The organism is Paucilactobacillus wasatchensis, from assembly GCF_000876205.1.
In the GTDB taxonomy this organism is placed as follows: domain Bacteria; phylum Bacillota; class Bacilli; order Lactobacillales; family Lactobacillaceae; genus Paucilactobacillus; species Paucilactobacillus wasatchensis.
The window spans coordinates 1-57671 of record NZ_AWTT01000001.1 but is presented as its reverse complement, the minus strand read 5'-3'; the positions used below and the strand labels follow the sequence as shown (position 1 = coordinate 57671).

Genomic DNA, 57671 nt, shown 5'->3' with positions numbered 1-57671 from the left:
TTGACGTTAAATGTTTACGATGCAGACAAGAACCCGTTAGTACTTGACTACAAGGGCGAACGCCAGACGATTGATAAGCACATCGATGAAGCTCACAAAAAGATCGTTCGCTCTGAAGGGCATGAAGTTTCAACCCTCAGTCATCAGGATGACACGTATTATGAAGTTGTGAAGCAGCTAGCAGATGACGAGCAAATTTATGGGTTGGGCGATAAGACTGGCTATCTAAACAAGCGTGGTTATGAGTATGATAACTGGAACTTTGACGAGCCCCGGCCACATATTGAAACATTTACCCATCTTTATAAATCGATTCCGGTTATGTTTGGTTTGAAGAACGGTCGTCCTTATGGCTTATTCTTTGACAATACTTATCGCAGTCATTTTGACATGGGGAAGGAAAGCCAGCACTATTACTTCTACTCAGCCGTGGATGGCAATCTAAATTACTATATCTTAGGTGGCAACAGTCTCAAGGCTGTTATTTCCAACTATACTTACCTAACCGGCCGGGTACCATTACCACAAAAATGGATGCTTGGTTACCAGCAGTCACGTTGGGGTTACAGTATGAGTCAAGACCGCGTGGAAGAGATTGTGGACAAGTTTGCGGAGTACCATTTGCCACTTGAGGCGATTCATTTTGATATTGACTACATGGATGGCTACCGCGTGTTCACCTGGGATAATAATAAGTTTAAGCACCCACAGGAATTTTTGAGTAAATTGAAGAGCAAAGGTGTCCATGTCATCCCAATTTTGGACCCCGGGGTTAAACAAGATGAAGACTATGATATCTACAAAGAAGGAGTTGCTAAAGGCTACTTTGCTAAGAACAAGGATGGCAGTGTCTACATTAATCGCGTTTGGCCAGGTCAATCAGCCTTCCCAGACTTTGGTAATCCGGCGGTTCGTGACTGGTGGGGCAAGCATTGCAAATTCCTACTAGACAGTGGCGCTGCTGGTATTTGGATTGATATGAATGAGCCAGCAACATTTGACGGTGACATGCCTGAAGATGTTGTGATGACTGACGAAGACCATCCATCAACCCTGAAACAACTGAACAATGTTTACGGTCATAATATGGCTCGTGCTACCTATAACGGAATTAAAACGGCTACGGGCAAACGGCCATACGTGATCACCCGTGCAGCCTTTGCCGGAACGCAAAAATATTCCACCATTTGGACTGGTGATAACCAAAGCATTTGGCCACACCTGCAAATGATGATCCCTCAAATCAGTAACTTGGGGATGAGTGGTTTTGGTTTTGCTGGAACTGATATCGGTGGTTTCAGTGCCGATACGACCCCAGAACTGTTAACTCGTTGGATTGAGGCGTCAATCTTTAGCCCACTACTGCGAAACCACAGTGCCTTGCAAGTTCGCGACCAGGAACCATGGGTCTTTGGTGACAAAGTTTTGTCTATTTATCGTAAGTATCTGCATTTGCGATATCACTTTATTCCATATTTGTATGACTGCTTTGCTGCGGGCACTCGCGATGGGCTGCCAGTAATGCGCCCACTCGTGTTGAATTACGATGATGACGAAAACGTCCGTAATCTAAACGATGAATACATGGTTGGTGATCAGATTTTGGTAGCACCAATTGTGCAACAGGGTCAAACTGCTCGTTCAGTCTATTTGCCTGCAGGTGATTGGATCGATTTATGGAGTGGGGTTCAATATGGTGGTTGTAACAACATTATTGTGGACGCACCAATTGATAAGTTACCAGTATTCGTCAAGATGAACACTATTTTGCCATGGGGCAAGTTTGTGGAACACATGAGTGAAGAACCTGACGACACGATGAAGTTTAGGTTGTTCGGTGATAGCGGCAGTTATGACCACTATCAAGATGACGGTGTGGACTTCAAGTATGAGGATGGCGAGTATAATCTTTATACCGTGACGGTTGCTGAAAATGGTGATGCAAGTGTTACGTTGACGAACAACGGTTTTGCACCGGTTTACAAGACGATTGAACTTGAATTGACTGGTAAGGAATTGACGTTTAAGTATCAGGAACAAAGTAAAAAATATACATTAGAATAGGATTGAATAAAGGACTTCAGCGATTTGCCGGAGTCCTTTGTTGTGGGTTCTTGATTAGATTATTTTGGAACGTTTACATGTGATTTGAATATCTTCGCAAAGTAGCTCTGAAATATTTTGCGGGTATATAAAATTTGTTTTGAATTATTCGGTCTCCATTGGAAGCAAAAAGATCTTCTGTTAGCAACATTAAAGGGCCGCTATCAATAAATTTTCTTTTGAAAGTTTCTACAGGTCGTTCTGATAACACAATAGTAACCTCAGAACTGGCAGTAAAGGAATAAATATCTTTTTCTAATAATTGTACCAAATTTGTAGGGTCCTCAATATCTATTCCAAATTTTTCAATAGTTTCAGGAAGAATGATAGATAGTTCATTTGCTACATTTTTTAATTTGTTCTTATACCAAAGATTTAATGTTAGATACTTGCTATCTTTTACCGAAAATAATTTATCAGTAAATGTGCTCGCAGTATTTTTGTGAAAATAAGCCTCACATGAATCTAATTTTAATGATACAGAACCCCTCAATGGATTTTCAATTAATTCGATTCCACCAGAGTTCGACTCCTGTTTTTCAGTAACATAGTGGCCTTGTCCATGAATGCTCTTAATAACATTATCTTCTTTAAGTAAGGATAAAGCTGTCCTCAGTGTTACTCGACTCACATTGAAATCGTTACTCATTGATTCTTCTGACGGTAACTTTGCACCAGGCGCAAAACTACCATTTTTTATCATTGATAATAGTTGATTGTATACTTGTACATATCTAGGGGCGCGGTGCATTACTGTTCCTCACATTCTTATAATAAAATCTCAATTTAGATTACTCTTCAATGGCGAATTGGTCAAATGAACAAATTCGATAAAATAGCCTAAATTCGAGCGATCCGATTTTATGAAGCGCTGTGTGGAAATAAATTTTAATTTAGTTAATACGTGCAACATTGCAAAGTTGGTGTTATGGGTTTCAATATAAAACTTCGTGACACCTTTGTTAGATCCTTCGTTAATTAGATCCTTTAAGATATTAGTGGCAAAACCTTTACCTGCTGAAGCAGAATTGACCATTAGTCTGTGGAAAATCCAGGAATCTTTTGTTTGTGTCACTGTCACAGCAGAGTCAAAATTTTCTCCATAAATTAATACATTTCTATCAATAATGTCCTGATAAATAATTGAGCTATTAGGATAACCATTTGTCCATTGATTTACACCGTTAGCAATCATTTGTTTTTTCGCATCAACCATCAACTGATGTAATGCTAGCAAATCAGAAGGAGTAGCAGATCTTTTTTGAATTTTCATATTAATTGTTTTTACTCTTTTTTAGAAGATTAATAATGACATTACGAGCATCATTATCACACCAAAAACCATTGGTACAGAAGTTCTTTTAACGATTTGAACTGGTGATAATTTTGTTGTTCCGGCAACTATCAATATAACAGCAGCAACGGGAGACACTGCTCGTAATAGGTTTCCAGATAGCTGCATTGGAACTGATAAGGCCTCTGGTGTAATTCCTGCGGCTTTTGCTAATGGAATAATTAGTGGAATCATTGCAAACAAAAGAGCAGTGCCGCTGCCACTGAGTAAAACAATAACTGCCGTAAATACAACCATGATTATTGGTAATACTACGCCTGAACTATTCATATTTTGCATTGCATTTTGAACTAACTCGATAATGCCAATAGAAGTTAATCCTTGCACAAATACTTGGGCGGAAACTAGTAATGCAACAATGCTCATTACATTACCCATGCCATCAAAAAAGGTGCTGGTTTCTTTGAGAACTTTTTGTAAATTCTTTTTAGAAACATATTCCACGATAACAGCGATTATAAAACTAATTAACGTAACCATTTGTACACTAAGATTTAAACTAGTATGAGCGAATATATTAATAAAGAAAACTAAGAGTAATAAGACAATTGGCAGTAACGGAAGTAGCCCATAAATAAATCCGGAAAATCCGGTATGATTGCCATAACTATCATCAGTTTCATTTTCGGTATTTTTCTGGTTTCTAACTTCTTCTTCATATGAGATATCTTTATTTTGTCGTTTATCTTCATGTTTTTGCCAAAAGTAGTGGATGATTGCAATTGCAAGTAGGGTTGGAATTGACACGATTGCATGATATCTAAACACATAGTCGGTGACTGACAGGTGTAATTGTGCAGCAATAGCAACGTTGTCTGAGCCTAATGGTGTTGGAATGATTGTTGCGGATGTAGCAATAACTGCAGCTGCGCTTAATCTAGACATATTTGCAGAACGCAATACTGGGTAAAGAGTTGCTAATAAAATAATAGCTAGATTTGATGCACTAGGAATAACGAGGGATAATAAGTTACCTATTAAGAACACGATAGGAATTAATATATACACAGATTTGATTTTTAGTATGGGCTTCGTTAAGGCATGAACAGTAACTTTATTAGCGCCAATGTGATTCATATATGCACTGTAGCCACCAAGTATAAGAATAACAAATCCTGGACCTACTAATGTACTAGAAAATTGATCCACTAGTGCTTGAAATGGATTAAGCCATGAAGCGCCAGTAGGAATAGTTACAGTAACTTTTTGACCCATAATAATTGCAATGTACATAAGCACAATTCCAAGTGATAAAAGAGTCATTTTGATATCGTTCTTTTTTAAAAGCATATAAACAAGTATCCCTACTGCCAATAAGCCAATTAATGAAATTAATATTGCATTCATTTTCTAAATCCTCCAGTTATTAAATTGTCTTTTTAATTGCATCTACAAACCAGGCTTCGAAAGCTTTTGTATCGACGCTGATTGCGACTTTTGCATTATCAGCTTGATTCAGGTACCCTTTTAAATCAATTAATGAAGCGCCAGAAGTTAATGTACCTTGAGTTTCAATTGAAATGTGTGTGTCAGTTATATCAAATATTTCTGGTGCCAAAATTAAAGCAACAGCTAAAGCATCATACATGTTTAATCCAATTTTGAAACTGCCACCTCGATATTTAGAGAATAACTGGTAAAACATATCACCAACTTTACCGAAGGATTTAATTTTCTCAGAAGTTGTTGGCATGATTTTTGCTTGTCGGCCAACCTCCATGGGAGCAACTTTAATCTTTAAGCCACTTTGGAAAACCATTTTTGCAGCTTCTGGGTCATTACCAAAATTGAATTCTGATAATACTCCAAAATTTCCGCGTCCTAGGCTTCCTCCCATCAAGACCAAATTTTCTATTTTATCAAGATCATTGGGATATTGATGAATGAACAGAGCAATGTCGGTCAGTGGCCCGATTCCAATAATTGTTGTTTTTTCATTGCTTTCGGTTACGACTTTATGCATGGATTGAGCTGCTGTAATGTTGTTCTCGGGAAATAAGCTTGGTTCAGGAAATGGATATCCATCCATACCCGTTTTGCCGTGTACACCGCTGGCATCGTGCAAAGGCCGAAGCAATGGTTTTACACTTCCTGGGACAATCGGAATAGACTTACCAAAAAAAGTTAAAATTTTCTGTGTATTCAATGTCGTTTTTTCCAAGCTAACATTTCCAGCAATTGGACAAATAAGCTTCACATCTAATTTCTCACTTGAAGTGGCTATTGCTATAGCAACCGCATCATCTATACCTGGATCTGTACTAATAATTACTGGTCTTTTACTTACTGCATTCATATGAATATATCTCTCCTTTAAATAAAGCGTTTTCATTACAAAATATAGTATACAACGTTGTATTAAATAAAACAACTATGTATTTAAATAAAATACAACGTTGTTTTTTTATCTTATAAATTGAATCTAATTAAAATTGAAATTTAATGAACTATAGTTGCTTGTATAGCTATGCTTTACGTGTTTTTTTGAAATCTTTATAATAAAAACGAGATTTGAATTTTTTCAAATCTCGTTTTTATTAATCGAAAGTTATTGCTGTTCCATTTGATCGAACACAGTCGGAATATAAGTGGTATGCCGTTTTTCAACGGCGCGAACTTCCATTAACATAATGGTCGCAACTGCTACTACCGCAATCAAATTGACGGGGGCAAACATAATGCCCATCAAACAACCAACCAGCAGCGGTGCTTCCAAAATGGCCGAGCTAAGACCAGTTGCAACGACAACAGCGACGTATAAATGATCCAGTCCGGGGATGAGATTGCTGATGGCCAAGCCCTGCGCCGTGGATGCAAATAACACAGGAAAGATATCGCCACCAATCCAGCCGGTATTCAGGCAAATGGTTAATAAGATTAGTTTGCCAAACGACATTATCGCTAAATACCAAAAGGATTGGTGTTGCCAGGCGGCAGTGAATAAATGGAAATTGTGTTGGCCAGAAAACAATAGATCGGGAGCCCATAAACTGACGAGGTAAATCATCAGGCCGCCAAAAATAACGAGACTGAATTCGTGAAACAAACGTCCCTGAATCACGTGCCGCAGTTGAATCATCATTTTCAGATAAATATGGCCCAGCAAATAGCTACCAATTAGGAGTGGAATGAACCAGTTTAATGCCTGAAAGTGCCAGTAGGAGGTGCCCAGGCGAATAATCAAGGATGGTTCATGAAACACGATAAAAACGATTGCCAACCACAGAATGCCATTGGCTAGATAAGTGATTGTCAGCGGCTTGCTGATTAGTTGGTGGTGTTCGTTTGTGCGAGGTTGTAAGTAGTGGTGCGGTGTCAATAAAATAATGACTCGCTTTAACAATGATTATTGCATAAACACGTTAAAGTTAACTGTGAGATATCGCAGCTTGTCATTCAACCACACCCAATATAAAACGGTGGAACTAACCAGGGTGGCCTCTGGTCCCAGGCTGGTACCACTAACCAGAATGATGGCGAATAATCATTTGCAACAAAACGTAGCGATAATTAGCTGTACCAGTACGGCGAATTTCAACCATGATGTTACTGAAGTTTTTGGGTAATTGACCAAACCAGCGGCGAGTAATCAGGATAACGAGCGCAACTGCAATCATGATTACAGCGTTGCGAAGCGGCTGAAAGTAAGAATCTCGCCAAATAAGTTCAATTAATTGCCCCTGCAATATATAGAAGAGTCCTACTAAAGTGCCACAAACAGCACTGAGTATTAATCCATACGTAAATAAAAATAAATGCTTAAACATAAAAAAATCCTCTCTGGTAAAAACAGTCCGATAATCATTTAACCATAAATGGAAGAAAATTTCAGGTTTGTTGAATAATAACGTGCTAATTTGAGTTTTGTGCGTATTTAATAGCTAGGAAGTATTGATGCAAATATGCTAAAAAATTTTTTGCACCGGTTGAAATGGGCTAGTCCAGGGATAGCAGGCAATTGGTCCATACCAGGACAAGGTGCATGTGATAAAAGGGGTTGCATCTATAATGTAAAGGGTTACAATTATGACATTGTAAAAATTTACTTGTTTTTTGTTAGGAGAGATTGGCATGAAAACGCGACATTTAAGCACCTTCTTTATTTTTGTTTTCGGGGCACTTGGTGGCCTATTATTTGGTTTTGATACTGGTATTATTTCAGGCGCATCTTCACTGATCGAAACAGATTTTAGCCTGAATATTGAACAAACTGGCTTTATTACTTCATCAGTGTTAATCGGCTCCTCCATTGGGGCGCTATCGATCGGGAGTTTGTCAGATCGATTTGGCCGTAAAAAGTTATTGTTGGTTGCTTCTATTTTATTCTTACTAGGTTCCGGACTTTCAATGACTGCAGTGGGCTTTGGCTCCATGATTACTGCCCGGATCATCCTGGGTTTCGCAGTTGGGTCTGCTTCAGCGCTAACTCCTGCTTACTTAGCAGAATTAGCCGATGCACCGCACCGTGGTTCACTTGGAACAATGTTTCAATTAATGATTACACTGGGTATTTTGTTAGCTTACGTTTCTAATTTAGGTTTCTTGCACCACAACCTGCTGGGAATGCGTGATTGGCGCTGGATGCTTGGTTCAGCACTGATTCCTGCTGCCATCCTCTTTGTTGGCTCACTTATTTTGCCAGAATCACCACGATTCTTAGTTGAAAAGGGCAAAGTTGATGAAGCTGGAAATGTGTTGCACGGCTTACGTGCTAATACAAATGAAGATCCAGACAAGGAGTTAGCTGATATTCAAGAAGTTGCCAATCAACCGAAGGGCGGCTTAAAGGAATTATTTACTTTTGCCCGTCCTGCCGTCATTGTCGCAATTGGCTTGATGTTATTGCAGCAACTTGTTGGTATTAATTCTGTAATTTATTTCTTGCCACAAGTATTTATTAAGGGGTTTGGTTTTGCTGAAGGAACTGCTATCTGGATTTCTGTTGGTATTGGTGTGGTGAACTTTGTCTGCACGGTGCTGGCTTACAACATCATGGATAAGTTCAATCGTCGCACAATTTTACTCTTTGGTTCAATCGTGATGGCCGTTTCTATCGGTGTGTTATCGATTCTAAACTTCACGATAAGTGTCAAAGCCGCAGCAGTGCCAACAATGATTTTAATTGCCATTTATATTTTTGGCTTTGCGGTTTCGTGGGGACCAATTTGTTGGTTAATGATTGGTGAAATTTTCCCATTGAATGTTCGTGGTGTCGGTAATTCGATCGGTTCAGCTGCTAACTGGATTGGCAATTTCATTGTGTCCCAATTTTTCTTAGTGCTATTAACAACATTCCATAATAATGTTGGCGGTCCGTTTGCTGTCTTTACATTCTTTGCGGTCGTTTCAATCTTTTTCGTTATTTATATGGTTCCCGAAACGCGGGGTAAATCATTGGAAGAAATTGAAATGGAAATGCGTCGTAAAGCAGCTGCTAAAACTACAGATAATTAAAATTAAGCCTTCTTTGAATGAACTGCATTTGTGGCAATTCAAGCAAAGAAGGCTTTTACTAATTAAAAAAATATCTAACCAGCATTATTGCTGATCGGTTGTGATATATTAGGAAGCGTAAGTTTTTATCAGGGGGGATTTATTATGGCGGAGAAGGAGAGCCAACTTAAATTTTGTCCAAACTGCGGCGAACCATTGTCTGATGGCGATGATTTCTGTCCAAATTGTGGTTTTAATATCAAAAAATATTTGGCACAAAAGCCTCAAACAGCAACAAACGCATCCAATAGCGGTGACTCAGCTGAGCAAGCACAAAGAAATGGTGCACCGAAAAAACCGAAACGTGGGCGGGGGAAAATATGGCTCATTGTAGTGATTGTGGTGGTAGTGTTAATTGGTGGCGCTGCAGCATTGATAAAGCACAATAGTGACACAACTAATAGTGAAGCAGCATCTCAATCACAAAGCTCACAAGCATCAAGTAGTAGTGCTACCTCTAGTACAAGTAGTAGTGCAACACAGGATAGTGAAGCCAGCATCAATAATTCAGATTTGTCTACCGAACAATTGGCATTGCTAACATATGATTACGTGTACGAAAAGTATCACAGCGACCCAGCTGGTTTATCAGATCAATGGAAAGCGATGATCGCTAAGGGGAAGAATCGCCAGTTTATGATTATGGTCGAGGATAAAACGGCAACTGATGAGGATCCAAAGAGCACAACTTACTATATGTTTGACGGGACTGATGATCAATTGAAGCAACAAGCCCCGGGGATGATGTTTTATAATGATGGCACTGGTGTAACAATCTATGCGGATCCTAATTTGGAGGGACCGGATAAAGCCAAAGAAATGTTTGGTGGTTCAATTAGTTACTCCGATTTGAGGAAGGGTGCCGACGTTTCGGATGACATTTTACGCAATGCCAAAAATTACGTTTATTATAATCAGGACTGATTGATTGTACTGCTGAATGCCCGCAAATTTAGTCACCAAGTTAAGCCGCCGTTTTGATTTCAAAGGCGTATAATATTATTAATTAAGCGTTTCCAATAGGAGGATATTTATGCAAATTACAAAAGATATTTTTGGACAATTAGACGGAACAGATATTGAACGGTACACGGTGACAAATCAAGCTGGTAGTTTTATTCGGGTAATCACACTCGGTGCTACTTGGCAGGGGTTTGTGGTCAATGGTAAGCCACTGATTGTGTATTTTGATGATGTGGCACGGTATGCTGGACCCGCCAATTACTGCCTTTGTAAATCAGTTGGTCGGGTTGCTGGCCGGATCTCAGATGCGACAGCCACAATTGATGGAAAAGAATTTCATTTTGACGCAAATGAAAGTGGTAATACGCTACACGGTGGCCCACATGGTTTTCCAGAATTAATTTGGGATGCTAAGACACAAGTGCGAGAACATGAGGCGAGCGTTGTTTTCTCACGGCATATTCCTAGCACAGAGGACCACTTTCCTGGTGACCTAGATGCCACGATTACGTTCACATTCAACGATGATAATGAAGTAGCAATCACGTTTGATGCCGCTACCACGGCCACAACGTTATTCAATCCAACTAATCACGCCTATTTTAATATTACAGACGGCCAAAAAGATATTACCAGCTTACAGTTGCAGATTAACAGTGATAGGATGCTTGAATTAGACGATCGCAAATTGCCAACAGGCAAGTTCAATGCCATTGCTAATACAGGCTACGATTTCACCAAGACTACTTCAGTGACAGAGGCATTGACGGCCATTAAGAAACAAACTGGCAAGATAGAAATTGATGATGCATTTGAAGTAACGCCAAGTGCAGACCAACCAATTGCAGTTTTGAGTGATGCCAATAGTAATCGCCATGTAGCAATTTATTCCGATCGCAATGGATTAGTGGTCTTTACGGCTAACCCATTAGATGATTCAAAGCTATACAATGCAGTGGCGACAGAGGCCCAAACGTTGCCAGATGCAATTAACCATGAGGGCTTCGGTGATATCACTTTGAAGCCAGATAAGCCTAAGCAGTACACGATTAGATATCGGTACTTCGAAAAATAGAGCGTTGAACAGCTACGATTTGACTCCGTGGCATAAGTAAAAATCCTTAGATGAACTCAAAAGTATGAGTTCATCTAAGGATTCTTTACTTTATGCATGAGCCATTTGCGGCAGTGAACGTGTTTAATCAACATAAATTATATAAACGCAATTTTACTCTCAAACTATGTATCCTACTCATCCAATAAATGGTTTATAATCCACGCCCAACCGCTGAGCGATTGTCATAATTTCCTCAAGTGTATGGTCATCAATTTCAATGCCATTTTTCTTTCGGTCAGCGTATGCAATAGCTTCCTTATCGCCATGAACGTAAATTGTTTTGCCAGGAATAGCAGGTAGTTCGCGGATGTTTTGTAAATACTCTGAAAAGCGATTAACAATCTGATCTTTATCACCAAAAATAGCTGGATCAATGGCAATGAAACTTTGACTGGGTCCAACCTGTAAATCTGCTGGTGAAATTTCCGTGGAAGTATTGCCCATTGAAAGAATGGACGTAAATACTTCAACGATAATTCCGAGACCAAATCCTTTGTGACTCCCAGTTGCTTCCGAAACGCCGCCAAGGGGGGCTAAACCAACGTTCGCTTCCGGATCGCGAAGTAAATCTAAGTCGTGAGTATCGTTGTGGTCGTAAACCGGTTCGTCACCATTTTTTGCCACCCACAAAGCGGGTAAATCTTTTTCCAATTTGCGATAAACTTCGATTTTACCTTGTGGCACAGTGCTAGTAGCGGCATCGAAAATGAAAGTATGTGGTTTAGCTGGCATGGCAAAAGCAATTGGATTGGTACCGACGAACGCCTTAGTAGCATGAGTTGGTAACATTGCCGGTCGTGAATTAGTTGAAGACATTCCAATTAAGCCTTGTTCAGCTGCCATGTTGGCATAGTAACCGGCAATGCCATAATGACCAGAGTGTCTGGTAGTAACAATGCCAACACCATGTTCTTTGGCTTTTTTGATAGCAACCTCCATGCTGTAAATGCCATTTAGTTGGCCTAATCCAAAATGGGCATCAACCACGGCACTAACATCTGTTTGTTTGACGATCTCAGGTTGACTCTTAACGCGGATTTTACCATTTTGAATGAAGTGATCATACATAACCATGCGTTGGACACCATGAGATTCGATGCCGTGCAGATCGGTGTAAATCAAGGTATGGGCTACCTTTTCGCTTTCATCGTCTGAGAACCCGTATGCCTGATAAATATTGAACACTAGTTGTTTCATTTTGTCGCTGTCGTATCGTTTTATCATTTACAACCACCACGCTTTTCTTATTTTTAAAACTAGCATAATTGCGGAACATATAGTAAATGTTAGTGATCTGACATGGACTTGTCAACGTGTTTTCTAATTAAATTTTAATCATTTTATCATTTTTGGCGCAAAAGATGTCTAGATCGATATAACTTGTATATCAGTTTAAAAGATACAAGATGTGCTGTTTTAAATTGAAAACTTAAAAATGACAATTGAGACAATCACTGAATTGACAAGTTTTCATTACGAAAACGGTTTCCATGATAAGGAAACGGTTACACTTATTTGTTGTTCCTTGTGAAATTAATAATAATTTCCATTAGTTTAACAAAGGTGGTCCTGCAACCATGGATTGTAAAAGGCTTTCATAACAAAATACCTATTGAACTAGCCAAAAAAAGTGAGTTTAACTAGTATACAAGAGGCTTGTTTGGTGCTATAGTATCTCCTTGTAAGAGCGGATGCTTTAAATCGTTAATTTCGTTTTTTAACTGTGACTGGGAATCATAATTAAAAGTTACCATAGTGACGTTAATTTTCGGTTTAGGTCGATAGCAAATTGATTAGAAGATAAGGAGATCGGAAAAATGAAGAATTTGAAGAAAAGTTTGTTAGTAGTTTTGGTACTTGGTTTTGGTTTATTAGGTTTTGTGGGACAAGCTAATGCATCGTCAACCAGTGCACAAAATACAACAAGTCAAGCAACGACCAGCAAGTTTACTTGGAAGCAGTTCAGAGCTAACTATGCTGCTGCTCAAATGATTGACACACCAGTTGCTAATGCTCAATTAACTAGCAGCAAGAAATCTGCTACCAACAAGATTACTTGGCGCAAGATTGCTGAAGAATATACTTATTCACAAGTTGCTAGTGCACGTGCAGCTCATGATAGCTTTTCAGCTAGCAGCAAGTTCAATTGGCACGATGTTATTACCAACTATATCCAAGCACAAGGCGCTAATGTTAAAGTGATTGAATAGTTTCACTTTTTCCATGTAAAATAGCCATCTCTTAGCTGAGATGGCTATTTTTTTGCCTACTTATAATCGGTGTCCTGAAGGAAAAACCGGCTTGACATTGACTGCTGAAAAACATTTAATGGATAAGTCCACTATTTTAAAAAGTTTGATTGCAAATAAAGAGTTTGTCGGAGGAACCATGGAATTATTCGAATTTAGCAAATACATCGCTGCGGTTTACCGCCAATCCAAAAATGATTTTAAACAACAGATTACCGAACTAGATGTCCGAGCAACACAAAGCGATTTAGTTATGTTTATTCGCGATCACCCGGGGCTAACGCAACAACAAATTGCCAGTAATATGACGATTGATGCCAGTTTACTCGCTAAGGATGTGAAACTGTTGATTAATAAAGGGTGGGTGCAGCGAAAAATTGATCCAGCCGATCGACGGGCGCGGGTAATAACGTTGACTGAAGCTGGTCAGGCCCTGGCTCGCCAATTGCAGGCAACAATGTCGGACTGGTGGGCGGATTTATTTTTGAGTAATCCAGAAATCGATAGTGCAATATTAGGGCATCAATTAGAGTTAGTCAGAAAAGCGTTGGAGGCGAGGAAAGTTGATTAGAAAATGGAGTTTAAGTAAAACGGTTAGACATTTTCTCTGCTTACTTTTTGGGATTGGATTAATGTCAGCAAGCGTAGCGCTATCAAAAATTGCATTGCTAGGAACATCGCCAATTTCGAGCGTACCCAACGTATTGAGCGAAATTACAACATTAACAATTGGTCAGTGGACGATCGTTTATATGATTCTTTTAATTGGACTAGAGGCGGTTGCTTTGGGCAGACGGTTCAGCTGGATCAATGTTATTCAGCTGATTCCATCTTTATTTTTTGGAATCATGATTGACTGGTTTGTACAGTTTTTTAGTTTTATTAAGTTACCGAATTACTGGGTTCAAATTGGACTGACACTGATTAGCATTATTTTGCTGGCAATTGGGGTATTCTTTGAGGTTAATTCCCGTACCCTGATGATGGCTGGTGAAGGAGTGACGGCAGCTTTTGCAATTGCCAAACGGATGTCATTTTCACGGATGAAGGTGCGAGCAGACCTGACGATGGTGATTGCGGCCGTTATTATTAGCCTGCTTTTCAGTCATCAATTAATTGGTGTCCGTGAGGGAACCGTTTTATCAGCTCTTTTATCTGGTCGCATTGTCGGTTTAATTGAAAACCGGTTACCTAAACTAACAAAATGGGTACGTGGCTCAGATGAAGATGATCGGGCTAAAACAGCTGAAACACCTGTAAATTAAATTATTGAATATTACCACCATGGACCTCCGTCGCTTCTGTTACTAAAACAAAAGCGCGGGGGTCAATTTTGTGCACTAGATTAACCAGTTGGCGAAATCGATTCTGTTCCACAATTACCATTAACATTTCACGTGGTTCGCCGGAACGTCCGCCAACTACTTGTTGAATGGTGAGACCGTGATCGGTTTGAGCCAAAATATCGGCTTCAATTTGTGGCTACACTCGATTACTCATGATATAGATCACTTTTTTGCGGTCAAACCCGGTTGCGACATAATTCATCGCTAACCCAGTAATACCAATAGAAAAGACTGCCAAGATAAATGCCTCTACTCCGGCAACCGGAATGTTAAATAAGCAAACCACAAAATCGATGGCAAATAGGCCAATCGCGGGTTTGATATGAAAATATTTTTGCAAGACCATTGGCGGGACGGTGGTGCCACCGCTCGAAGCGTCAATCCGGTAGTTAAGCGCCACCCCAAAAGCGAAAATCGTACTGCCGACAATAATTGCCAGCAGGCGGTCTTCAACGATCATTATTTGGGGGATGATTGATAAAAAGACGGGTAACATCAAGCTGCCAAATAATATTCGCCGGGTTGTCCCCTTATTTAGTAACCAAAATGCAAGCACCAGCATTAGGGCGTTGACGACTAACGTGGTGAAACCAACTGGTAAGTTAAACGCTTCTTGCATTAAAATGGCAATCCCGGTTGCTCCCCCAGCGGCCACGCCATGTGGGGCAAAAAACATGTTAATACTGACAGCGATGATTGCTAATGCCAACAACATCAAGCTAATGCGTGCAACTGGTAAATGTAAATACCGTTTCATAGGTCACCTCTTATCTATTATTAATTTATTATAGTAACTATTATAACGTGCAATAAGGTGGCGTGACCAATGACAACATTTTTGAATGCTTACAGGTTCGTTGATTATTACTAAAAATTATTAAAATCGACAGCATATCTATGTACTGTTTTACTCGATTGGATTATAGTTGACCAAATATCTAGCAGTCCTGCATGGTAAAGGGACATTAGAGTTTGAGGGGAAAAGATTGAAACGCAAATCATGGTTAATGTGGCTGGCATTAGTAATTGGTTTTCTGATTATTCCAGTAACCGATAATGCAGAAAGGCTATCAAGCGAACTACGGCAGCATATTGAACCACTAGTAGCTAAATTAGTGGCTTTATCGCCGACAACGACAACAAGCAAAAAAACGGACAAACAAACGAACGATGAAAGTGCAATCGCGACTGACAAAACACCAATGGAATCCAACGTTCAAGGTGTTACGCTATCGCGGACTTACTATTATCATTTTGCTTCTGGTACACCGCAAGCAGTTAAAACTGTCTTTGAAGAAGCGATCAAAACTTATAACCAAACGGGAGTTGTAAAGCTGGTGCGGGGTACCGGTACGGCAAAACAAAATCAGATTAAATTTTCATTTTATCGTAAGGTGATGGCGGCGCCACAACAAGGAACGATTGAGCTAGGTCGTGGCGGTCCCGACATCATTATCCAAACTGGATTGGACCACTATGTTGCCAATCATGCGTTGGCAAGCATGAATATTACTTATCCGGGGCTCATCAAGCGGTCAGTCGCAATTCACGAACTGGGGCATGCCTTAGGATTGGCCCACAGCACTAGCCAGCGGTCGGTGATGTATCCTGTTGATCGTGGTCGAACCCAATTGACGAATGAGGATATTAATGGTTTGAAGGCTGTCTATAATCAATAATTGCAGAAGGGAATTGAGTAAATGACATCATTGTTATTGCCATTAGCGATGGAAAATGGCGCTAAAATTGGTATTTTAGTCGGCGTATTAGTATTTATCGTCTTATTTATTAAACTGATCATTGGATTTATTAAATTTTGTTTTCGCCACCCAATTATTTTTATCGGTTTACTCCTATGTGGTGGTTTAGGATTTGCCTTTAACTTTTTATTAGCAGGTGTGTTAATTATTGCTGTATTAATTGGCGGATTAGTAACGTTTATTTTAGGTGGTTTTGGCAATTAAGGAGTAAAATGGAGCTGTAAGGGGAAGTGACAGCGATGAAAGCTTATTTTGTAGATGCATTTACTGATCAACTGTTTAAAGGAAATCCGGCTGCAGTTTGTATTGTGGACCAATTTCCAAGTTCTGAAATGATGCAAAATATCGCACTTGAGAATAATTTATCAGAAACTGCCTTTGCGGTTCGAACGAGCGGCTCCTGTGATTTACGTTGGTTTACGCCAGGTGGTGAAATTGATTTGTGTGGTCACGCAACACTGGCCACTGCATTTGTGCTCGCTCATTACTACGAACCTAAAGCAGACAAGTTCCGTTTTAACACCAAGAGTGGTCCGTTGACGGTAACGAAACAAGATGACATGTATGAATTAGATTTGCCATCCTACGACCTCAAACAAGTTGATGTCACAGAAGATATGGAAGCTGCGCTTGGAATTCGTCCAACGGAAGCTTATCTGGGACGCGATTTGGTATGTGTGTTGGAAAACGAAACGCAAGTCAGAGAATTAGCACCTAATTTAGCAGGAGTACAAAAGTTAGACGGGTTAATTGTGAACGTGACGGCACCAGGCGTAGACTACGATAGCGTGTCACGGTCATTTGCACCCAAACTAGGTATCGACGAGGATCCAGTATGCGGCAGTGGCCATTGCCACATCGTGCCATACTGGGCCAAACGATTGCACAAAAGTAATATTTTAGCATTCCAGGCCTCCAAAAGAAGCGGCGTGTTGTATTGCCATTATGATGGTAAAAGAACAAGACTAAGCGGCCACGCAGTATTGTACGCGGTAGCGGATTTGAATGTATAAATATCAGAGTGAAAAAAAAGGGCGCATAGATTTCGCGCATACTACGTTATCCAAAAAAACTAACTGCTAAAGCAGTAAGTTCTAATGGCAGCCTAGTAAAGGGAATGATACGAACTATGTATCGTTCCCTTTACGTAGCTAAGCGGAGAAAAACTGCCTTTTTTTCACGTTTCGGCAATAAAAAAGTAACGTGGAAAAAACTAATCAGGAACAAATAGCCTTGCGATCAATCTAACCTCCAGAATCCACTGGTAAAAAGCATTTTCCGCGATTATTAATCAGTGGATTTATTTGTGAAAAACAGCACGAATAGTTAACGCCCTAATCAAATGATCCATCCACGGTATTCAAGGGATAAAGGCTGCTTCTCCGAGTCTTTTTAGTTGACTTAGGAACCGCTTTCATTTAAGCTCGTACCGCAAAGCGGAGTCATTTATTTGATGTCACTAGCAGATCAAAAAGAGGAGGCTTATCATGAAAATTGGTATCCCAAAGGAAATTAAGAACCAAGAAGATCGCGTTGGAATGACCCCAGATGGTGTTCGTAGTTTAGTTGCGGGTGGCAACGATGTTATTGTGCAGCAAGGTGCTGGAATTGGCTCCGGATTTACAGACCAAGACTATATTGATGCTGGTGCAAAGATCGATGATGTAACAGCGGCATGGAACAACGAAATGGTGATTAAGGTTAAGGAACCGATTGCCGAAGAATATCAATATTTTAAAGCAAATATGTTGATTTATACCTATTTACATTTAGCACCAGATGAGAAACTAACTCAAGCACTGCTCGATAGCAAGGTGACGGGAATTGCCTATGAAACCATGGTGGCACCGGATAATTCACTGCCATTATTAGTGCCAATGAGTCAGGTCGCAGGAAAGGTTTCGGTTCAAGCTGGCGCAGAATTCTTACAAAAAAATAAGGGTGGTAAGGGGCTATTGCTTGGTGGTGTCCCCGGCATTCGTCGTGGCCAAGTGACTGTAATCGGCGGAGGCACTGTTGGTCAAAATGCCGCTGAAATCGCGGTTGGTTTTGGTGCAGATGTTACGCTGCTTGATATCAATGCTGCTAAGCTTGAGGCCATCGACCAACGATTCAATGGTCGTGTGACTACGTTGATTTCCACTCCGACAAACATTGCTGACAGTGTTAAACGATCAGATCTAGTGATTGGTGCTGTATTAATTCCTGGCGCCAAGGCACCAAAACTAGTTAGCGAAGAGATGATTGCGTCAATGGAGCCGGGTTCAGTAGTCGTTGATATTCCAATCGACCAGGGTGGAATGTTTGCCACAACTGATCATGCGACGACACATGACGATCCAGTTTTCGTCAAGCATGGAGTGGTTCACTATGCGGTGGCTAATATTCCTGGGGCGGTGCCGAAGACCTCGACCACTGCACTAGCTAGTGCGACTGTTCGTTATGCGATTGAAATTGCTAAAAATGGACTTGAAGCGGCTGCTAAAAAGGACAACATGATCTTAACTGGAATTAACACGTATCAGGGGCATTTGATTAATAAGGCAGTGGCTGAGAGTCAAAATAAAACCGCGACCGAATTAGCCAGCTTAATTTAAACGTGGTGTTGGCAGCAGACAGGAAGGATGTGAGAGCATGGATCCAGCTGATCAACCAAAGGAGAGGCAACTTGAACGAGGTCTGAAAAACCGACATGTTCAACTAATTGCGATCGGTGGCACGATTGGAACGGGTCTGTTTTTAGGGGCCGGTCAATCAATTCATATGGCGGGGCCGGCAATTATTTTTAGTTATATTGTGACCGGCTTAATGTGTTTTTTGCTCATGCGAGCGCTCGGAGAATTACTGTTATCTGATTTATCGTTACATTCGTTTGTTGATTTCGTCAAAGTTTACCTGGGTCGTCCAATGGGGTTTGTGACCGGTTGGACCTACTGGATTTGTTGGATCACGATTGCGATGGCTGAAATAACCGCAATCGGCGTTTATATTCGTTTTTGGTGGCCACAGATTCCACAGTGGCTCCCCGGATTTGTGGCTTTGATTTTACTGTTGGCTGTTAATCTGATTGCCGTTTCAGTCTTTGGTGAATTTGAATTTTGGTTTGCGCTAATCAAAGTGGTGGCGATTATCGGATTAATCATAATTGGTGTAGTGATGCTGTTATTTAGCTATCACACACCAACTGGTACGGCTAGCTTAGGTAATTTAGTTAATTTTGGTGGACTATTTCCGAAGGGCTTCGGTGGAATTGTCGATTCGCTGCAAATGGTTGTGTTTTCATTCATTGGGATTGAAATGGTCGGATTGACTTTTTCAGAAACAAGCAATCCCACCAAAGTGCTGCCCAAGGCGATCAATGAAATTCCGATTAGAATTATTATATTCTACGTGGGTGCGCTCTTTATTATTATGAGTATCTATCCGTGGAATAAATTGCCCGCCAACGAAAGCCCCTTTGTTCAAGTGTTCAATAATGTTGGAGTGCCGTTTGCGGCAAGCATTGTTAACTTTGTGGTGATCACCGCAGCCGCATCTGCCTGTAATAGCTCGCTGTATACCACTGGACGTATGCTTTATGGCTTAACTTGGAATAGTAAATCTGGCCTTGGTCGGCAACTGAACAAGCTATCGAGTCATAAAGTGCCAGCAGCATCATTAACGTTTTCTACGATTATTATTGCTGTGTCTGTGGCGCTTAATTATTTTATACCAGATCAAGTCTTCGTACTGGTCTCTAGTACTGCCACAACGGCATTTCTGTTTATCTGGGGGACGATTATTGTTGCCCATATTAAATATCGCCGGTCTGGTAAAAACCCGGTTAGTTTTAAGTTACCGCTATTTCCAATTAGTGATTATCTCGTATTGATTTTTCTGGTGTTAGTATTGGCAGCGATGTGTTTAGAAAAGACGACGCTGATTACGATTGTCTTGGCGCTGGTGTGGTTTGCTGTGATGTTTTTAGTGGGGTATTTTGCGGATAAACGCGAGGTAGCAACGAAAAAAGAGTGACGAATAATTTATATAATGAAATGCAAAGAGCTAGATCAGTTTGTAGATCTGGCTCTTCTTTTTGTGTTTTTGATTGATGAAACGTGTTCGTGCGGCCAGATGTCTAAGTACAAACTAGCAATGCCAATCAATAAATCAAAAACCGATTTATTAATCGCCATTGCTAGCTTGTCCTACGACATCTAGACGGCCTGCTCGCACTCTGGTTGAAACGTGTTCGTGCGGCCAGATGTCTAGGGACAAGTCAAAAATTGCCATCAATAAATCAAAAAGCGATTTATCAATGACAATTTCTGTCTTGTCCTACGACATCTAAGCGGCCTGCTCGCACTCTGGTTTGCTTCACACTTCGTTAAATTATAATCCCATCACAATGGTCCACCTCGTGTTGGATGATTTGGGCGATCCAGCCCTTGAATGCCTGGCGTTGTTTGTTGAAATTTTGATTTTCGTACGTTACTTCGATATTTTCGTAACGAGTTGTGTGACGTTGTCCCGTCAGTGAGAGGCAACCTTCTTTGGTTTGATAAGCATTACTTTTACTGGTAATTACTGGGTTAATCATAATCACTGGTAACAGTCTAATTTGGCAAATAATAATTCGTTTGTTAACACCAATCATGTTGGCAGCCATGCCGACACAGTTATCTTGGTGGGCTACTAGTGTATCGATCAGATCTCTAACGGTTAGCATGTCATCCTTGGTGGCACGCTCGGCGGGGATAGCTAGAAAGTTTTTATCCTGGTTGATTGGTTTAATCATTCTTGATTCCTCAGTTTAGGTGTAAATAGTTTTGTGTTGGTACTGAAAATAATATGAGCTCATCCCCTTTATTATAGCATATTAGCATTGTTGATAATGCGACTTTTATAAAATAGTTCGTGTTTTTAAACTAATTTTACTTAACAAAGTTGCTGTAGTCATGTTTGTGAAGAAAACACGAACGAAATAAGAAAAATAGTCTTTAATTGTATTGATTTTATGAAAATTAAGTGGTTATAATAAGACATCAAATAATTTTGGAGGCTAGTTCATGAACAAGAAAGCAGTCGTGGTTCTTTCAACAGTTTTATTGTTAGTTGGTGGGGTATTAACAGGTTGTGGTAGTAGCAGTGCTACCAAAAAAAGCTCGCACACTGCGGCATTAGTCACTGATGGTGGTGGAATTGATGATAAATCATTCAACCAATCAGCATGGGAAGGCTTAACTAAATGGGGCAAAAGTCATAATTTGACTAAAGGTGTCAATGGTTATAACTACGCTCAGTCTAATTCAAATGCAGACTTTACACCAAATATTAACAAGTTGATTAAGGCCAAGTACAAAACTATTTTTGGTATTGGTTACAAGTTAGATAATGCAATTAGCGAAGCTGCCAAAGATAATCCAAAAGTTAACTTTGCGATTATTGATTCAGTGGTTAAGAATCGTAAAAACGTTGCATCAGTTACTTTCAAAACTGAACAGTCTTCATTTCTAGCTGGTGTTGCAGCCGCTGAAACAACTAAGACAAACAAAGTTGGATTTGTTGGTGGTGTGAAGAGTTCGTTAATTCAAACGTTCCAATCAGGATTCGAACAAGGAGTTAAGGCAGTTAACCCGAACATTAAGGTGGACGTTAAATACGCCGGTTCATTCTCCAAAGCCGATGTAGGGCAATCACTCGCCACGGCAATGTATAACAACGGCGAAGATGTCATCTATCACGCATCTGGTGCAACTGGTGCCGGAGTTTTCACCGCTGCCAAGAACGCATCTAAGAGTGGGAATAAAGTGTGGGTCATCGGTGTTGACCAAGACCAAAAAGCCGATGGTAAGTATTCTGGTGGTAACGTCACGTTAGCTTCATCAGTTAAGGAAGTTGGTACTGCCGTACAAGACCTATCCAATGATGCCATGAAGAACAAATTCCCTGGTGGCAAAACTATTTCCTATGATTTGAAGAATAATGGTGTGTCATTAGTGAATGACAATATGTCTAAATCAGCTTGGAAAGCCGTCCAAAGTTATCAAAAGAAGATCGAAAATGGCTCAATTAAAGTATCAGCAGAATAACAATTAAATTGCAGTAATGGGTGGGGAGAGTGCTGCAGCCCCACCTTTTTACATATTAATAACGAGGTAAATTATGACTGAAGTAGTAAAAATGAATCATATTACCAAACAATTTGGCGCATTTAAAGCCAATGATGATATTTCGTTGACCTTACACAGTGGTGAAATACTAGCCCTACTTGGCGAAAACGGTGCCGGTAAATCAACTATTATGAATGTTTTATCAGGATTGTTGCAGCCTACTAGCGGCACGATTGAAATTAACGGCGTGACTACTAAACTAACTGGACCACGGCAAGCCAAACAAATAGGGATTGGCATGGTGCACCAGCATTTTATGCTGATTCCGGCGTTCACGGTATTGGAAAATATTATTTTAGGGGATGAACCCACCAAGCTTGGACGAATTGATTACCAACAGGCGCGTTCGACCATTCAAGCGTTGATTGAAAAATACCAATTGAATTTAGATTTGAATGCTAAGGTCGAAAATATCTCAGTTGGAATGCAACAACGCGTGGAAATTGTGAAGGCCTTGTACCGACAAGCTACTGTCTTAATTTTTGACGAACCCACCGCAGCGCTGACGCCCCAAGAAATTGAAGAGATTATTCTTATTTTTAAGCAATTGGCCAAAGAGGGTAAGGCACTGATTTTTATTACCCACAAACTTGCTGAGATCAAGCAGATTGCGGATAACTGTATCGTTATTCGTGCTGGCAAAGTGATCAAAAAATTACCCGTTGAAAATGTTTCAGAAAATGAATTAGCTGAACTAATGGTCGGTCATCCTATGAATGGTCAATTAACACGAGAGTCAATTAAAGAGAGCAAGCCGGTTCTGGAAGTTAGTGAACTCACGGTTAAACACCAGCAGCAAATCAAAGTGAAAGGCCTTAATCTAACCGTCAATGCCGGCGAAATTGTCGGCATCGCGGGCGTGGATGGCAATGGGCAAACGGAATTAATTGATGCTATTTCTGGATTAATCAAGATTCAGGCTGGCAGCATTAAAATCGCCGGGCGCGACGTAACTCGTCAATCACCGCGAAAGGTGAACGAAAGTGGTCTGGGTGTTATTCCAGAAGACCGCCAGAATGTCGGTTTGATTTTACCATTAACATTGGCGGAAAATTTGGTGTTAAAAACGTACTATCAGCCTCAATTCAATCGCCACGGTTTACTCGACTACGGCAAAATTAACCAACGGGCGGGCGAGTTAATTAAAAATTTCGATATCCGATCGCAATCCGAAAAAGAAACTGCCGGAGAATTGTCCGGTGGTAATCAACAAAAAGTAATCATTGCCCGTGAATTAGCAGATCACCCACAAGTCTTAATTGCGGCTAATCCCACCCGGGGTGTGGACGTCGGCGCAATTGAATACATTCAACAACAACTAATGGATGAACGAAATCATGGTTGTGGCATTTTACTGGTCAGCTTCGAATTGGATGAAATTTTGAAATTATCCGATCGGGTCCTTGTGATGCATCGTGGTGAAATTGTGGGTGAAATTGATCCCAAAACGACGAATAGCCAGGAACTAGGCTTATTAATGGCTGGCAAGCGCCAAACAGTTGGAGGCAAGTAAATGGTAAAACAAAAATATTCAGGTTTGCTCATATCGCTATGTGCTGTGCTGGCAGGTTTGATTGTAGGTGGCATCGTGATGCTGGTGTTCGGGTATGCCCCGTTGCAAAATTATGGCAACTTATTTAATGGTGCGTTTGGCGACATTTATTCAATTGGTGAAACGTTGCGCGGTGCGGCGCCATTAATGTTGACCGGACTCGGTTTTTCGATTGCTAGTCGAGCCGGTTTTTTCAACATTGGTGGTTCTGGCCAATATCTAGTGGGTTGGTTTGGTTCAATTGCGTTTGCCCTTAAATTTTCCTTTCTGCCAGGTTGGTTATTAATTATTGGCTCGTTGGTAGTTGGTGCTTTATTAGGTGGTATTTGGTCATGGATCGCTGGTTTTTTGCGGGCCTATTTTGGGACCAGCGAAGTGATTACCACGATTATGTTGAATTATATTTCGCTTTATTTTGTCAATTTTGCGGTTAAACAGTGGTTCGCTGCTAAGGGTGCCGATGCTTCTTCTAACATTGCAGCCAAAGCTAGCTTACGGACGCCGCTATTGGAAAAATCAACTGATAATTCTACGTTCAACTGGGGCTTTTTCATTGCATTAATTTTAATTATTTTAATGTGGGTGTACATGACTAAAACTAAATCCGGTTTTGAGATTAATTCGGTTGGTTTAAACCCACAGGCATGCAAGTATGCCGGCATCAATACGAAAAAAACAATTATGATTGCGATGCTATTATCTGGTGTGCTAGCTGGTTTGGCCGGTTGCGTTGATGGGTTAGGCAATTATCAAAATATCTCAGTTTCCAATAGTTTGCCGAACATCGGGTTTGATGGCATGGCGGTGGCATTGTTGGCAAATGAACATCCAATTGGCATTATCTTTGCTTCCATTTTATTCTCCGGTTTACAAATCGGGGGACTAAGTATTTCAGTCTACTCAACCACCCCAACAGAAATTGTCGATATTGTAATCGCCTCAATTATCTTCTTTGTTGGCATTCGTTATTTATTTGAGCGACTGCTGGGATCGATGTTCGCCAAGAAAGGAGTGAATAATTAATGGGAACAACAATGATTTTAATGACCGTTTTTTCGACGACGTTAATTTATGCAGCTCCATTAATTTTTACGGCTATTGGCGGTGCCTTTTCCGAACATAGTGGGATCATTAATGTGGGTTTGGAAGGGATTATGATCGTTGGTGCATTTAGTGCCACAGTCTTTAATTTGGCGTTTGTATCAGTTTTTGGTAGCGCAACTCCGTGGTTGTCGCTGCTCGTGGGTGGAGTTGTTGGCATTGTTTTCACGTTGCTGCATGCAGTAGCCACGATCACGCTGCGAGCCAACCACATTATTAGTGGGACTGTTTTGAATTTATTGGCACCGGCACTTTGTGTGTTTTTAACCAGAATTTTTTATCATGGCAATGGGCAGACACCAATTATTGACCAGAGTATTGGTAATTTTACCTTCCCGTGGTTAACTAAAATACCGCTACTGGGTGCGATTTTATTTACCAAAACTTCATTGGTGGCTTATTTAGCGGTCATTGTTGGTGGTGCCAGCTGGTACTTACTCTATAAAACAAATATTGGTTTACGCCTTCGTTCGGTTGGTGAAAATCCAGCTGCAGCTGATACGTTAGGGATTAATGTTAATTGGTATCGGTATTTAGGCGTGCTAATATCAGGCCTATTAGGTGGGATTGGTGGAGCGGTGATGTCACAATCAATTACGTTAAACTTTAGTGTTTCCACCATTTCAGGCCAAGGGTTCATGTCGCTTGCCGCGATGATTTTTGGTAAATGGCACCCAATGGGAGCAACCGGAGCAGCGATCTTCTTTGGCTTAGCGCAGAGTCTACCAATTGTCAGTGGATATATTCCAGGTCTAAAGAATATTAATGACGTCTGGTTCCAGATTGCACCATACGTAATTACGATCGTGGTACTGGTAATCTTCCTAGGCAAGGCAGTGGCGCCAGCAGCAGATGGAGTGAACTATATCAAGAGTGAGAAATAGGGCGCCAAGGTTCTGAGCATAGCCTAGCATAGGGAATGATACGATTTTTGTATCGTTCCCTATGCGTAGCTAAGCGCAAAAACCTGCCCTATTTCTCACGTTTCGGCAATAAAAAAGGCAGGTACTTGTACAAAGCTAAACACACCTACCTAACAGTTATCAGTAAAATTAAAATTAAAATTAAAATTAAAAAAGCGATTGACGGAAAAATGTTTTCCTCAATCGCTTTTTTACATTTGATCGGATTCAATTGGGCGCCACTTGCTAGTTCATCAATTTGGGTGAAAAATGCATCCTTATCAACACTAGTAACCAAAGTGATTGGCCGCCCGGTTGGAGTAATAAATGTTCGCCCGGCACCAGGTCCCTCGACCAAGACATCACTAGTAACCTTTTTCGATGTGACGATATCAGGATAGTGACTGGAGACGGTTGTTAACACATCCCACAGATAATAAGTTGAGTTAGCTTCATAAGATAACACGAGCGCATAACCTTGACCGATGAGGTCGACTGCAGGGAAACGACGTAGGCTTGCCCAGTGATCTCGTAATTTTTTGGTCAATGGTACTTGGTCGGTACTTTCTAAACCGACCATTTGAATGTCGATATCAGAATCCCAGACAGTTTTGACAGCTTCAGGATCCCAGTAGGCGTTCCACTCCATCGTACCATCCTGCTCGGGCTCAGCAACATTCCCCTGATTATTCATGGTGCCGCCCATCCAAAATAGTCTGTCAATTTTTTTGGTAATAGTCGGATCCACTGCCAGTGCGCGGGCTAAATCGGTTAGAGGACCGGTCATTACTAAAGTGGTTAATCCAGCTGTATTTTGTAACTTTTCAATCATATCTAAGTGGGCAGGCTGCTTAGCCAATTTTGTTTCAATTTTTGATTGTTCGTTTAACATTGGGAAATTATTGAAGGAAAACGATGATAAGCGCCATTCCTTGGGAAATTGATTAACAGCTCGTGAATTAGAGGCAGCGACTTCTAAATTAGTTTGCTGACCAAAACGATCGATGATTTTACGCGATGCCTCAACTGCCGGTTGGAGATATGAATCGGCACCAACTGCACTGACGCCGATAAGATTAACATCAGGCATCTGTAGCAGCAGTAGGGAAACTAAATCATCAACATTACCATCGTGATTAAAATAAATATTTTGCAAAATAAGCTCCTCCTATGATTGAATTAACCTAAGTTTACGATAAAATTCGGTTTTAGTCCAATAAATTAATATTGATTGTCATTAATGGGTTATATTTTTACTTAAAAACGAACTTTAAATCAGAATAGTATTGACATTGATAGTGTTAGTATTGTCGCGTTAAATTGAGATTACGTGCTGCTAACTGACAACATGATTTGATTAAATTAGAAAATATTTAATAGATTAAAATACCCATGATACCAGTCAAAATTGCAATAGATTTAGAATGATTATAAACTGCATCTGTGTTAAAATATGATTGTGAGAACGAAAATATAATACTTGTCCGAACTGATTTATTTGGAGGTACGATCGATGAAACACGTGTGGAAATTAATCGCCACGCTATTAATAGGCGTAATTGCTCTGATGATCGAGTTTATGTGGGGGCAGCCAATGGTGGCTCAGTCTTTGGTGACGGTGGCCGGCGCGGCGGTGTCACTTTCAATGGTGATTGAAATGATTAAAACGTTGCGGTCAGGCAAATTTGGTGTCGACCTATTGGCGATCATGGCGATTGTGGCAACACTGGCGGTGAGCGAGTATTGGGCCAGCTTGATGGTATTAGTAATGTTGACAGGTGGCGATACACTAGAGGATTATGCCGCGCAAAAAGCTGGGCAGGAATTAAAATCATTATTGGATCATTCGCCACAAATGGCACACCTGATCAGTGCAACTAAGTTAGTTGAGATTACGGCAGCTCAAGTTAAAGTTGGCGATTCATTATTAGTTAAGCCGGGAGAACAAGTTCCAGTTGACAGTCAAGTGCTTACAGGGGATACAACCATTGATGAATCGTCGTTGACTGGAGAGTCACGGCCGGTTGATAAAGCGCCTGGCGATGAATTGATGTCAGGTTCGATTAATGGTGACCAGGCAATTACAGTTAAAGCGCTCAGTACAGCGGCAAATAGCCAGTATCAAGCAATTATTAAACTAGTTCAAATGTCTGCGAATCAGCCGGCTCACTTTGTTCGAATGGCTGATCGATATGCAGTGCCGTTTACCATTATTTCACTACTAATTGCTGTGGTGGCGTGGTTAATTTCTGGTGATCCAGTGCGGCTGGCAGAGGTATTAGTGGTTGCGTCACCATGTCCGTTAATTTTAGCGGCGCCAATTGCGCTTGTTTCGGGGATGAGTCGTGCCAGCAAAAATGGAATTATTGTTAAAACTGGCACTACGATTGAAAAATTAGCGTTGGCCAAGTCAATTGCGTTCGACAAAACGGGGACATTAACCAAAGGCAAACTAGAAGTAGGTAAGATTGTGCCGCAGCCATCATTTACTGCAGCCCAATTGCTGCATTTTGCTGCTAGCGCGGAACAACAATCCGGCCATGTATTGGCTCGTTCATTAGTGGCATATGTAGGGGATGACCAGCTAAGTTCGGTGACGGAGTTAAAAGAGGTCACCGCGCAAGGGATCGAAGCTCAAATTGACCAGCGGCATGTGCAGGTTGGTAAAGCCAAGTTTGTGACTGACAGCCAAATTGAAGAAACTGACAAAACAGCAGTTTATATCAGCATCGATCACCAATATGCTGGCTATATTACATTCTTAGATCAAGTTAGACCAGAGGCAAAGCAAACGATTGCGACATTACGAACACTTGGATTACAGCACGCAATCATGTTGACCGGCGATCATGCAACGATTGCTAAATCAATTGCAGCGGATCTGAATTTGGATGAAGTCCACGGCAGTCTGTTGCCTGAAAATAAAGTGGCATTGTTAAAGGCAGTTCCAGCACAAAGTCGACCAGTAATCATGGTTGGCGATGGCGTCAACGATGCACCATCACTAACTGCTGCCGATGTCGGAATTGCAATGGGTGAGCACGGAGCCACCGCCGCGAGTGAATCCGCAGATGCGGTTATTTTGAAAGATGATTTACACCAAGTTGCCCATGCAGTCAAAATCAGTCAAGACACAATGAAAATTGCACGTAACGATGTGTTGACTGGAATTGTGATTTTGGTCATTTTAATGTTAGTAGCAGCGACAGGCGTGATTCCAGCGCTACTAGGGGCAATTTTCCAAGAAGCAGTAGATACGATCACGATATTGTTGGCACTAAGAGCAAGAGTGGACAAATAAGGCGTTTAGGTTCTGAGCATAGTTGAACTTATCCAATGATTGCACGGTTTATGCATCGTTGGTTAAGTTGGACTAGGCGCAGGAACCTGCCTTATTTTCCACGTTTAATCAACATAAATAAAAAAACAAAAAAGTAGTCAGGGGATATCCCCTGACTACTTTGGTTTGCCAATTATTCCTAATGCCCACTACTAATTTTAATTCCCACAATACTGACAACTAATAAAATCACAAACACCCATGTCATCAATGACAACTGTTCTTTAAACAATAAAACGCCAATTAAAACCGAACCAACGGCGCCAATGCCAGTCCATACAGGATAAGCCAAACTAAGTGACAAAATTTTGGTGGCTCGTGCTAGGAAAAAGAAACTGAGAATCATCCCAACAACGGTGGCAATTGAAAAGCCAATATGTGAAAAACCATTACTTAATTTCATGGCGGTGGCCCATACCACTTCGAATAAACCGGCAATTACTAAATAAACCCAAGACATAATTTTCCTCCTAAAAAATAGCACTTACTAACTTCTACGTGACCTAAAGAAGTTAGTAAGTGCTGCACCCGGTGGTGTTATTTATTTATCTCAATACGAAAAGTATACACAAGACCAGTTAATTAGTAAATCGATGCGGGTTAATTCTTTAATTTGGCTGAAGTAAGCACCCTAATTAAAATTGCAATTTGAATGATGCTGAGTACTAATAGAAAAATAAAGGCGTGTTGTGAACCGACTGCGGTAGCAATGCCGTATTTAGTGTGTGCCGCCGCCTGGCTTTGTGAAATAATGGCTGCCACAATCGAAGTTCCCATTGCACCAGCAAACTGTTGTAAGGTGTTCAAAATGGCATTACCATCGGACTGTTGGTTGGCGCGCAACTGTTTCAAGCCACTCGTCATGATATTACCAAACGACAATCCGGCACCAGTCATCAGTAAAATGTAAATTGCCACCAACATGGCATTGGCTAACTCAAGGCTGAACCAGCTAAACAAAATCAGTGAGATTAGTGTGAATGACGTACCAAGTAAGATGGGGATCTTAGCGCCGAAACGGTCCAAAATACGACCACTGAATGGCGCAAAAATAGCGCCAATCATTGCTCCTGGTAAAACGACCAGGCCAGCCACCGTGGCAGTATTGCCATTTACCAGCTGAATATAGTTAGGCACAATGAATGACAGCCCCAGCGAAATTAGTTGGAAAATAAAGAAACTCACGGCATGGCCACTGAAGTACATGTTTTTAAAAACTTGTAAGTCAATAATGGGGGCATCAATGTGATTAGAGCGCATAATTAATGCAATCAAACCGAAAAGGCCAACTAAAAAAGCAAGAATAACTAATAAGTTCAAATTGGCCATATTACTGAAACCTAAAATGATGCCAGAAAACATTAAAATAATGAATAGGAGACTGAGCAAGTCCAGTTTGAATGGTTGCGTCATACTTTTTTGTTGAATGGTGAGGAGCCCTAAGATAAGTGACACCAGCAAAATTGGTAGCAATAAAATAAATATATAACGCCAATTTAAATTAGTTGCCACAATTCCACCAAATGTTGGTCCAATTGCTGGTGCTATGGCTGTGATTAGGGTACCAATTCCCATCATCATTCCAATTTTCGCTAGTGGTACTTGTTCCAAAATAATATTAAACATTAGTGGTAATGCAATCCCAGTTCCCAGTCCTTGCACCAATCGTCCCAAAAGTAATAGCGGGAAGACGGGGGCAAAAATATCGATTATTACACCACTAATAAAAAGTAGATTTGCGGCTAGAAATAGTTGTTTTGTTTTGAAGGAACGTTTCAAAATTGCTGAAAGTGGCACCATAATGGCCACCACCAGTAGATAAATTGTCGTCATCCATTGCACAGTAGCGGTGCTGACGTTAAACTGTTTCATCAACGTTGGAAATGAAACGTTCATAGCGGTTTCCACGATGACACCGCAAAATGACATTAAGCCTGTGGCGATGACCGCACAGATGACCTTGCTTGAAATAGTTTGATTGGTTTTCATTATTCGCCTCCTTGATTAGCGTTGAGATAGTAGTTGAGCATAGTTTCGAACGCTGCCACCTCGGGTACTGAGAATTTGGTTGTTAGAGCGCGCTGCTGTTGGTCCATATAGGCAGTGATGGCGCTAACTAGTTTGTTATTACTTTTCGTCAGGTGGACCGTTTTTTGGCGGGCGTCCGTGGTTGAAGCTGACCTGAATAATAATTGTTTTCGTTCCATCCGTTGCAGCAGCACCGTTGCAGTCGAACGACGAATATTGAATTCTAGTTCAATATCTTTTTGTGTTACTTCAGTGTTTGGATGTCGGCTTAAAAAGTCGATAATCGACATTTGTGTCCCAGTCAAATTAAATTGAGCGGCAAATTGATCGAACTTTTTGGTTAGTTGATTTGCAGCCATTTTTAATAGGCGACCCGTATTTTTAGTCATGTTGATTCTCCTTTTGTTAGTCAGCTAACAATGTTAACGCAATTGTGATGATTGGTCAAATGGTGTTGTATTTTTTGATGCTACTGGTAGATTGAGGGCGGTTGTTTTATAATGAATATCGTTATTTTACTTTTCGGATGTTTTCGGATTATCAGGGGTTGTTATGCTCCGACTTTTCCCCGTGTTTTTTGCACTCTGGTCGAAACGTGTTCACAACCACAGAAACTTCCGTATAACCATAAAAATACCAACATGATTCAAAGTACGAATCATATTGATATTTTTACCGTTATACTCCAGTTTCTACGCGTGGTTTTTCACACTTTAGACGTGTTCACAACCACAGAAGTTTGCACATAACCATAAAAATATCAACATGATTCAAAGTGCGAATCATATTGATATTTTTACCGTTATGCTCCGACTTCTACGCGTGGTTTTTCACACTTTATTTTTTAGAAAAGAGCTGATATCTAATTACTACTAAATCACATCAAATGGCGCGCTGGCGCAAGAATATGTATGCTCTGTGGATCGGTAACTTTGCTACCGGGGCCGGCGCTAGTATGAGTCTTTCGTTTTTGCCACTATTTATTACTACAATGGGTAATTTTCCCAAAGCTGAATTGACATTTTATTCTGGACTTGCCTTTTCGATTACCTTTCTGAGCCAAGCAATCGTGTCCCCGCTCTGGGGTCGTTTAGCCGATCAAACTGGGCGTAAACCGATGCTGATGCGTGCAAGTATTGGGATGACAATCACCGCTACTTTGTCTGGTTTGTCACCTAATGTTTGGACTTTAATTGCGTTGCGTCTCATTCAAGGTGCTTTTTCAGGTTATATTAATAATGCCTACGCCCTGATTGCCAGTGAGGTACCACAAACACAAAGTGGCCAAGCAATGGGGATGCTAACTACTGGTAGTGTTGGCGGACAATTGGTGGGACCAATTATTGGTGGCTTCATTGCCGGTCTTTTTGGTTATCGCATTCCATTTTTTATCTTTGGTGCGTTGATGTTCATGGCGACCTTGGTAACTTATTTTGGAGTGGTAGAAAACTTTACACCATTCAAACGACAAGATAAAAGTTCCCACACCAGTGCCTTTGCTGGAGTTAAAAACATCCATATTGTGTGGGCGATGATTATTTCTTCAATGCTAATTCAGGCTGCTACCAACTCAATTAACCCAATTATCAGTTTATTTGTTAAACAGTTGATGCATAGTCATGGGAATGTGGCAATGGTGAGCGGTGTGATTGCAGCATTGCCAGGAATTGCGACGCTGATGACAGCACCCAAACTGGGCTCAGTTGGTGATCAAATTGGTCCAAAACGAGTTTTAATCGGTGGCTTAATTCTATCGGGAGCGGTCTTTTTACCAATGTTTCTGACAACGACAATTTTGATGCTAGGGATATTACGATTTTTCGTTGGAATTTCTGATGCTGCATTGTTGCCAGTGACTCAATCGGTGATGACGCGCAATACACCTAACGAAGCTATTAGTCGGATCTTTAGTTATAATCAGTCGTTTCAGGCAATTGGTTCGGTAATTGGTCCAATGTTAGCTTCTGGTGTAGCTGGTATTTTGGATTATCGGTATGTTTTTTTGATGACTACTGTGTTGGTCATTATTAATTTGATTGTTGTGTTGCGGGCTTATCGATTGGATCGGGTGGAGCGGTAAGCCGTACGTAACCACAGAAATATGTGGCTAACAATAAAATGAGTGATGCGTTTTAAAGCGCATTACTCATTTTTTTCGTTATGATTTCGTTTTTTTATCAGCTGTTGTTTGTGCTGTTGTCGAAACGTGTTCGCAACCACAGAAATCGGAGCATAACCATAAAAACATCAACACGATTCAAAGTGCGAACCGTATTAATGTTTTTACCGTTATGCTCCGACTGCTACCCATGGTTGTTCGCACTCTAATCGATTTGCTTGTATCTCCCTCATAAACACGTTAAGCTGAGATTATAGTTAATGTTGCAGTCAGCCTTGAAAACTGGAAGGAGCCAATTTTAATGAGCGAAATTCAATTTCCACAGACCCAAGCACATTTGAATCAGTTAATTGCCGATTTAAGCCAAATTCAGGTGAACGTTCAGCAGGTGCATTGGTACATGCGCGGACCAGAATTCTTTAAATTGCACCCGAAAATGGACGAGTTTAATGATCAATTTGCCGAACAACTCGATGAAGTGGCAGAACGATTAATTGCCTTAGGTGGCAAACCTTACGCCACAACCCATGAGTTTATTGAGCACACAAAGTTGCCAGACGAAATCGTTGAGTGGGGCCAATACAAATTACCAGATTTTATGCAAAATTTGGATTATCAATTCAAATATTTACGAGACCAATATCAACTCGGGATTGAAATCACAGATGGGGAACAGGATTTTCCAACTCAGGATATGCTGAATGGATTTAAGGCCGAAATGGATAAATTAATTTGGATGGTTAGTGCCTTTCTTGATAAGTCACCGCTAGACCAATAATAAATGCAAAATGTCCTGTAAACTTACAGGGCATTTTTTATTATTTACATCTAATGTGGTGCATTGTAGATATTTAATATAATGACACCACACAAAATCAAACCAACTCCGATTAAACCAGCGAGGTGGATCGGTTCTTTCCAGTAAAACACAGCAATCAAGGTTGTTAAAATAAGCCCTAATCCAGCCCATAATGCGTAAGCAACATTTAAATTAATACTTTTCATCGTCAGTGATAAAAAATAAAAACATAAACCGTATGAGGCCAACGATCCCAACGTTGGTAGTAAATGTGTGAAGCCCACTGAGGCTTTTAACAAGCTTGTGCCAACGACTTCACCGATAATTGCTAATCCTAAAAATAAATATCCCATGCCAAGACCATCCTCTTTATTATTCGAGAAAATTATAGCACAAATTTATAGGTTGCTATTGAAGGCGCTTTCTTTGTACAATGAAAGCAACAAGATGAAATGAGGACAGGTCGATGAGTGAAGAACGAATATTAATTTTGGTTAAACCAGATGGCGTGATGTTGGGACATATTGGAGAAGTTATTACACGGTTAGAGCGCAAGGGATACAGCATTGATGCATTGAAAGTTACTACGGCTGATGCCGATAAATTACGCCGGCACTACGCTGATTTGTTGGAAAAACCATTTTTCCCTGAAATTGAAGCTTATATGTATGAAGGTCCAATTGTGGCAATGATCGCGACTGGAACTAATATTATCAGTGTGTTTCGACGAATGGCAGGGGCTACTAATCCATCAGAAGCTGATTTTGGAACATTACGAGGTGACTTTGGTCGTGAATGGCCGGATGGCTTAATTCGTAATGTGGTTCACAGCTCGGATAGCGTCGATAATGCTGAAAAGGAAATTAAAATTTGGTTCCCTGAATTAAGCTAATAATGGAGGACGACACTAATGAGCAAATCAAGTGCATTATACCCATATTTAACTTTTACGGATACAAAAGCAGCGCTCGATTATTACAAAATAGTTTTCCAAGCACAAGATATTCAGCGATTGCCAGTGACATCAGAAGCTGCAGCTGCAATGAATGTGCCGGCGAATGTTAATCCTGCTGATCTAACGATGCACGCTGTTTTCACAATTTTAGGAGTTTGGTTGTATGCATCGGATAATTTCAATCAAGATGATAAACTAACAAATAGTACGCGATTACTGATTGATATTGACAGTAAAGACCAAGCAAAATTAGCTGAGGCAACGCAACTATACGAAAAACTAAGCCAGGATCCATCGATCAGGGTAATAATGCCATTAGCAGACCAAGGTTGGGGCACCAAATTGTCAATGTTGACAGATAAATTTGGTATTACATGGATGCTACAATTGAGATAGAGTGCGAAAAACTGCGTTATGCTCCTGTAACACAAGACTAAAATACCCACCTGGGCTTCGACCTAAGAAGTCCAGGTGGGTATTTTAGTCTTGTGTCTAAGGAGCAGCAGTTTTTCGCACGTTTCTGCAATAAAAGTAGGAGCCGGGCTTCGACCTAAGAAGTCCAGGTGGGTATTTTAGTCTTGTGTCTAAGGAGCAGCAGTTTTTCGCACGTTTCTGCAATAAAAGTAGGAGCCGGGCTTCGACCTAAGAAGTCCAGGTGGTATTTTAGTCTTGTGTTACAGGAGCAGCAGTTTTTCGCACGTTTCTGCAATAAAGCAAACCTATATTAATCATTTCAATTCCAACTAAATTTGCTCAACGCAATTCATTGCCGTAAAATAAAAAGCGTTATACAGCATATGAGGAGGAGAATAATAATGCGTAAATATATTGCAGAATTTTTAGGAACGTTCATGTTAGTATTTTTAGGGACAGCAACTGTTGTAATTGCTAAAGGAGGCGTCTTAGCAATTGGACTGGCCTTTGGGTTAGCGATCACGGTTTCAGCTTATGCTTTTGGCGGTATTTCTGGTGATCACTTCAATCCGGCTGTTACAACGGCGATGTTGATTAACCGCCGCATTGGTTTGAAAGATGCTTTTTGGTATATTGTGGCACAGATTTTGGGCGCCATTGCGGCCAGTGCTGTTGTCTTATCATTCGTGACGGCTCTCGGATTAAAAACGACGGCTCTCGGACAAACGGATTTTCCATCAATTAGTGCAGGAATGGCATCATTAGTGGAAGGATTAGTAACGTTTTTATTCTTAGTAATCATTTTAAATGTTACCAGCGACGACCACGGTAATTCTGATTTTGCCGGCATCGTAATTGGTGTAACGTTGGCATTCTTGATTATTGTGGCACTTAACCTCACTGGTGGTTCATTAAATCCAGCCCGTTCAATCGGACCAGCAATTTTTGCTGGCGGAAGTGCGCTACATCATCTATGGGTCTACATTGTGGCTCCTGAAGTTGGTGCAATTTTGGCAGCATTTTGTTCAAGAATTTTAGGTAGTGAAAATTAATAACTATGAAATTATCTGTGATAAAATTGCAGATAATTTTTTTATAGAATCAATTTATTCATTTTATCGTTAGTCTCCGACTTTTAAGCGGGTCTGTTCACACAAGTTTGATATATGTTAACAGCCCAAAAAGTCTCCGTCTAACAACAAATCAGACAACATGATTCAAAGCTCGAATCCTATTGTCCGATGTATCGTTAGTCTCCGACTTTTTAACGGGTCTGTTCACACAAGTTTGATATATGTTCACAGCCCCAAAAGCCTCTGTCTAACAACAAACCAGGCAACATGATTCAAAGCTCGAATCCTATTGTCCGATGTATCGTTAGTCTCCGACGTTTAAGCGGGTCTGTTCACACAAATTTGATATATGCTCACAGCCCCAAAAGCCTCCGTCTAACAACAAATCGGGCAACATGATTCAAAGACCGAATCCTATTGTCCGATTTATCGTTAGTCTCCGACTTTTAAGCGGGTCTGTTCACACAAGTTAAAATATTTGTATTTGTAATTTACTAGCGTTATTGTGGTTACGCTTAGTAAGTAAAAACAAGAAAGAAGCGACTAAAGTGGCAGAAATTACAGCAGCAAATTCAGGAACATACGCATTTGATGATCAGTTTAAGATTAATCGGTTAGGTTACGGTACCATGCAATTAACCGGTGCCGGCACTTGGGGTCCATATAGTGATCCGAAAAAAGCAGTTTCAGTTGTTCAAAAGGCAGTTGAGTTAGGAGTGAACTTCTTTGATACTGCTGATTCATACGGTCCTTGGTTTGCTGACCGTTATTTAGCACAAGGCCTTAAGGGTGCTGCTAATCAAGATGAGATTTTTATCTCTGATAAAATTGGACAAACAAGACAGGGACCTGGCGTTTGGACACCTCATGGCGAGCCAAATTATCTGCGGCAACAACTAGAAGTTTCACTGATGACGTTGGGAATTGATCATGAAGATTTACTATTCCTACATCGGATTGATTCACACTTTTCAGTTGAGCAACAAGTTGGCGAACTCAAAAAGTTACAAGATGAGGGTAAAATCAAACATATTGGTTTGAGTCAGGTAACGGTTGCTCAAATTAAAGAAGCCCAAAAATATGCCCAAATTGACGCAATTGAGAATTTATACAACGTTGGCAATCATGATGACGATGATGTCGTGGATTATGCCCAATCACAACACATGGCCTTTGTTCCTTGGTTCCCACTTGATACTGGAAAGTTAACTAAAGCTGATGGCCCATTAGCACAAATTGCAGCTAAATACGACGCTAGTCCAGCTCAAATTGCACTTGCTTGGTTATTAAAGCGTTCGGCTAATATTTTGCCAATTCCGGGCACAAGTTCAGTTGACCATTTACAGGATAATATTGCAGCAGCCAATATCGACTTGAGTGCTACTGATTTTGATACGTTGAGTCATTTAGCAAAATAATTGAATAGCAGGATTTAAAAAGGTCGGTCTTGGTAAATGAGAACGATCTTTTTTTGTGGCTCAAAATCGAGACTGGCGCGATCGACACGCACATATGGTTAAAAAATGATAAAAATAATGAAATTAGGCTTGAAAAAGTCGAACGCATGTTCGTATAATAGAACCAATAATTAGCGAGGGAGTAATGCCATGGATTATTCAAATGAGCCGCATGGAGTCTTTTTTATGATCGATAATAAATCATTTTATGCTAGCGTTGAAAGTATGTCGCGTGGCATTAATCCATTGACTTCAGTCTTAGTGGTTATGTCAGAAGCTCCTAATACTGGCAGTGGGCTTGTCTTAGCAGCATCGCCGCAGGCCAAAAAATTATTTGGAATTAGCAATGTTTCCAGACAGTATGAAGTACCGAAAGATGAACGTATTATGGTTGCCCCCCCACGGATGAATTTATATATTCAACGCAATATAGAGGTGAATAATGTCTATCGTCAATTTGTGGCGGATAGTGACTTGTATCCATATTCGATTGATGAATCTATTTTAGATGCAACGAAATCGTGGCAATTATTTGGTGACAGTCCGCTGGCGGTTGCTCGCTTAATTCAGAAACGGATTCGCCGTGATTTTGGTCTCTACACTACGGTTGGAATCGGTGAAAATCCATTGCAGGCGAAGTTAGCCCTCGATTTAATCGCTAAAAAGAACCGGGAGCTAATTGGTACATTGAGTTATGCAACAATGCCTGAAAAAATTTGGCCAATTACCAAATTGAAAAAGGTTTGGAGCATTGGCAGCCGCACACAAGCGCATCTAAATCGGCTTGGCATTAATAGTATGGACGATTTGGCGCATTATAATCCATACCGCCTCAAACAAGAGATGGGGGTCATTGGCACTCAGTTACTGGCCTTGGCCTGGGGCATCGATCGTAGTCAGTTGCACCAGTTAGTCAAAGTGAGCGATAAAAGCTGGAGTAATTCGCAGGTGTTACCCCGTGATTATAATACGCAAACTGAAATTGAGCTTGTGATTCGTGAGATTGGAATTCAGGTAACATCGCGAATGCGTCATCACCAACAAAAAGCCGGGTGTGTCAGCTTGGCAGTGGGCTTTTCATATGCTGCAAGTGCCGAAGACGGACGGGGTGGTTTCAGTCACTCAATGCGCATCGAACCGACTGACAGTAGTCACACACTAATCGACAATTTACTTGATCTCTTTCGTCAATTTTGGGACGGACAAAGTATTCGCAACATTATGGTGGGTTTTTCACGATTGTCGGCCAATACGGGGATGCAACTAAACTTATTTCAAGATCCGCAACGACAAATCAAAGATGATTCATTCGAACGAGTTTTAGATCGTATCCGGGATAGATTTGGGGTCACTGCATTAATTCCTGCTAGTAGCTTGCTTAAAGGTGGCACGATGATTGAACGAGCATCATTGGTTGGTGGCCATAATGGGGGCAATAGTTATGATTGAAACTGTCAAGCAAGCTAGTGAATTAATCATTGAGCGATTAGATAAAGCATTTAAACCTAAATTACACCATCGGTATCAGCTAATGGTGGTCGACAATGTTTACGACCAAACGTACAATTTTTTTTTGGATATTTGGCACCAGCATAATCGCAGGCGATCGATTCCATTGCATAGTGTGGTCACGTATGAACTACAATTTTTGGAACAGGTAATCAACCAAATTACGGCCAACACAAATTTAACCATTGTGTATATCAATTTTCACCAGCAACGGTGGCCACTTAGTCAACGGATCATTTATGGGAGAACCTTAGATGTCAACAAGCAGAGAAAAAGCTGAAGCATTAGCCGAACAATTTTTTAAGCATGATTACCACGATCGCGGCATGTTAAAGTGGGCTGGTTATTTTTTGTCGGATCATACGAGTGCGCTAAAGCAAAATAAACAAAATGTGAAGCCGGAAATCTTGCAGGCAGCGCAAGCCTTGGATCAAGTGAGTGAGTTACTGGCAGATGCCTGGGAACATCATCTGCGAGTGCACTTACAACTTAATCAACTGCAGGAAAGTGAAATTGTTGAATCGATGACGGGACTGGTTGTCGGGTTTTATGATAATGTCATCGGAATTCAAGGTGTAGATGAGAAGATTAATAATATTGAATTAACAGAAATTCGTAACGTGGAGTTATTAGCACGCTAATTGAGTAAAAAACGAGAATAGTTGAATATTGCAAAAATTAATAAAATAACTCCATTACTGGTACCAACCAATGTACTCTGGGCTACCTTAAATTTATGATTAATTGGAATGGCCAATGCGCTAACTACTAACATTAGTATGGCTAGCAGATAAAGCGATGGATCGTGAAAAACAAATTGTAAGGCAATAAAATGAATGCCAACAAGCAAAGAAATCCAAGCGGGCACTGCTGGACTTTGTTTAAATTTAATTAGTAGCAGCGCACCGATTAATCCTAGTATAAATTCGGTATAAAATACGATTAAATACCAGGTGAATGAATTGAATTTCGCTAGAGCAGATGCGGTATGAAAATTTTGATAGCTTAAAACACCGGCGACAATACTTGATATGGCAGCAATGGCAGCACAAATTCCTAGCCAAAGATGATGCTTTAATTGTACGATTTCAGCTTGAGCCCATCCGAACCAGACAAAACTAAAGAAACTAAAAATGGCGGCAGACATGATATAATCACGCAAGTAAATCATGAGTACTCTCCTTTACTTTGAATGTAACAATATTTTCAGGTAAGGACTATTAAAGTGCTTGAAGATTGAAAAATTTTTAATCAAGTAGAGTGATTTCGCTCAATGATCGTTTTTTTGTATCATAGATGCGGTGGTTCGCACTCTAGTTGAAACGTGTTCGCAACCGCAGATACCTGCATGTAACAAAAAAATAAGCAGATCGCAATTCAAAGAACGAATTACGATCAACTTGTTTTTACGTTACACTCCGGTATCTAAGCGCGGTGGTTCGCACTCTAGTTGAAACGTGTTCGCAACCGCAGACACCTGCATGTAACAAAAAAATAAGCAGATCGCAATTCAAAGAACGAATTACGATCTACTTATTTTTACGTTACACTCCGGTATCTAAGCACGGTTGTTCGCACTCTAGTTGAAACGTGTTCGCAACCGCAGACACCTGCATGTAACAAAAAAATAAGCAGATCGCAATTCAAAGAACGAATTACGATCTACTTATTTTTACGTTACACTCCGGTATCTAAGCACGGTTGTTCGCACTCTTTTTTAATTGCACAAAAATCACCGATCCCAAAACAGCAACTGATAACACAATGAGTAACGTGAAATCAACACGTGTGCCCATGACGTTAGCTGCAGCGGCACTCAAATGTGGATTCATTACTGCAACTCCCGAAATAACAGCTGCCAGTAAACCCGTACCGAGCGAACCGGCATACTGCTGCATCATACTGAACAATGAATTTTGATCGGATTTATTCTTCATTGGTACCTGCACGCTGCCGTCCGAAATGGAAGTTCCAAAGCCGGAGTTGAAACCAACCCGGATCAAAATGTAAATGAGTGTAATTGACCAAAAATTTAAGTGGTGCGTGAACAGCCAAAATAGTAAAGTACCGCAAGTCATCAAAGTACCACTGACGCAAAGTGGTAAAAAAGGACCAGTTCGATCATAAACTCGACCAGCAATTGGTCCAACAATGGCGCCTAATAATGAACCAGGCAGCAACATTAAACCAGCTTCCATTGCAGAGCTATGCAAGACCGTTTGTGCGTAAAGTGGTAGTACAAATGACAAGCCAATGTTGATAAACTGAAGACTGAAATAACCAAATAATCTAAATCTTAAAATCGGGAACCTTAAAATCGAGTAATCGAGTAATTTTCGTTTTCCCTTAACCGCGTAAGTGGCAAATAAAATGGCAACAATTACGGAAATCAAAATACCGATCCCAAATGGTAGGGAGTCCCAACCAAACTGCCCCGCCTCATTAAATGTCAACACAATTGCAGCAAAGACGATTGCTAAACCAATGACACCAGTATAATCAAATGAATGTTTGGCAACGCCAACTGCTTTTTGATCAATACTCCAAACACCTAATAGTCCCACTAAAATGATAATTGGAATTGTGCCGATAAAAATAGCACGCCACGACCACAGACTGGTTAAAACACCACCGTAAGTTGGCCCTAAGGCAGGGGCTAACGAAATAATGACACTGGCAAAACCAGTATATACGCCCAGCTTTTTAGTTGGTACACTGGCAAAAATAAGTTGAAACATCAGTGGGGTTGCTAAACCTGTTGAAACGGCTTGCAGCAACCTACCAATCATTAACACAATAAAATCTGGTGATACGACACATAAAATATTGCCGACCAAACAAATTAATGAAGCAAATAGAAATATTTTTCGTGCGTCAAATCGTTTTAATACGTACGCAGTTGTACTCATGACGATTGTAACCAAAAGCAAGTAACCGGTAGTTAACCACTGAATAGTTGCTAGACTAACATGTAATTCAGTAATTAATGTTGGAAAAGTAACATTCATAGATGTTTCCACTAGCACCCCGATAAATGACAATAATCCGCCTGATAATATGGCTAGCTTAACTTTAGTTGATACTGCTGCATCCATGATGCTTTCCTCTTTTCATTCAAAATAAAACAGAAGCCACGACAAGTTTTTGCTTTGTCACAGCTTCTGTTTTTATAAAACACATTACCAAATATCTTACTCGTTTATGACTGGTTTGGCAATTTCAAATGAAAAGTTTAAATCATGTGCCGCTGAAATGTGGAAACGCTTAATAACGTCTGCACCCCAGCTATCGATGCCACCAACACCACGAACGGCGCCCAATATGCAGAGCACTGTTCGTCTTACCACGGGTAATTCTTCGATATGAGTAGCGTTTTCTAGCTCTTCAGCTGTGTATGGTAAACAACTAAAGGCAAACGGTGCATCGTGATTCTTGATGGTGAGACTGAAAGGGTTTCGTGACTGATCTGTATTATTCAATGTCTGGTCCCGCGTGATTGTCACCCAGTCGGTTTGCATGTGCATACCACATTCCTGGGGGACCATATATGGCGTGACGGGCATGCCGGCAATGTGATGTTCACCAAATGTCGCGCCATTCATGCGGTCTGGATAAGTTTCACCAGATAGGCCTTGATACGTAAAACCAGTGGCAGCGGTCGGCATTACTAATTGCAGCCCAAACGCTGGCAATTCAGGTAAATCAGCATTACCATGATAATTGGCGCTGATTTGAATTTTGCCACTAGCAGTAACTAAATAATTAATATCAACTGTGGTCGTCGGCACTGTGGCCGTTTGATAAGTGAATTGAATTTCCACCTGGTCCGCAAATTCGTTATTTGTATATTTGTTGTTAAGTGGGGCAATCGGTAGCTCGATTGGCTGACCGTCAACACTTACATTAAAATTAATGCAATGGCTAAACATGTCGGCTGCTAACCACGTTGCAGATTTTTGTGAAAAATGATTGCCACGGTCGTTATCGGTGGTTGCCCGCCAAAATTGTGGCTTAGGCACCCGATACAACCATTCTTTTCCGTTTTGTACTAGTGATTCTAGTCCGCCACGTTCATAGCTAAAAAGATAGTGAAAATGATCGCCTGTTAGTCCAAGGGTGGCATCACCATAGATCACATGTAATTTATTATTCACGTTTGCCATAATAGTAGGCCACCTCCTGTGTTGCCGGTTTTGGTGTATGGTCTGCAAACAGCAGCCCATCGCCAGAAAATTCATAGTCAGAGTGGCGGTCATCAAAATCGCCACCATAACGTAATGCTGGTTTGCCAGTCACTTCATCGGTTACCATAATTGCTTGGTCCATAAAGTCCCAAATGAAACCGCCTTGATACATTTCAAATTGGTCAAATAAGGCATCATAATCTTGCATACCGCCAATTGAGTTGCCCATATCATGCATGTACTCACAATTAAGAAACGGTTTATCCGGATTATTTGACAGATATTTGGCAATGGCGGTTGGTGAATCGTACATCCGACTTTCAACATCTGAAATGCGGTCGCGGTATTCTGTATTATGAAAGACACCTTCATAGTGGACTAATCGAGATGGATCGACAGTCTTATAGTATTTGTTCATTGCTGCTAAATCATCGCCCGCAAAGGATTCATTCCCTAGTGACCAAAAAAGAATTGATGGATGATTTTTGAGTAACTCATAATTGTTTTGCGCTCGATCCATGATTGCCGGCAGCCACTTGGACAAGGAGCCAGGTACATTATATGAAGGTTCATCCACGCCCATTTTTTGCCAGGTACCATGGGTTTCCAAGTTGGTCTCAGCCATCACATAGATGCCTTGTTGGTCACACAGATAATACCATGGTATTTGATTAGGGTAGTGAGATGTTCGATCAGCATTAATATTTAAGTCATGGAACGTCTGCAAATCATTTAGCATGTCCTGTTTCGTGATACACCGACCCGTTTTGCAGCTCCATTCATGGCGATTGGTGCCGTTTAAAATGAGGCGTTGATTATTGAGTAACATAACCTTGTCTTTAATTTCAATACGGCGAAAGCCAAAATCATAAGGAACAATCTCAAGCGTATTACCACTGGCATCTTTGATTGTGATTTCTAAATGATAGAGGTACGGGTCAATATGAGACCACAAGTGGACGTGATTAAATTCCATTTGGTCTGCGGCAACATTAGCAGTTGCAAGCTTGGTTTGAACTGCTAATTTATTATGCTCATGGTCCATAATCGCGAATTTAACTGTTGCACCAGCATAATTTTGCCCGATTAATTTTAAGACAATGTTCAAAAAGCCGGCAGTATTGTCAGCAGCTACACGTGGTTTGATATTCAAATCGTCTAAATGAACAGCCGGTTTTGCGTCTAAATGAACGCTCCTAAAAATACCGAAAAATTGGAAAAAGTCTTGGTCTTCTAGGTAAGAAGCCGTACTGTGTTTAAATACTTCGACTGCTAAAACATTGTCCTTTGGCTTAATGTAAGGCGTGAGATCGAATTTTGATGGGGTAAAACTGTCTTCGGCATAGCCAAGAAAATGACCGTTTAACCAAACGTACATAGCTTTTTCCACGCCTTCAAAACAAACCGAAATTGCCTGATTGAGCATGGCGGGGTTTAAATCAAACCGTTTCAAGTATTGTCCAACCTGATTATCAAGGCCTTGGCTAAAACTTCCAGCTTGCTGATCGTCATCACCTAGTGCATATGCGGGGCGGCGATAAATTTTGCCCTCCCAAGCGTAGAGGGTGTTGATGTAATGAATTTGACTATATCCCGCCATTTCAATGTGTTCAGGAACTTTAATTTGATCAAAATTGTCACTATTGAACTGTGGCTCGTAAAAATGTGTAATTCTATTCATTGGATTAGTGGCACAATTAAATTGCCATTGTCCGTCCAAACTTTGTTGGAAGCTACTTGTGTGGCTGGTAACTTCGTCTTTTGACCGAAAATAATGATGGTCACTATGAGCGGGTAGTTGGCCAACTCGAAATACGGTTGGATCATCCAACCATTCAATTGCTGGTTCCATTATTACAAACCTCCTTTAATCAATGTGTACCCCCAGTATAGTGTGAAAGCGGTTTAAAAAACAATAGTTAATGTACAAATAATAGGTTATTTATCTAACAGATCAGTAAGGTACTCAGTTTAAATACTCAGCTGAACTGTTTTTAGTGAGAAACATTACCAATGAAGCCGTTAAACTTACTTATTAACTTCATAAATTGGTCAATAATTTTGGTTAAAGTATTCCCATTGTTAAATTTTATTACGACTAAATATTAGAACAGGAGGGTCATCATGAATTTTTTTAAACGCGCCTGGCTCAGCTTAACGGCCAAAAAAGGACGCTCAGTTTTATTAATTCTAGTGACATCAGCAATTATGTTATTCGTGCTGGCGGGGATGTTAATCCATACCGCCGCCGATACAGCAACGACAAATGCCAAGAAAAGCGTCGGGGCGACGTTGACACTATCAGCAAACCGGGAAGCATCATTCAAAAAGATGCGCAAAAGTTCAAGTAGCAACCCCAAGTTAACAACGACTCCGGTGAAATTGAGCAATGCAACCAAGATTGCGCAGTTAAATAATGTGTCTAGCTACAATGTGACGTCATCGACATCCGTGAATGCCAAAAGTTTTGATGCGATTTCAAAGTCAACATCATCAACGGGCCCAGGCGGTCAATCAAGTAGTAGCAGTACTGGGGACATCGCCGTTACCGGAGTTACAAATACAAGTGAAGTTTCGAGCTTCTCGGACAAGACTAATAAAATCACCAAAGGCCGTGGGCTGACCATTGCTGATAAAAATACTAATAATACGGTAATTGAATCGGAACTGGCCAGCCAGGAAAATATTAGTGTGGGCGACACAATTACAGTTAAATCGACTTCTGGTTCTAAGACCTACAAGTTAAAGGTAGTTGGAGTTTATAAAGCATCATCTAGCACCTCAACGCAACAAGGACCAGGTGCAACTGATCCATCGAACACGATTTATACTTCATACACGTTTGCTAACACAGTGAAGGGGAGTAAGTATGCCGGTACAGCGGATTCAGTTACGTTTAATGTTTCCAACCCATCACAAGTAAGCAGTGTGAAAAAAGCTGGTAACAAGATTATCAACAACTCTAAATATACACTGGCAACTAACGATAGTAGCTATCAAACTGTTAAAGCTGCAATGAACAATGTGAAATCATTTGCAGACAAAATTGTTTGGTTAGTGGCAATTGCCGGCACTATTACCCTGGCATTGATTGTTATTTTGATGATTCGCGAACGTCGGCATGAAATTGGTGTCTTGCTAGCACTAGGTGAATCACGATGGAAAATCGTAGGACAATTCTTTGTTGAAATGGTAGTTGTGCTAATTGTAGCGATCGGCATTGGTGGCAAATTTGTAGGTGACAAGCTAGGTGATCAACTGGTGAGTCAAGAGTCGAGTTCGACTTCTGCAACTATCTCAGCGCCTGGTGACAAGAGCGTACAAATGAGTGGCAAGCCTGGTGGTTCAGGTGGTGGCCCAGGTGGGGGCAATTCAGCGATCGCCGGTGGTGGTCAAACAGGAACAACCGGAAGCACACAAGAAACCAATTTGGACGTCAACGTGACGGTACTAACAATGGTGGAACTAGGTGGCTTTGGTCTAGCAATTATGTTCCTATCAACAATGATTGCATCCGGAGGAATTCTAAGGTTACAGCCCAAGAAGGTGCTAATAGAATAGAGTGCGAAACCTTGCGGGTCAGATGCTGTAGGAAAAGAGTACTTTGCCGATTGATAAATTGGGCTTAAATTTATTGATTGGCAAAGTACTCTTATCCCTAAGCATCTGCAGGGTGGAGCACGATTCAGAAAAAAAGATTGCGCAACTAGCCGTCAAGCTTCCGTGGGATAAAGTAATAATATTGATGGCCTGCACTTTAGCCATTAATATTATTGGTTTATCCGTTAGGAAGCTGGCTAGTGAAGCACGATTCAATAAAAAAATACAGAGTCAACCAAAAAAGGAGGTACCGCACATGCTAAAAACCAACAACCTAGGTTACTGGTACACGCAGCAAAAAAATAGCTTATTTGAAAATGTAAATCTAGAATTTAAAGCAGGCCAATCCTGCGCCATTGTCGGTCAAAGTGGTTCTGGTAAAACAACATTTTTGTCATTAATTGCGGGATTAGATAAGCCTAAAGAAGGGACCATCGAATTTGATGGCAGTGACATCAATCAAATTGGCTTAACTAATTATCGTAAGAAAGATGTTTCTATTGTTTTCCAATCCTATAATCTGTTTACTTATATGTCACCATTAAATAATTTATTGACGGCTTTAGCAGTTACGCAATCAAGTCATGCAGGCGACAAAGACTTTGCAATGGATATGTTGCGTAAATTAGGGTTAACAGATGCACAAATGAAGAAAAATGTTCAGCAACTATCTGGTGGCCAACAACAACGAGTGGCAATTGCCCGCACAATGGTTTGTGATGCTAAACTAGTAGTGGCAGATGAGCCAACTGGTAATTTGGATGAAGATAATACGGCGGAAGTAATTGAACTATTTCAACAAATTGCACATGAACAGGGAAAATGTGTCATCATTGTGACACGTGAATCAACAGTCGCTAAGGCTTGTGACAATGCATATCGCCTAGCTAAACATGAATTTAGCATGATTTAATAAAATAAGATTCAGTTATTACTTGTTTAAGTAACTGACTGGATCTTTTTAATTGGTGTAAAATAACCTTATTAAATTTAGCGAATTGGAGTAGTTTAAATGGCAGATTATGTGCATGAAATCCGCAAATTGGTGGGTCATCGTCCAATTATTATGAATACATCAGCCGGTATTTTAGTTAATGAAGCTGGTGAAGTGTTATTAAACGAGCGCGTGGACACTCATAATTGGAGCCTGCCAGGTGGCTATCTGGAATATGGCGAGACGTATGCGCAAGCTTGCGTTCGTGAATACAAAGAAGACAGTGGCCTGAACGTGGCCATTAAATCACGAATTGATATTTTTGATGTGGGGGATGTCCATTACCCGAACGGTGACATTACCCAGACGATATCAGCCCTCTTTCTGGTGGAACCGGTGGGTGGACAGTTGCTGCAAAATGCAACTGATGAGACGTTGAGTTTGGCATATTTTCCGTTCAACCAACTACCATCATTATTGAATCAACAAACGGTTGATATGTTAGCAGCAGCGGACCAATATTTGAATAAAAAAGAGAGTAAATGAATGGATAATAATTTAAAGCATAAAAGAATTTTAGTGATCGGTGGTACTTCTGGGTTTGGCAAGCAAGTAAGTATTCAAGCCTTACAAGCGGGAGCGAGTGTGGTAGTGATCGGCCACAATGAGTCTCGATTAACTACCGCAATCTCAGACCTTAGGCAATTTGGTTCTCAAATTTCAGGCCAGGCATTTGATGCAAGTGATCAAGAAAAACTGGCTTATTTTTTAACTGGTACAGCTAAATTTGATCATATCATTTCAATGCTGGGCGGTGCGATGGGTGGTGGCTTTTTAAGTGCCTCGGTGGCTGAAATTCGTGAAGCAATTGAGCAAAAATTTTTTGTTAATTTGGAAGTTGCTCGTACCGTCATTCCATATTTAAACGACCATGGTAGTTTAATTTTTACTGGCGGGACTGGTGGTCATCCATATGACGCGTCAGGAGCCATTATTGGTAATCAAGCAATTAAAACTATGGTAGAAGGATTAGCAGTAGAAGCGGCACCCAAAATCCGGGTCAATGCAGTTGCACCTACTTGGACACCTACGGGACTATGGCGCGGATTGAGTCAAAACAGTTTAATGGAAAATGAGGCTGGCATGGTTGCACAAATTCCATTAGGACGTGTTTCTAAACCAGATGAAGTGGCTAGTGCTTACTTGTTCTTGATGCAAAATAGTTTTATTACTGGGCAAGTTGTTAATGTTGATGGTGGAATTTCGGTTCGGTGATATTCTAGGAATAATTTTAGAGAGGGATTTTATTTTTTGGGGATCTGGGTTAGGCTTTTTATTTTTATTGCCGAAACGTGTTCGCATGACAAGATGTCTAGGGACAAATTAGAAATAACCATCAATAAATCAAAAACCGATTTATCAATGGTTATTTTTAACTTGTCCTACGACATCTAAACGGTCCTGCTCACACTCTGTTTGAAACGTGTTCGCACGGCCAGATGTCTAGGGACAAATTAGAAATAACCATCAATAAATCAAAAATCGATTTATCAATGGTTATTTTTAACTTGTCCTACGACATCTAAACGGCCTTGCTCACACTCTGTTATATATTTTAACTCCTACCCACCAACTAACCAGTGTAATTCCTATCAACCACACGATTGAAAGCCAACCGTCTGCTCCGACGCTATTTGAGGCGAACAAGTTACGAATAGTGGCAATTATGTTGGTCATTGGTTGGTGTTTTGCAAATGCTTCGAGCGCTGCCGGCATTTTATTAGTTGGTGCGAATGCCGAACTCACAAATAATAATGCTAGCACAAGATATGAAAATGCACTGGCGCCATCAACGCTACTAGCTGCAAGGGCAAAGGGGACTGATAACCACGTAACCATGATGGCAAAACCAACGACCAATAAAATAATATAGAGCCATTCTAACGGGGATGCACTAGTTCGAAAACCAATTAAAAATCCGACTACCAAAACAATTGTTGTTGATGTCAGCATAAAGACGATTGAAGCTAATACATGCCCGCTTAAAACAGCTGATTTTGAAATTGGCATTGACCTAAATCGGTCGAACATCCCGCCGGTCTTATCAAGATTAATTCGTAAAGCAGTATAGGCAGAACCAGTGGCAATTGTAATTAATAAAATTCCAGGAAGAACATATTGAACGTATTCATCGTGTTGTAGCCCGTCAATTTGGATGGCGCCACCAAACAGATAAACCATTGCTAGTAAAATCATTACTGGCATTGCCACTACAGTAATAATAGTATCTAAACTGCGTAAGTTATGTTTAATTAACCGGCCCGATAGCGCCAGTGTATCTTTGATGTAATTCATCGTTATGCCTCCTTAATTAATTGCATAAAGGTATCGTCTAATGTTGGTGCCAATACTTGGAAACTGCTTATTGGAATGTCGTGATTTGATAATAGGGTCAGTGCTTTTAGCGAAGTTGTCACGCCATCTGTCAAATCAATCAAGAGACTGCCATCAGTCCCAACCGACATATTAAAATCTAACAGTATTTTTTGGGCAGATTCAATTGCATCGGTAGTTGGAAAAATTAATTGAAGACGCGAGTGGCCACCAAGTTGTTTCATTTCTGCAGGAGTCCCGGTCGCAACAATGTGTCCGTTTTGCAAGAAACCGATCTGATCCGCTAGCTGATCCGCTTCTTCTAGGTATTGGGTGGTTAAAAAGATTGTTTTCCCACGTTGCTTTAAGTCTAAAATAGCAGCCCATAAATCATTGCGACTTTTCGGGTCTAAACCAGTAGTGGGTTCGTCTAAAAATAAAATTTCTGGTTCACCAACGAGACTCATCGCGATATCCAATCGGCGCTGCATTCCACCCGAATACGTGGCTACTCGTCGATCACGAGCTTCAGTTAAATCAAATTGGGCAAGTAGCTTATCTGCAACTTCGTCGGTGTTCGGCAAATGCCGTAATTTAGCAATTAATTGCAGATTTTCAAAGCCGGTTAAAATCTCATCTGTAGTAGTTGTTTGAGAATTTAAACTGAAAGTTTGTCGAATCCGGCGTGGGTTGTGAGTTATTTCTAAGTCGTTGATAAAAACCTCACCAGAATCCATGGCGTGTAGGCCGGTGATTATTTTAAGAAGCGTACTTTTACCGGAACCATTGGCACCTAACAAAGCGTAAATACTTCCGGATTTAACAGTTAAGTTGACTCCTTTTAAGACTTGGTTTTTTTTGAAACTATTGTTAACGCCCTTAACTACAATTTTATTTTCCATTACCAATTCCTCCCAGGATACTATTTAATTGATTTTCTCAGTTTTTCACGCTGACTATTAACCCAAGTTTCTTCTGGATACTCACGAAGTAGATTATCCGCAAAATCAGCGATGTCATCACCAACCACATCGTGAACTGTTTGATTATTCTGAACAGCGAGTTCAAACATGTCTAAGATTGAATAAATGATTTTCATAATGCCATCGCCCTTAGCATAGTTGTAAAGATAGTGCTCCAGAGCTTTCATTGGCCCCTTAAATTCAGTAGGCAATTGCTCAACTCGTTGTCTGTATTCCTTATATTCTTTTTTGCTTTCTCTCATTGACTTAAAGCGATTCATCATTATTAATCTTCCTTTCGTAATTCAGCCATTTTATTAATTAAGAAATCCCAATGTGTCCAAAATAAAGTTAGCCGTGTTTTACCGGCGTCGTTTAGCTGATAAAATTTTTTCATTGGTCCTTTTTCTGATTTGTGTTTCTCAACATTAACTAGTTCGTTTTTTTCCAGTCGCACCAAAATTGTATACACAGTTCCTTCTGCTAGATCATCAAAGCCAAGTTCACGAAGTGTTTTGGTGATTTCGTAACCATAATTAATGCCGGCATCAATCTGGTGGAGTACGACGCCCTCCAGTACACCCTTCAATAGTTCGGTAGATATCCGCATAATTGCCTCCCACTATATTGTGTTGCTAAGTACTACTACATAGTAATACGATGTAGCCAAAAATGCAACTACTTTGGTTAAACTATTTCGGCTAGATATTGATTATTGACTTTATTATGACTAATCGATAAGAAATTATTGAATTATTGGTTAGAACGGTTCAACGGAATATTATTTGTGATACAATGCCACTATTGCGGTTGTTAGCAACCAACTAAGAAACGAAATCATTTTTGATTTCAGATGGGTGGAATTATGGAGAGAAAGAAGAATTTTTCAGCCAAACAATTTGTTGGCGAATTAAAAAATAGTTTGAAAGGACGCTATGCTCAGTCACTGGGAGCCTTACTGGGTGTATTTGTTATTTCAGCAGTGGTGTTTGTTGCCGCTCTTTACTTAATATATTGGGCATTTCGTTCACTAATGTATAGCGTAACGCTGTTGATGTACGGAATGGCAACAACCAGTAGCCTGCTACTCGGCGTATTGATGCTACTTGTAGCATTAGTGATTTACGTGCTTGTTACTTTATGTGTCCGCTATTTATTTACGGCAATCACATTTAATTTTCAAGATGTTGTCCGTAACAATGACAAGCAGGTCGGCTTAGGAACTATGTACCGCGGATTTAAACATGTACGGAAACTACAAATACTCCGTCTATGGCTTTGGCTCGGTTTATTTCTATTCTTGTGGCAAATTGTTCCAGACATCGTTGCTGGCTTCTTTGGAAGTTCAAAGTATGTTGCTTTGGCATTCCGCTTAGTCGGTTTAGGCATTACGATTTGGAAGTCAGTTGAATACTCTCAATCGTTATTCCTATATCGTGAAAAGCAGCCCGAATTTCTTGGCCAATCATTACGCCACGCCCTTACATCAAGCCGTCGATTCATGGGTGGTCGCAAGTGGAATTATATTTGGTTAATGATTGTTGTGATTGTTCCGTTGATTTTATGGACAGCAATCTGGTCAGGAATTACTTACTATGGTGTTTATACTTGGATTCCTGCAATTATTTATGTTGCTCCAATTATTTTAGTTTTGGGTCTCTGGGCGTACCTGCCAGTACTATTCACGGCAGCACCGTTGTATTACGAGATGAATCGGGCCAATGTCGATGTTGATGAAACATTTACGAAGACATTTTTACCTGAAGAAAAATTAGTTCAACAAGATTTAGCTGAACTTAATCGACAAGTAGTTCAACCTGAGACTTCTACAAAGAAATCTGTTGAACCTGACGAAGCTAGTGCAGCTGTTACTGAAGAAGAAACGAAGACAGAGGCTAGTGATAGCCCAGATTCTGCTGAAAGTAGTACTGATTCTGACACTAAGTAGTTAATTTTAAGAACTGAAACTTTGCCGTTATTGGTGAAGCTACGGTTCTTTTTTTGTTCATTTTGCTGACTCGGTGGAGTAGTTGTACTCTTCAATGGCTGCGTTCTAATGTATAAAACAAATAAAAGCTGATCACGATCCTTCCTAAAACGAAGATTGTGATCAGCTTTTATTTGTTCTATATCACGGCAGCAATGCGCGACCGTTCACACATTTTATTAAAATACCTTCATATCTGTCCAGTGGGTTGGTAGTGTGTTGAAATTATACTCTTCTAATCCAGCCTGGATTTTATCGCCAGTGAACATAGCAGTATGCGAGCGCGCTAGCATTAAGTTTAGTTCGTTTTCTGGCTTAAATTGGACCATCACAACCGGAATATGCCATGCCCAGGCGGCACCGATTTCAAAAATCGTGCCCGCATCTGGCTCCAAGTTTTGTTCCTCATATTTGTAATCAAGGATCCCAACAACGACATCAGAACGTTTAACCTGCCGCATGTCTGTTGCAAAAACAGAATCTTGCCATTCGTGCGAAGCAAATGGCAACGTTTCTTCTTGGTGCTCTTGTGGGTTATAAATTTCACCAGCATCAATGGTGTCGTTTTGTCTTAATGCATTCATCACAACAGCGATGCGCTCTTTTTGTTGATCTGAAAAAAAGGGACTAGCTAGATAAACTTTATTTTTGTACATATTGGCCTCCAGTAAATTAGATTAACTACGATACTGTTAGTTTAACTAACTTTGCCAACAAATACTAACTTAATTTCAATCTGCATTGCGGACCGTGAATCGTGTTTGCTTGGCTTGTGGCTGTTCAATTTCATCTAATAACGCGGTTGCTAGTGTCCCGCTGTTCACTTCAGATTTACCAGCATTATTGAAGAGAGCGTGGTTTTCGCCACGGACATACTCAGTTTTTGGCCCATCAACATAGTTTAGCGATGGTGAAATTCCTGTCCAATTTACATTGGTAGCAGTTCGCAACAGTTCTAATTCATATGCTTGGGTGGCAGGAGTATCAATCCAGGCTTCAGCGCCAGGCGCTTTTTTGATACTTTCCAAAAATGGGGTATTTTGGTCGTTCAGTAAACTAGCTGCTCCCAAAATGAAGATAATCCGTGGCGTTGCTTGATTTCGTAATAAATGAACTAGGTGTGCGGCGATATCCAAATGCAGATAGCCTAAGTGTTTGCCAATTGGAACGCTGAAAGCTTCAACAATAACATCAAAATCAGCTAGGTCGGAAAATGTGAGGTTAAACGCATCCTTAACTAATAGGTGAGCGTCTGCGCCCAATAATTGTTGTGCTTTTTCACGATTACGCACTATTGCAGTGACTTCGTGTCGCCGAGCCTGAGCTTCATGATAAATTTTTTGACCACTCATCCCGGTAGCGCCAATAATTCCAATTTTCATTTTTTTCTCCTCCTGATCATGATCAGACGTTAAAAATTTCAATTCAACATCTTACGACAAAACAATCTAAAATTAGCTCTTGGTTGTTCTAAATTATAAAGTTTATGGTTGATTCCGCAACAAATAAGTATTGAGTTGAAGTTAAATTTTTACGCTATTAACTTGATAACTGTAAAACAAGTTAAATAACTGAAATGTGATAATAAAATATGAGATGGCAGCGTTAATTTAGCGGTGAATGAGCTTATCGGTTGCTAAGTAATTCGGAATAAAAAGGATTAAATCAACGTTATAACCGCACACCCATACTGCTATCCTAATGATAATTATTATTTTTTACTAAAATAGTTCAACGTTTATTCACATCTTTTAGCTAATATCACCTTATAGACATTATAAGAAAAAAGATGAGGTGCGCAAATATGTGGTTAGACAAAGAATGCAAATATGAAAGATTCAACGTAACTTGTAATCAATGTCCTATGATCAAACGTGGGTTTCAAGGGCAGGTAATTAAAGAATATGAAAATACTTATTTAATCGAGTTAGAGATGGAAACGATTTGTAATCAGGATCGTAAATCATTGATGCGAATTCCAGAATTTAATGGCCGGGTAGTAATTGGCAAAAAGTTTATTCGGACGTTAACGGAGCAAAAACAAAATTTAGCATAGTATGTCTGATAGGTCCGTTGACTTTTGAAAGCGAATCCGTTAAAATTTAGACCATTGAATGAGCAATGAAATAACATAGTAGAAATTGGTTGGGACAAACAGAAATTTGGCGTGGCTGCAAGCCAAACAAAGACTAGATTCGAAGTACAGTTATTGAGCTTGTCATTAACACGGGTCGTTGCGTTATTAACGGAGAGTGGAAAATAAGTGTATTTTCAATTCAAGGTGGTAACGCGGTAAATTCGTCCCTGATTTCAATTAGAAATCAGGGATTTTTTTGTCCCGTGAAAAAATAGGAGGATCTAAATGAATATTATTGATGAATTACAATGGCGCGGTGCGGTTAACCAAACGACAGACGAAGAAGACTTACGTAAATTGACCGATGAAAAGAAAATTGGTTTATATTGTGGGGTCGATCCGACCGGAGACAGTTTGCATATTGGACATTTGATTCCATTTATGATGTTAAAAAGGTTTCAATTACAAGGCCATCATCCGGTAATTGTTATTGGTGGTGGTACTGGCGCAATTGGTGATCCATCTGGCAAAAACTCTGAACGGGTATTGCAAACAATGGATCAGGTGCAGCATAATAAAGAAGCACTAACTGCCCAAATGGAGAACTTGTTTGGCACAGACAACTTTAGAATTGTTGATAACTATGACTGGCTATCGAAATTATCCTTACTAGATTTTCTGCGTGACTACGGTAAATTGTTTAATGTTAATACAATGCTAAACAAAGAAGTGGTTGCCACTCGGCTGGAAGTCGGTATTTCATTCACGGAATTTACGTATCAAATTTTACAATCTGTTGATTATTTACACTTGTACCAGCATGAAGATGTGCAATTACAGATTGGTGGTGCGGATCAATGGGGCAATATCACAGCGGGGATTGATTTGATTCATAAAATCGAAGGTGCAGATGCACGGGCGCATGCATTAACTATCCCATTAATGTTAAAAGCAGATGGCACAAAATTTGGCAAAACTGCTGGTGGCGCTGTTTGGCTAGATTCAGAAAAGACTACACCTTACGAATTTTATCAGTTCTGGATTAATCAAGACGATCGTGATGTGATTAAATATTTGAAATACTTTACATTTCTTGACGAAGATGAAATTGATGAGCTGCAACAAAAAGTTGAAAAACAGCCAGAAAAACGTGAGGCACAACGACGACTAGCCGAAGAAGTAACGGAATTTGTTCACGGTAAGCAAGCGGTCGTAGAAGCTCAACATATTACCAAGGCATTATTTTCTGGAGATGTTGCTGATTTAAGTAGTGCCGAGATTGAGCAGGGCTTTAAAAATATGCCGACTGTTAGAGCAGCTGACAAAGTTAACAATATTGTTCTATGGTTAGTCGATGATACAAAAATTGAACCATCTCGTCGGCAAGCCCGCGAAGACATCCAAAATGGAGCTATTCGGATTAATGGACGAAAAGTGACAGATTTGGATGCAAACGTTGATCCAGATGCTCATTTTGATGGTCAATTTGTGATTGTTCGCAAAGGCAAGAAGAAGTATTTCTTGGTGCGAATCGAAAAATAGAAACTATTTAGAGAGACGAATGCTGTTAAAACAGCATTCGCTTTTTATTTTGAAAAAAAGTTGTTTTTTTACTTGACGTTTTTTCGTTCGTTCTGTATAGTTATATTCCGTTGTCACAAACGTGTTCACAACTTTCACAGATAATAAATATCTAAGAAAAGATGTTGACATTTGAAAGATAACTTGCTATCATTAGTAATGTTGTCGCCTGAGATATTTAGGCGGT

General features: G+C 40.4%; 56 protein-coding genes and 1 pseudogene (1 of these 57 running past the window's edge). 33 read left to right on the top strand and 24 right to left on the bottom strand.

All coding sequences use genetic code 11. The features are described 5' to 3' along the window. Window positions 1-2064, top strand: the 3' portion of a protein-coding gene (locus tag WDC_RS00280) for a glycoside hydrolase family 31 protein (RefSeq protein WP_044009807.1). Its footprint begins 246 nt before the window's first position; 2064 of the gene's 2310 nt are visible here — the last part of the coding sequence; its start codon lies off the left edge, out of view; it ends in the stop codon at window positions 2062-2064. Between the two features lie 73 nt (window positions 2065-2137). Here the strand turns inward: WDC_RS00280 and WDC_RS00275 are convergent, their stop codons facing one another. From WDC_RS00275 to WDC_RS09325, 6 genes are all read right to left on the bottom strand, one after another. Beyond that, window positions 2138-2854 (bottom strand): GntR family transcriptional regulator, encoded by a 717-nt coding sequence (locus tag WDC_RS00275; protein WP_044009806.1) that lies wholly within the window; start codon window positions 2852-2854, stop codon window positions 2138-2140. 30 nt (window positions 2855-2884) lie between these two features. After that, entirely contained in the window at window positions 2885-3376 is a 492-nt protein-coding gene (locus WDC_RS00270; RefSeq protein ID WP_044009805.1) for a GNAT family N-acetyltransferase, read from the bottom strand. A 21-nt stretch (window positions 3377-3397) separates the two neighbouring features. Then, window positions 3398-4804 (bottom strand): C4-dicarboxylate transporter DcuC, encoded by a 1407-nt coding sequence (gene dcuC, locus WDC_RS00265; RefSeq protein ID WP_044009804.1) that lies wholly within the window; start codon window positions 4802-4804, stop codon window positions 3398-3400. Between the two features lie 19 nt (window positions 4805-4823). After that, window positions 4824-5753 carry a nucleoside hydrolase gene (locus WDC_RS00260; RefSeq protein WP_044009803.1) on the bottom strand — a complete coding sequence of 310 codons (930 nt, stop codon included), beginning with the start codon at window positions 5751-5753 and terminating at the stop codon, window positions 4824-4826. A gap of 252 nt (window positions 5754-6005) precedes the next feature. Next, complete coding sequence (locus tag WDC_RS09330) at window positions 6006-6800, bottom strand: chloride channel protein (RefSeq protein ID WP_082040871.1); 795 nt, start codon at window positions 6798-6800, stop codon at window positions 6006-6008. Between the two features lie 118 nt (window positions 6801-6918). Continuing rightward, window positions 6919-7224 carry a hypothetical protein gene (locus WDC_RS09325; protein ID WP_052497750.1) on the bottom strand — a complete coding sequence of 102 codons (306 nt, stop codon included), beginning with the start codon at window positions 7222-7224 and terminating at the stop codon, window positions 6919-6921. A 304-nt stretch (window positions 7225-7528) separates the two neighbouring features. Between WDC_RS09325 and WDC_RS00250 the strand changes: the two genes are divergently transcribed. The 3 genes from WDC_RS00250 to WDC_RS00240 all read left to right on the top strand — a co-directional run bounded on the left by WDC_RS00250 (window position 7529) and on the right by WDC_RS00240 (window position 10988). Beyond that, window positions 7529-8911 carry a sugar porter family MFS transporter gene (locus tag WDC_RS00250; protein ID WP_044009802.1) on the top strand — a complete coding sequence of 461 codons (1383 nt, stop codon included), beginning with the start codon at window positions 7529-7531 and terminating at the stop codon, window positions 8909-8911. A gap of 144 nt (window positions 8912-9055) precedes the next feature. Further along, a complete protein-coding gene (locus WDC_RS00245; RefSeq protein WP_044009801.1) occupies window positions 9056-9874 on the top strand; it encodes a zinc-ribbon domain-containing protein in 819 nt (272 codons plus the stop codon). Window positions 9875-9983: 109 nt separating this feature from the next. Then, window positions 9984-10988 (top strand): aldose epimerase family protein, encoded by a 1005-nt coding sequence (locus WDC_RS00240; protein ID WP_044009800.1) that lies wholly within the window; start codon window positions 9984-9986, stop codon window positions 10986-10988. Window positions 10989-11165: 177 nt separating this feature from the next. Here the strand turns inward: WDC_RS00240 and WDC_RS00235 are convergent, their stop codons facing one another. After that, on the bottom strand, window positions 11166-12254 hold the full coding sequence (locus WDC_RS00235; protein ID WP_044009799.1) for an Ldh family oxidoreductase: 1089 nt from the start codon (window positions 12252-12254) through the stop codon (window positions 11166-11168). A gap of 593 nt (window positions 12255-12847) precedes the next feature. On the opposite strand from WDC_RS00235, the gene WDC_RS00230 reads away from it, so the two are divergent. Genes WDC_RS00230 through WDC_RS00220 form a run of 3 tightly spaced genes read left to right on the top strand, consistent with a single transcriptional unit; the run spans window position 12848 to window position 14544 of the window. Next, entirely contained in the window at window positions 12848-13240 is a 393-nt protein-coding gene (locus tag WDC_RS00230; protein WP_044009798.1) for a hypothetical protein, read from the top strand. Between the two features lie 52 nt (window positions 13241-13292). Next, window positions 13293-13850, top strand: coding sequence for a MarR family winged helix-turn-helix transcriptional regulator (locus tag WDC_RS00225; RefSeq protein ID WP_225349597.1), 558 nt, complete (start codon window positions 13293-13295; stop codon window positions 13848-13850). Next, complete coding sequence (locus tag WDC_RS00220) at window positions 13843-14544, top strand: YczE/YyaS/YitT family protein (RefSeq protein WP_156126968.1); 702 nt, start codon at window positions 13843-13845, stop codon at window positions 14542-14544. The genes WDC_RS00225 and WDC_RS00220 overlap by 8 nt, the downstream gene beginning before the upstream one ends. Window position 14545: 1 nt before the next feature. On the opposite strand, the pseudogene WDC_RS00215 reads toward WDC_RS00220, so the two are convergent. Further along, window positions 14546-15382, bottom strand: a pseudogene (locus WDC_RS00215) (YitT family protein). Window positions 15383-15611: 229 nt separating this feature from the next. Between WDC_RS00215 and WDC_RS00210 the strand changes: the two are divergent. The 5 genes from WDC_RS00210 to WDC_RS00190 all read left to right on the top strand — a co-directional run bounded on the left by WDC_RS00210 (window position 15612) and on the right by WDC_RS00190 (window position 20399). Further along, window positions 15612-16304, top strand: coding sequence for a matrixin family metalloprotease (locus WDC_RS00210; protein WP_156126967.1), 693 nt, complete (start codon window positions 15612-15614; stop codon window positions 16302-16304). Between the two features lie 21 nt (window positions 16305-16325). Beyond that, a complete protein-coding gene (locus tag WDC_RS00205) occupies window positions 16326-16589 on the top strand; it encodes a hypothetical protein (RefSeq protein WP_044009797.1) in 264 nt (87 codons plus the stop codon). A gap of 35 nt (window positions 16590-16624) precedes the next feature. Continuing rightward, window positions 16625-17398 (top strand): PhzF family phenazine biosynthesis protein, encoded by a 774-nt coding sequence (locus tag WDC_RS00200; protein WP_044009796.1) that lies wholly within the window; start codon window positions 16625-16627, stop codon window positions 17396-17398. A 474-nt stretch (window positions 17399-17872) separates the two neighbouring features. Beyond that, window positions 17873-18982 carry an alanine dehydrogenase gene (gene ald / locus WDC_RS00195; protein ID WP_044009795.1) on the top strand — a complete coding sequence of 370 codons (1110 nt, stop codon included), beginning with the start codon at window positions 17873-17875 and terminating at the stop codon, window positions 18980-18982. A 37-nt stretch (window positions 18983-19019) separates the two neighbouring features. Continuing rightward, a complete protein-coding gene (locus WDC_RS00190; protein ID WP_044009794.1) occupies window positions 19020-20399 on the top strand; it encodes an amino acid permease in 1380 nt (459 codons plus the stop codon). A gap of 352 nt (window positions 20400-20751) precedes the next feature. On the opposite strand, the gene WDC_RS00185 is transcribed toward WDC_RS00190, so the two are convergent. Further along, on the bottom strand, window positions 20752-21162 hold the full coding sequence (locus WDC_RS00185; protein WP_044009793.1) for a peptide deformylase: 411 nt from the start codon (window positions 21160-21162) through the stop codon (window positions 20752-20754). A gap of 271 nt (window positions 21163-21433) precedes the next feature. On the opposite strand from WDC_RS00185, the gene WDC_RS00180 reads away from it, so the two are divergent. From WDC_RS00180 to WDC_RS00165, 4 genes are all read left to right on the top strand, one after another. Next, window positions 21434-22456: a BMP family lipoprotein gene (locus tag WDC_RS00180; RefSeq protein ID WP_044009792.1), complete on the top strand. Its 1023-nt coding sequence runs from the start codon at window positions 21434-21436 to the stop codon at window positions 22454-22456. Between the two features lie 73 nt (window positions 22457-22529). Next, the gene (locus WDC_RS00175) at window positions 22530-24050 is read left to right on the top strand and encodes an ABC transporter ATP-binding protein (protein WP_044009791.1); all 1521 of its coding nucleotides are present in this window, start codon (window positions 22530-22532) and stop codon (window positions 24048-24050) included. Next, window positions 24051-25112, top strand: coding sequence for an ABC transporter permease (locus WDC_RS00170; RefSeq protein ID WP_044009790.1), 1062 nt, complete (start codon window positions 24051-24053; stop codon window positions 25110-25112). Beyond that, window positions 25112-26074: an ABC transporter permease gene (locus WDC_RS00165; protein ID WP_044009789.1), complete on the top strand. Its 963-nt coding sequence runs from the start codon at window positions 25112-25114 to the stop codon at window positions 26072-26074. The genes WDC_RS00170 and WDC_RS00165 overlap by 1 nt, the downstream gene beginning before the upstream one ends. Before the next feature lie 145 nt (window positions 26075-26219). Here the strand turns inward: WDC_RS00165 and WDC_RS00160 are convergent, their stop codons facing one another. Continuing rightward, window positions 26220-27248: a nucleoside hydrolase gene (locus tag WDC_RS00160; protein ID WP_082040870.1), complete on the bottom strand. Its 1029-nt coding sequence runs from the start codon at window positions 27246-27248 to the stop codon at window positions 26220-26222. A gap of 357 nt (window positions 27249-27605) precedes the next feature. On the opposite strand from WDC_RS00160, the gene WDC_RS00155 reads away from it, so the two are divergent. Continuing rightward, a complete protein-coding gene (locus tag WDC_RS00155) occupies window positions 27606-29393 on the top strand; it encodes a heavy metal translocating P-type ATPase (RefSeq protein WP_044009788.1) in 1788 nt (595 codons plus the stop codon). Between the two features lie 178 nt (window positions 29394-29571). Here WDC_RS00155 and WDC_RS00150 read toward each other — a convergent pair whose 3' ends face one another. From WDC_RS00150 to WDC_RS00140, 3 genes are all read right to left on the bottom strand, one after another. Next, complete coding sequence (locus WDC_RS00150; protein WP_044009787.1) at window positions 29572-29892, bottom strand: DMT family transporter; 321 nt, start codon at window positions 29890-29892, stop codon at window positions 29572-29574. 140 nt (window positions 29893-30032) lie between these two features. Further along, window positions 30033-31421 (bottom strand): MFS transporter, encoded by a 1389-nt coding sequence (locus WDC_RS00145; protein WP_044009786.1) that lies wholly within the window; start codon window positions 31419-31421, stop codon window positions 30033-30035. Then, window positions 31421-31849: a MarR family winged helix-turn-helix transcriptional regulator gene (locus WDC_RS00140; RefSeq protein WP_044009785.1), complete on the bottom strand. Its 429-nt coding sequence runs from the start codon at window positions 31847-31849 to the stop codon at window positions 31421-31423. Before WDC_RS00140 ends, WDC_RS00145 begins: the two co-directional genes overlap by 1 nt. A 518-nt stretch (window positions 31850-32367) precedes the next feature. On the opposite strand from WDC_RS00140, the gene WDC_RS00135 reads away from it, so the two are divergent. Both WDC_RS00135 and WDC_RS00130 read left to right on the top strand, forming a co-directional pair. Further along, complete coding sequence (locus WDC_RS00135) at window positions 32368-33540, top strand: MFS transporter (protein ID WP_225349596.1); 1173 nt, start codon at window positions 32368-32370, stop codon at window positions 33538-33540. Window positions 33541-33880: 340 nt separating this feature from the next. Continuing rightward, window positions 33881-34357: a Dps family protein gene (locus WDC_RS00130; RefSeq protein WP_044009783.1), complete on the top strand. Its 477-nt coding sequence runs from the start codon at window positions 33881-33883 to the stop codon at window positions 34355-34357. A gap of 50 nt (window positions 34358-34407) precedes the next feature. Here the strand turns inward: WDC_RS00130 and WDC_RS00125 are convergent, their stop codons facing one another. Then, window positions 34408-34731 (bottom strand): DMT family transporter, encoded by a 324-nt coding sequence (locus tag WDC_RS00125; RefSeq protein WP_044009782.1) that lies wholly within the window; start codon window positions 34729-34731, stop codon window positions 34408-34410. A 113-nt stretch (window positions 34732-34844) separates the two neighbouring features. Here WDC_RS00125 and ndk point away from each other — a divergent pair, with 113 nt between their 5' ends. The 7 genes from ndk (at window position 34845) to WDC_RS00090 (ending at window position 40427) form a co-directional block, all read left to right on the top strand. After that, window positions 34845-35270, top strand: coding sequence for a nucleoside-diphosphate kinase (gene ndk / locus WDC_RS00120; RefSeq protein WP_044009781.1), 426 nt, complete (start codon window positions 34845-34847; stop codon window positions 35268-35270). Window positions 35271-35288: 18 nt separating this feature from the next. Further along, the gene (locus WDC_RS00115) at window positions 35289-35729 is read left to right on the top strand and encodes a VOC family protein (protein ID WP_044009780.1); all 441 of its coding nucleotides are present in this window, start codon (window positions 35289-35291) and stop codon (window positions 35727-35729) included. Between the two features lie 419 nt (window positions 35730-36148). After that, window positions 36149-36799 carry an MIP/aquaporin family protein gene (locus tag WDC_RS00110; RefSeq protein WP_044009779.1) on the top strand — a complete coding sequence of 217 codons (651 nt, stop codon included), beginning with the start codon at window positions 36149-36151 and terminating at the stop codon, window positions 36797-36799. A 569-nt stretch (window positions 36800-37368) separates the two neighbouring features. Continuing rightward, window positions 37369-38238 (top strand): aldo/keto reductase, encoded by an 870-nt coding sequence (locus WDC_RS00105; RefSeq protein ID WP_044009778.1) that lies wholly within the window; start codon window positions 37369-37371, stop codon window positions 38236-38238. 189 nt (window positions 38239-38427) lie between these two features. Then, window positions 38428-39726, top strand: coding sequence for a Y-family DNA polymerase (locus WDC_RS00100; RefSeq protein WP_044009777.1), 1299 nt, complete (start codon window positions 38428-38430; stop codon window positions 39724-39726). Next, window positions 39719-40066, top strand: coding sequence for a hypothetical protein (locus WDC_RS00095; RefSeq protein WP_044009776.1), 348 nt, complete (start codon window positions 39719-39721; stop codon window positions 40064-40066). Before WDC_RS00100 ends, WDC_RS00095 begins: the two co-directional genes overlap by 8 nt. Further along, window positions 40041-40427, top strand: coding sequence for a hypothetical protein (locus tag WDC_RS00090; protein WP_044009775.1), 387 nt, complete (start codon window positions 40041-40043; stop codon window positions 40425-40427). Before WDC_RS00095 ends, WDC_RS00090 begins: the two co-directional genes overlap by 26 nt. On the opposite strand, the gene WDC_RS00085 is transcribed toward WDC_RS00090, so the two are convergent. From WDC_RS00085 to WDC_RS00070, 4 genes are all read right to left on the bottom strand, one after another. Next, the gene (locus WDC_RS00085) at window positions 40424-40957 is read right to left on the bottom strand and encodes a hypothetical protein (RefSeq protein WP_044009774.1); all 534 of its coding nucleotides are present in this window, start codon (window positions 40955-40957) and stop codon (window positions 40424-40426) included. The two genes, WDC_RS00090 and WDC_RS00085, sit on opposite strands and share 4 nt — an antisense overlap. Window positions 40958-41477: 520 nt before the next feature. Then, window positions 41478-42881, bottom strand: coding sequence for an MFS transporter (locus tag WDC_RS00080; RefSeq protein WP_044009773.1), 1404 nt, complete (start codon window positions 42879-42881; stop codon window positions 41478-41480). Between the two features lie 96 nt (window positions 42882-42977). Next, window positions 42978-43949, bottom strand: coding sequence for a beta-galactosidase small subunit (locus tag WDC_RS00075; RefSeq protein WP_044009772.1), 972 nt, complete (start codon window positions 43947-43949; stop codon window positions 42978-42980). Beyond that, window positions 43933-45822: a glycoside hydrolase family 2 TIM barrel-domain containing protein gene (locus tag WDC_RS00070; protein WP_044009771.1), complete on the bottom strand. Its 1890-nt coding sequence runs from the start codon at window positions 45820-45822 to the stop codon at window positions 43933-43935. The genes WDC_RS00075 and WDC_RS00070 overlap by 17 nt, the downstream gene beginning before the upstream one ends. A 272-nt stretch (window positions 45823-46094) precedes the next feature. On the opposite strand from WDC_RS00070, the gene WDC_RS00065 reads away from it, so the two are divergent. From WDC_RS00065 to WDC_RS00050, 4 genes are all read left to right on the top strand, one after another. Then, the gene (locus WDC_RS00065) at window positions 46095-47531 is read left to right on the top strand and encodes an ABC transporter permease (RefSeq protein ID WP_044009770.1); all 1437 of its coding nucleotides are present in this window, start codon (window positions 46095-46097) and stop codon (window positions 47529-47531) included. Between the two features lie 295 nt (window positions 47532-47826). Then, window positions 47827-48483 carry an ABC transporter ATP-binding protein gene (locus WDC_RS00060; RefSeq protein ID WP_044009860.1) on the top strand — a complete coding sequence of 219 codons (657 nt, stop codon included), beginning with the start codon at window positions 47827-47829 and terminating at the stop codon, window positions 48481-48483. A gap of 99 nt (window positions 48484-48582) precedes the next feature. Next, window positions 48583-49050, top strand: coding sequence for an NUDIX hydrolase (locus tag WDC_RS00055; protein ID WP_044009769.1), 468 nt, complete (start codon window positions 48583-48585; stop codon window positions 49048-49050). Continuing rightward, window positions 49051-49779: an SDR family oxidoreductase gene (locus WDC_RS00050; RefSeq protein ID WP_044009768.1), complete on the top strand. Its 729-nt coding sequence runs from the start codon at window positions 49051-49053 to the stop codon at window positions 49777-49779. Between the two features lie 321 nt (window positions 49780-50100). Here WDC_RS00050 and WDC_RS00045 read toward each other — a convergent pair whose 3' ends face one another. The 4 genes from WDC_RS00045 to WDC_RS00030 are packed head-to-tail and all read right to left on the bottom strand — an operon-like array spanning window position 50101 to window position 52449. Further along, window positions 50101-50859, bottom strand: a complete 759-nt coding sequence (locus WDC_RS00045; RefSeq protein ID WP_044009767.1) for an ABC transporter permease — start codon at window positions 50857-50859, stop codon at window positions 50101-50103. Between the two features lie 2 nt (window positions 50860-50861). Then, window positions 50862-51779 carry an ABC transporter ATP-binding protein gene (locus WDC_RS00040; protein WP_044009766.1) on the bottom strand — a complete coding sequence of 306 codons (918 nt, stop codon included), beginning with the start codon at window positions 51777-51779 and terminating at the stop codon, window positions 50862-50864. Window positions 51780-51799: 20 nt separating this feature from the next. Further along, window positions 51800-52123, bottom strand: coding sequence for a DUF1048 domain-containing protein (locus WDC_RS00035; RefSeq protein WP_044009765.1), 324 nt, complete (start codon window positions 52121-52123; stop codon window positions 51800-51802). A 2-nt stretch (window positions 52124-52125) separates the two neighbouring features. Then, a complete protein-coding gene (locus WDC_RS00030; RefSeq protein ID WP_044009764.1) occupies window positions 52126-52449 on the bottom strand; it encodes a PadR family transcriptional regulator in 324 nt (107 codons plus the stop codon). 255 nt (window positions 52450-52704) lie between these two features. On the opposite strand from WDC_RS00030, the gene WDC_RS00025 reads away from it, so the two are divergent. Continuing rightward, window positions 52705-53787, top strand: a complete 1083-nt coding sequence (locus WDC_RS00025; RefSeq protein WP_052497749.1) for a hypothetical protein — start codon at window positions 52705-52707, stop codon at window positions 53785-53787. Window positions 53788-54005: 218 nt separating this feature from the next. Here WDC_RS00025 and WDC_RS00020 read toward each other — a convergent pair whose 3' ends face one another. Next, window positions 54006-54482 carry a nucleoside 2-deoxyribosyltransferase gene (locus WDC_RS00020; RefSeq protein WP_044009763.1) on the bottom strand — a complete coding sequence of 159 codons (477 nt, stop codon included), beginning with the start codon at window positions 54480-54482 and terminating at the stop codon, window positions 54006-54008. A 75-nt stretch (window positions 54483-54557) separates the two neighbouring features. After that, window positions 54558-55208, bottom strand: a complete 651-nt coding sequence (locus tag WDC_RS00015; RefSeq protein WP_044009762.1) for an NAD(P)H-binding protein — start codon at window positions 55206-55208, stop codon at window positions 54558-54560. 422 nt (window positions 55209-55630) lie between these two features. Between WDC_RS00015 and WDC_RS00010 the strand changes: the two genes are divergently transcribed. Together WDC_RS00010 and tyrS are read left to right on the top strand one after the other, a co-directional pair. Further along, window positions 55631-55882, top strand: a complete 252-nt coding sequence (locus WDC_RS00010) for a hypothetical protein (protein WP_044009761.1) — start codon at window positions 55631-55633, stop codon at window positions 55880-55882. Between the two features lie 306 nt (window positions 55883-56188). Next, window positions 56189-57445 carry a tyrosine--tRNA ligase gene (tyrS, locus tag WDC_RS00005; protein ID WP_044009760.1) on the top strand — a complete coding sequence of 419 codons (1257 nt, stop codon included), beginning with the start codon at window positions 56189-56191 and terminating at the stop codon, window positions 57443-57445. Window positions 57446-57671: the final 226 nt, after the last annotated feature.

Excerpts from the sequence above, each read along its gene's own strand:
- WDC_RS00125 (WP_044009782.1), bottom strand. The coding sequence starts at position 34,731 with ATGGGATATTTATTTTTAGGATTAGCAATTATCGGTGAAGTCGTTGGC.
- WDC_RS00200 (WP_044009796.1), top strand. The coding sequence starts at position 16,625 with ATGAAAGCTTATTTTGTAGATGCATTTACTGATCAACTGTTTAAAGGA.
- WDC_RS00140 (WP_044009785.1), bottom strand. The coding sequence starts at position 31,849 with ATGACTAAAAATACGGGTCGCCTATTAAAAATGGCTGCAAATCAACTA.
- WDC_RS00205 (WP_044009797.1), top strand. The coding sequence starts at position 16,326 with ATGACATCATTGTTATTGCCATTAGCGATGGAAAATGGCGCTAAAATT.
- WDC_RS00145 (WP_044009786.1), bottom strand. The coding sequence starts at position 31,421 with ATGAAAACCAATCAAACTATTTCAAGCAAGGTCATCTGTGCGGTCATC.
- WDC_RS00130 (WP_044009783.1), top strand. The coding sequence starts at position 33,881 with ATGAGCGAAATTCAATTTCCACAGACCCAAGCACATTTGAATCAGTTA.
- ndk (WP_044009781.1), top strand. The coding sequence starts at position 34,845 with ATGAGTGAAGAACGAATATTAATTTTGGTTAAACCAGATGGCGTGATG.
- WDC_RS00030 (WP_044009764.1), bottom strand. The coding sequence starts at position 52,449 with ATGCGGATATCTACCGAACTATTGAAGGGTGTACTGGAGGGCGTCGTA.
- ald (WP_044009795.1), top strand. The coding sequence starts at position 17,873 with ATGAAAATTGGTATCCCAAAGGAAATTAAGAACCAAGAAGATCGCGTT.
- tyrS (WP_044009760.1), top strand. The coding sequence starts at position 56,189 with ATGAATATTATTGATGAATTACAATGGCGCGGTGCGGTTAACCAAACG.
- WDC_RS00065 (WP_044009770.1), top strand. The coding sequence starts at position 46,095 with ATGAATTTTTTTAAACGCGCCTGGCTCAGCTTAACGGCCAAAAAAGGA.
- WDC_RS00135 (WP_225349596.1), top strand. The coding sequence starts at position 32,368 with ATGTATGCTCTGTGGATCGGTAACTTTGCTACCGGGGCCGGCGCTAGT.
- WDC_RS00020 (WP_044009763.1), bottom strand. The coding sequence starts at position 54,482 with ATGTACAAAAATAAAGTTTATCTAGCTAGTCCCTTTTTTTCAGATCAA.
- WDC_RS00060 (WP_044009860.1), top strand. The coding sequence starts at position 47,827 with ATGCTAAAAACCAACAACCTAGGTTACTGGTACACGCAGCAAAAAAAT.
- WDC_RS00010 (WP_044009761.1), top strand. The coding sequence starts at position 55,631 with ATGTGGTTAGACAAAGAATGCAAATATGAAAGATTCAACGTAACTTGT.
- WDC_RS00035 (WP_044009765.1), bottom strand. The coding sequence starts at position 52,123 with ATGATGAATCGCTTTAAGTCAATGAGAGAAAGCAAAAAAGAATATAAG.
- WDC_RS00190 (WP_044009794.1), top strand. The coding sequence starts at position 19,020 with ATGGATCCAGCTGATCAACCAAAGGAGAGGCAACTTGAACGAGGTCTG.
- WDC_RS00235 (WP_044009799.1), bottom strand. The coding sequence starts at position 12,254 with ATGATAAAACGATACGACAGCGACAAAATGAAACAACTAGTGTTCAAT.
- WDC_RS00275 (WP_044009806.1), bottom strand. The coding sequence starts at position 2,854 with ATGCACCGCGCCCCTAGATATGTACAAGTATACAATCAACTATTATCA.
- dcuC (WP_044009804.1), bottom strand. The coding sequence starts at position 4,804 with ATGAATGCAATATTAATTTCATTAATTGGCTTATTGGCAGTAGGGATA.
- WDC_RS00155 (WP_044009788.1), top strand. The coding sequence starts at position 27,606 with ATGAAACACGTGTGGAAATTAATCGCCACGCTATTAATAGGCGTAATT.
- WDC_RS00240 (WP_044009800.1), top strand. The coding sequence starts at position 9,984 with ATGCAAATTACAAAAGATATTTTTGGACAATTAGACGGAACAGATATT.
- WDC_RS00165 (WP_044009789.1), top strand. The coding sequence starts at position 25,112 with ATGGGAACAACAATGATTTTAATGACCGTTTTTTCGACGACGTTAATT.
- WDC_RS00055 (WP_044009769.1), top strand. The coding sequence starts at position 48,583 with ATGGCAGATTATGTGCATGAAATCCGCAAATTGGTGGGTCATCGTCCA.
- WDC_RS00090 (WP_044009775.1), top strand. The coding sequence starts at position 40,041 with ATGTCAACAAGCAGAGAAAAAGCTGAAGCATTAGCCGAACAATTTTTT.
- WDC_RS00100 (WP_044009777.1), top strand. The coding sequence starts at position 38,428 with ATGGATTATTCAAATGAGCCGCATGGAGTCTTTTTTATGATCGATAAT.
- WDC_RS00085 (WP_044009774.1), bottom strand. The coding sequence starts at position 40,957 with ATGATTTACTTGCGTGATTATATCATGTCTGCCGCCATTTTTAGTTTC.
- WDC_RS00115 (WP_044009780.1), top strand. The coding sequence starts at position 35,289 with ATGAGCAAATCAAGTGCATTATACCCATATTTAACTTTTACGGATACA.
- WDC_RS00260 (WP_044009803.1), bottom strand. The coding sequence starts at position 5,753 with ATGAATGCAGTAAGTAAAAGACCAGTAATTATTAGTACAGATCCAGGT.
- WDC_RS00250 (WP_044009802.1), top strand. The coding sequence starts at position 7,529 with ATGAAAACGCGACATTTAAGCACCTTCTTTATTTTTGTTTTCGGGGCA.
- WDC_RS00185 (WP_044009793.1), bottom strand. The coding sequence starts at position 21,162 with ATGATTAAACCAATCAACCAGGATAAAAACTTTCTAGCTATCCCCGCC.
- WDC_RS00095 (WP_044009776.1), top strand. The coding sequence starts at position 39,719 with ATGATTGAAACTGTCAAGCAAGCTAGTGAATTAATCATTGAGCGATTA.
- WDC_RS00045 (WP_044009767.1), bottom strand. The coding sequence starts at position 50,859 with ATGAATTACATCAAAGATACACTGGCGCTATCGGGCCGGTTAATTAAA.
- WDC_RS00040 (WP_044009766.1), bottom strand. The coding sequence starts at position 51,779 with ATGGAAAATAAAATTGTAGTTAAGGGCGTTAACAATAGTTTCAAAAAA.
- WDC_RS00050 (WP_044009768.1), top strand. The coding sequence starts at position 49,051 with ATGGATAATAATTTAAAGCATAAAAGAATTTTAGTGATCGGTGGTACT.
- WDC_RS00075 (WP_044009772.1), bottom strand. The coding sequence starts at position 43,949 with ATGGCAAACGTGAATAATAAATTACATGTGATCTATGGTGATGCCACC.
- WDC_RS00070 (WP_044009771.1), bottom strand. The coding sequence starts at position 45,822 with ATGGAACCAGCAATTGAATGGTTGGATGATCCAACCGTATTTCGAGTT.
- WDC_RS00025 (WP_052497749.1), top strand. The coding sequence starts at position 52,705 with ATGGAGAGAAAGAAGAATTTTTCAGCCAAACAATTTGTTGGCGAATTA.
- WDC_RS00245 (WP_044009801.1), top strand. The coding sequence starts at position 9,056 with ATGGCGGAGAAGGAGAGCCAACTTAAATTTTGTCCAAACTGCGGCGAA.
- WDC_RS00175 (WP_044009791.1), top strand. The coding sequence starts at position 22,530 with ATGACTGAAGTAGTAAAAATGAATCATATTACCAAACAATTTGGCGCA.
- WDC_RS00110 (WP_044009779.1), top strand. The coding sequence starts at position 36,149 with ATGCGTAAATATATTGCAGAATTTTTAGGAACGTTCATGTTAGTATTT.
- WDC_RS00170 (WP_044009790.1), top strand. The coding sequence starts at position 24,051 with ATGGTAAAACAAAAATATTCAGGTTTGCTCATATCGCTATGTGCTGTG.
- WDC_RS00180 (WP_044009792.1), top strand. The coding sequence starts at position 21,434 with ATGAACAAGAAAGCAGTCGTGGTTCTTTCAACAGTTTTATTGTTAGTT.
- WDC_RS00270 (WP_044009805.1), bottom strand. The coding sequence starts at position 3,376 with ATGAAAATTCAAAAAAGATCTGCTACTCCTTCTGATTTGCTAGCATTA.
- WDC_RS09325 (WP_052497750.1), bottom strand. The coding sequence starts at position 7,224 with ATGTTTAAGCATTTATTTTTATTTACGTATGGATTAATACTCAGTGCT.
- WDC_RS00150 (WP_044009787.1), bottom strand. The coding sequence starts at position 29,892 with ATGTCTTGGGTTTATTTAGTAATTGCCGGTTTATTCGAAGTGGTATGG.
- WDC_RS00230 (WP_044009798.1), top strand. The coding sequence starts at position 12,848 with ATGAAGAATTTGAAGAAAAGTTTGTTAGTAGTTTTGGTACTTGGTTTT.
- WDC_RS00015 (WP_044009762.1), bottom strand. The coding sequence starts at position 55,208 with ATGAAAATTGGAATTATTGGCGCTACCGGGATGAGTGGTCAAAAAATT.
- WDC_RS00080 (WP_044009773.1), bottom strand. The coding sequence starts at position 42,881 with ATGGATGCAGCAGTATCAACTAAAGTTAAGCTAGCCATATTATCAGGC.